General features: G+C 46.4%; 55 protein-coding genes, 2 pseudogenes and 1 riboswitch (1 of these 58 cut by a window edge). Of the genes and pseudogenes, 7 read left to right on the plus strand and 50 right to left on the minus strand.

Annotation, left to right across the window (positions count from 1 at the left end):
* The 37 genes and pseudogenes from J9B83_RS15740 to bioB form a co-directional block, all read right to left on the minus strand.
* Positions 1 to 426 (minus strand): annotated as a pseudogene (locus J9B83_RS15740) (chemotaxis protein CheW); the annotation flags it as partial.
* A 6-nt stretch (positions 427 to 432) separates the two neighbouring features.
* Complete coding sequence (locus tag J9B83_RS06915; protein WP_211536012.1) at positions 433 to 1,209, minus strand: ParA family protein; 777 nt, start codon at positions 1,207 to 1,209, stop codon at positions 433 to 435.
* A 69-nt stretch (positions 1,210 to 1,278) separates the two neighbouring features.
* Positions 1,279 to 2,055, minus strand: coding sequence for an OmpA family protein (locus tag J9B83_RS06920; RefSeq protein WP_236037162.1), 777 nt, complete (start codon positions 2,053 to 2,055; stop codon positions 1,279 to 1,281).
* Between the two features lie 34 nt (positions 2,056 to 2,089).
* Positions 2,090 to 2,827, minus strand: coding sequence for a flagellar motor protein (locus J9B83_RS06925; RefSeq protein WP_211536014.1), 738 nt, complete (start codon positions 2,825 to 2,827; stop codon positions 2,090 to 2,092).
* Positions 2,827 to 3,891, minus strand: coding sequence for a protein-glutamate methylesterase/protein-glutamine glutaminase (locus J9B83_RS06930; RefSeq protein WP_211536015.1), 1,065 nt, complete (start codon positions 3,889 to 3,891; stop codon positions 2,827 to 2,829). The genes J9B83_RS06925 and J9B83_RS06930 overlap by 1 nt, the downstream gene beginning before the upstream one ends.
* Before the next feature lie 26 nt (positions 3,892 to 3,917).
* The gene (locus tag J9B83_RS06935; protein WP_211536016.1) at positions 3,918 to 6,236 is read right to left on the minus strand and encodes a chemotaxis protein CheA; all 2,319 of its coding nucleotides are present in this window, start codon (positions 6,234 to 6,236) and stop codon (positions 3,918 to 3,920) included.
* 12 nt (positions 6,237 to 6,248) lie between these two features.
* Positions 6,249 to 7,037 (minus strand): protein phosphatase CheZ, encoded by a 789-nt coding sequence (locus J9B83_RS06940; protein ID WP_211536017.1) that lies wholly within the window; start codon positions 7,035 to 7,037, stop codon positions 6,249 to 6,251.
* A 9-nt stretch (positions 7,038 to 7,046) separates the two neighbouring features.
* Positions 7,047 to 7,427, minus strand: coding sequence for a chemotaxis response regulator CheY (locus tag J9B83_RS06945; RefSeq protein WP_456238173.1), 381 nt, complete (start codon positions 7,425 to 7,427; stop codon positions 7,047 to 7,049).
* A 54-nt stretch (positions 7,428 to 7,481) separates the two neighbouring features.
* On the minus strand, positions 7,482 to 8,219 hold the full coding sequence (locus J9B83_RS06950; RefSeq protein WP_211536019.1) for an RNA polymerase sigma factor FliA: 738 nt from the start codon (positions 8,217 to 8,219) through the stop codon (positions 7,482 to 7,484).
* 96 nt (positions 8,220 to 8,315) lie between these two features.
* Positions 8,316 to 9,626, minus strand: a complete 1,311-nt coding sequence (gene flhF / locus J9B83_RS06955) for a flagellar biosynthesis protein FlhF (RefSeq protein WP_211536020.1) — start codon at positions 9,624 to 9,626, stop codon at positions 8,316 to 8,318.
* 101 nt (positions 9,627 to 9,727) lie between these two features.
* The gene (gene flhA / locus J9B83_RS06960; protein ID WP_211536021.1) at positions 9,728 to 11,845 is read right to left on the minus strand and encodes a flagellar biosynthesis protein FlhA; all 2,118 of its coding nucleotides are present in this window, start codon (positions 11,843 to 11,845) and stop codon (positions 9,728 to 9,730) included.
* A 37-nt stretch (positions 11,846 to 11,882) separates the two neighbouring features.
* On the minus strand, positions 11,883 to 13,022 hold the full coding sequence (flhB, locus tag J9B83_RS06965; protein ID WP_211536022.1) for a flagellar biosynthesis protein FlhB: 1,140 nt from the start codon (positions 13,020 to 13,022) through the stop codon (positions 11,883 to 11,885).
* The gene (gene fliR, locus J9B83_RS06970; protein WP_211536023.1) at positions 13,015 to 13,797 is read right to left on the minus strand and encodes a flagellar biosynthetic protein FliR; all 783 of its coding nucleotides are present in this window, start codon (positions 13,795 to 13,797) and stop codon (positions 13,015 to 13,017) included. Before fliR ends, flhB begins: the two co-directional genes overlap by 8 nt.
* Positions 13,797 to 14,066: a flagellar biosynthesis protein FliQ gene (gene fliQ / locus J9B83_RS06975; protein ID WP_211536024.1), complete on the minus strand. Its 270-nt coding sequence runs from the start codon at positions 14,064 to 14,066 to the stop codon at positions 13,797 to 13,799. Before fliQ ends, fliR begins: the two co-directional genes overlap by 1 nt.
* A gap of 2 nt (positions 14,067 to 14,068) precedes the next feature.
* Complete coding sequence (gene fliP / locus J9B83_RS06980) at positions 14,069 to 14,806, minus strand: flagellar type III secretion system pore protein FliP (protein WP_211536025.1); 738 nt, start codon at positions 14,804 to 14,806, stop codon at positions 14,069 to 14,071.
* Complete coding sequence (gene fliO, locus J9B83_RS06985; protein ID WP_236037163.1) at positions 14,803 to 15,255, minus strand: flagellar biosynthetic protein FliO; 453 nt, start codon at positions 15,253 to 15,255, stop codon at positions 14,803 to 14,805. Before fliO ends, fliP begins: the two co-directional genes overlap by 4 nt.
* A gap of 4 nt (positions 15,256 to 15,259) precedes the next feature.
* Entirely contained in the window at positions 15,260 to 15,724 is a 465-nt protein-coding gene (fliN, locus tag J9B83_RS06990; protein ID WP_236037164.1) for a flagellar motor switch protein FliN, read from the minus strand.
* Between the two features lies 1 nt (position 15,725).
* Complete coding sequence (gene fliM / locus J9B83_RS06995; RefSeq protein ID WP_211536026.1) at positions 15,726 to 16,700, minus strand: flagellar motor switch protein FliM; 975 nt, start codon at positions 16,698 to 16,700, stop codon at positions 15,726 to 15,728.
* 3 nt (positions 16,701 to 16,703) lie between these two features.
* Complete coding sequence (locus J9B83_RS07000) at positions 16,704 to 17,210, minus strand: flagellar basal body-associated FliL family protein (protein ID WP_211536027.1); 507 nt, start codon at positions 17,208 to 17,210, stop codon at positions 16,704 to 16,706.
* Between the two features lie 115 nt (positions 17,211 to 17,325).
* The gene (locus J9B83_RS07005; protein ID WP_211536028.1) at positions 17,326 to 19,344 is read right to left on the minus strand and encodes a flagellar hook-length control protein FliK; all 2,019 of its coding nucleotides are present in this window, start codon (positions 19,342 to 19,344) and stop codon (positions 17,326 to 17,328) included.
* A gap of 50 nt (positions 19,345 to 19,394) precedes the next feature.
* Positions 19,395 to 21,113, minus strand: coding sequence for a SpoIIE family protein phosphatase (locus J9B83_RS07010; RefSeq protein WP_211536029.1), 1,719 nt, complete (start codon positions 21,111 to 21,113; stop codon positions 19,395 to 19,397).
* Between the two features lie 6 nt (positions 21,114 to 21,119).
* Positions 21,120 to 21,422: an STAS domain-containing protein gene (locus tag J9B83_RS07015; RefSeq protein WP_211536030.1), complete on the minus strand. Its 303-nt coding sequence runs from the start codon at positions 21,420 to 21,422 to the stop codon at positions 21,120 to 21,122.
* A gap of 30 nt (positions 21,423 to 21,452) precedes the next feature.
* Complete coding sequence (locus J9B83_RS07020) at positions 21,453 to 23,423, minus strand: hypothetical protein (protein ID WP_211536031.1); 1,971 nt, start codon at positions 23,421 to 23,423, stop codon at positions 21,453 to 21,455.
* Positions 23,424 to 23,544: 121 nt separating this feature from the next.
* Positions 23,545 to 23,979 carry a flagellar export protein FliJ gene (gene fliJ / locus J9B83_RS07025; protein WP_211536032.1) on the minus strand — a complete coding sequence of 145 codons (435 nt, stop codon included), beginning with the start codon at positions 23,977 to 23,979 and terminating at the stop codon, positions 23,545 to 23,547.
* Between the two features lie 23 nt (positions 23,980 to 24,002).
* Positions 24,003 to 25,334 carry a flagellar protein export ATPase FliI gene (gene fliI / locus J9B83_RS07030; protein WP_211536033.1) on the minus strand — a complete coding sequence of 444 codons (1,332 nt, stop codon included), beginning with the start codon at positions 25,332 to 25,334 and terminating at the stop codon, positions 24,003 to 24,005.
* Positions 25,335 to 25,336: 2 nt separating this feature from the next.
* The gene (locus J9B83_RS07035; protein WP_211536034.1) at positions 25,337 to 26,146 is read right to left on the minus strand and encodes a FliH/SctL family protein; all 810 of its coding nucleotides are present in this window, start codon (positions 26,144 to 26,146) and stop codon (positions 25,337 to 25,339) included.
* A 7-nt stretch (positions 26,147 to 26,153) separates the two neighbouring features.
* Positions 26,154 to 27,167, minus strand: a complete 1,014-nt coding sequence (fliG, locus tag J9B83_RS07040) for a flagellar motor switch protein FliG (RefSeq protein WP_211536035.1) — start codon at positions 27,165 to 27,167, stop codon at positions 26,154 to 26,156.
* Positions 27,167 to 28,840, minus strand: a complete 1,674-nt coding sequence (fliF, locus tag J9B83_RS07045; RefSeq protein ID WP_211536036.1) for a flagellar basal-body MS-ring/collar protein FliF — start codon at positions 28,838 to 28,840, stop codon at positions 27,167 to 27,169. Before fliF ends, fliG begins: the two co-directional genes overlap by 1 nt.
* Before the next feature lie 26 nt (positions 28,841 to 28,866).
* Positions 28,867 to 29,229, minus strand: a complete 363-nt coding sequence (gene fliE, locus J9B83_RS07050) for a flagellar hook-basal body complex protein FliE (protein WP_211536037.1) — start codon at positions 29,227 to 29,229, stop codon at positions 28,867 to 28,869.
* Between the two features lie 66 nt (positions 29,230 to 29,295).
* On the minus strand, positions 29,296 to 30,642 hold the full coding sequence (locus J9B83_RS07055; RefSeq protein WP_211536038.1) for a sigma-54-dependent transcriptional regulator: 1,347 nt from the start codon (positions 30,640 to 30,642) through the stop codon (positions 29,296 to 29,298).
* A gap of 1 nt (position 30,643) precedes the next feature.
* Positions 30,644 to 31,798, minus strand: a complete 1,155-nt coding sequence (locus tag J9B83_RS07060; RefSeq protein WP_211536039.1) for a sensor histidine kinase — start codon at positions 31,796 to 31,798, stop codon at positions 30,644 to 30,646.
* On the minus strand, positions 31,798 to 32,268 hold the full coding sequence (locus J9B83_RS07065) for a helix-turn-helix domain-containing protein (protein ID WP_211536040.1): 471 nt from the start codon (positions 32,266 to 32,268) through the stop codon (positions 31,798 to 31,800). Before J9B83_RS07065 ends, J9B83_RS07060 begins: the two co-directional genes overlap by 1 nt.
* 57 nt (positions 32,269 to 32,325) lie before the next feature.
* Positions 32,326 to 33,003 (minus strand): dethiobiotin synthase, encoded by a 678-nt coding sequence (bioD, locus tag J9B83_RS07070; RefSeq protein ID WP_211536041.1) that lies wholly within the window; start codon positions 33,001 to 33,003, stop codon positions 32,326 to 32,328.
* 3 nt (positions 33,004 to 33,006) lie between these two features.
* On the minus strand, positions 33,007 to 33,834 hold the full coding sequence (bioC, locus tag J9B83_RS07075) for a malonyl-ACP O-methyltransferase BioC (RefSeq protein WP_211536042.1): 828 nt from the start codon (positions 33,832 to 33,834) through the stop codon (positions 33,007 to 33,009).
* Positions 33,818 to 34,621 carry an alpha/beta fold hydrolase gene (locus J9B83_RS07080; protein WP_211536043.1) on the minus strand — a complete coding sequence of 268 codons (804 nt, stop codon included), beginning with the start codon at positions 34,619 to 34,621 and terminating at the stop codon, positions 33,818 to 33,820. Before J9B83_RS07080 ends, bioC begins: the two co-directional genes overlap by 17 nt.
* Before the next feature lie 63 nt (positions 34,622 to 34,684).
* Positions 34,685 to 35,875 (minus strand): 8-amino-7-oxononanoate synthase, encoded by a 1,191-nt coding sequence (gene bioF / locus J9B83_RS07085; protein ID WP_211536044.1) that lies wholly within the window; start codon positions 35,873 to 35,875, stop codon positions 34,685 to 34,687.
* Positions 35,859 to 36,938, minus strand: a complete 1,080-nt coding sequence (bioB, locus tag J9B83_RS07090; RefSeq protein WP_407944019.1) for a biotin synthase BioB — start codon at positions 36,936 to 36,938, stop codon at positions 35,859 to 35,861. The genes bioF and bioB overlap by 17 nt, the downstream gene beginning before the upstream one ends.
* A gap of 38 nt (positions 36,939 to 36,976) precedes the next feature.
* On the opposite strand from bioB, the pseudogene J9B83_RS16090 reads away from it, so the two are divergent.
* From J9B83_RS16090 to bioA, 3 genes and pseudogenes are all read left to right on the plus strand, one after another.
* Positions 36,977 to 37,117: pseudogene (locus tag J9B83_RS16090) on the plus strand (ComF family protein); the annotation flags it as partial.
* A gap of 174 nt (positions 37,118 to 37,291) precedes the next feature.
* Positions 37,292 to 37,723 (plus strand): ComF family protein, encoded by a 432-nt coding sequence (locus J9B83_RS15750; protein WP_236037166.1) that lies wholly within the window; start codon positions 37,292 to 37,294, stop codon positions 37,721 to 37,723.
* Between the two features lie 77 nt (positions 37,724 to 37,800).
* A complete protein-coding gene (gene bioA, locus J9B83_RS07100; protein WP_211536046.1) occupies positions 37,801 to 39,087 on the plus strand; it encodes an adenosylmethionine--8-amino-7-oxononanoate transaminase in 1,287 nt (428 codons plus the stop codon).
* 83 nt (positions 39,088 to 39,170) lie between these two features.
* On the opposite strand, the gene J9B83_RS07105 is transcribed toward bioA, so the two are convergent.
* The 6 genes from J9B83_RS07105 to rpsF all read right to left on the minus strand — a co-directional run bounded on the left by J9B83_RS07105 (position 39,171) and on the right by rpsF (position 44,356).
* Positions 39,171 to 40,733: a methyl-accepting chemotaxis protein gene (locus tag J9B83_RS07105; RefSeq protein ID WP_211536047.1), complete on the minus strand. Its 1,563-nt coding sequence runs from the start codon at positions 40,731 to 40,733 to the stop codon at positions 39,171 to 39,173.
* Between the two features lie 118 nt (positions 40,734 to 40,851).
* A complete protein-coding gene (gene dnaB / locus J9B83_RS07110) occupies positions 40,852 to 42,228 on the minus strand; it encodes a replicative DNA helicase (protein ID WP_211536048.1) in 1,377 nt (458 codons plus the stop codon).
* A gap of 118 nt (positions 42,229 to 42,346) precedes the next feature.
* A complete protein-coding gene (gene rplI, locus J9B83_RS07115) occupies positions 42,347 to 42,790 on the minus strand; it encodes a 50S ribosomal protein L9 (protein ID WP_211536049.1) in 444 nt (147 codons plus the stop codon).
* A 22-nt stretch (positions 42,791 to 42,812) separates the two neighbouring features.
* Positions 42,813 to 43,673, minus strand: a complete 861-nt coding sequence (locus tag J9B83_RS07120) for a YybS family protein (protein WP_211536050.1) — start codon at positions 43,671 to 43,673, stop codon at positions 42,813 to 42,815.
* 21 nt (positions 43,674 to 43,694) lie between these two features.
* Positions 43,695 to 43,925 carry a 30S ribosomal protein S18 gene (gene rpsR / locus J9B83_RS07125; protein ID WP_024023215.1) on the minus strand — a complete coding sequence of 77 codons (231 nt, stop codon included), beginning with the start codon at positions 43,923 to 43,925 and terminating at the stop codon, positions 43,695 to 43,697.
* 23 nt (positions 43,926 to 43,948) lie between these two features.
* Positions 43,949 to 44,356 carry a 30S ribosomal protein S6 gene (gene rpsF, locus J9B83_RS07130; protein ID WP_211536051.1) on the minus strand — a complete coding sequence of 136 codons (408 nt, stop codon included), beginning with the start codon at positions 44,354 to 44,356 and terminating at the stop codon, positions 43,949 to 43,951.
* Between the two features lie 390 nt (positions 44,357 to 44,746).
* On the opposite strand from rpsF, the gene J9B83_RS07135 reads away from it, so the two are divergent.
* Complete coding sequence (locus tag J9B83_RS07135; RefSeq protein ID WP_211536052.1) at positions 44,747 to 45,661, plus strand: DMT family transporter; 915 nt, start codon at positions 44,747 to 44,749, stop codon at positions 45,659 to 45,661.
* A 16-nt stretch (positions 45,662 to 45,677) separates the two neighbouring features.
* Positions 45,678 to 46,571 (plus strand): DMT family transporter, encoded by an 894-nt coding sequence (locus tag J9B83_RS07140; RefSeq protein ID WP_211536053.1) that lies wholly within the window; start codon positions 45,678 to 45,680, stop codon positions 46,569 to 46,571.
* Here J9B83_RS07140 and J9B83_RS07145 read toward each other — a convergent pair.
* From J9B83_RS07145 to hldE, 7 genes are all read right to left on the minus strand, one after another.
* Positions 46,568 to 47,434, minus strand: coding sequence for a DMT family transporter (locus J9B83_RS07145; protein ID WP_328797710.1), 867 nt, complete (start codon positions 47,432 to 47,434; stop codon positions 46,568 to 46,570). The two genes, J9B83_RS07140 and J9B83_RS07145, sit on opposite strands and share 4 nt — an antisense overlap.
* Before the next feature lie 61 nt (positions 47,435 to 47,495).
* Complete coding sequence (locus J9B83_RS07150) at positions 47,496 to 48,212, minus strand: thiamine ABC transporter ATP-binding protein (RefSeq protein ID WP_211536054.1); 717 nt, start codon at positions 48,210 to 48,212, stop codon at positions 47,496 to 47,498.
* Positions 48,199 to 49,782, minus strand: a complete 1,584-nt coding sequence (thiP, locus tag J9B83_RS07155) for a thiamine/thiamine pyrophosphate ABC transporter permease (RefSeq protein ID WP_328797712.1) — start codon at positions 49,780 to 49,782, stop codon at positions 48,199 to 48,201. Before thiP ends, J9B83_RS07150 begins: the two co-directional genes overlap by 14 nt.
* A 16-nt stretch (positions 49,783 to 49,798) precedes the next feature.
* Positions 49,799 to 50,809 (minus strand): thiamine ABC transporter substrate binding subunit, encoded by a 1,011-nt coding sequence (gene thiB / locus J9B83_RS07160; RefSeq protein WP_236037167.1) that lies wholly within the window; start codon positions 50,807 to 50,809, stop codon positions 49,799 to 49,801.
* A 76-nt stretch (positions 50,810 to 50,885) separates the two neighbouring features.
* Positions 50,886 to 51,005: riboswitch (TPP riboswitch) on the minus strand.
* Positions 51,006 to 51,027: 22 nt separating this feature from the next.
* A complete protein-coding gene (locus tag J9B83_RS07165) occupies positions 51,028 to 52,254 on the minus strand; it encodes a 3-deoxy-D-manno-octulosonic acid transferase (protein WP_211536055.1) in 1,227 nt (408 codons plus the stop codon).
* A gap of 2 nt (positions 52,255 to 52,256) precedes the next feature.
* Entirely contained in the window at positions 52,257 to 54,050 is a 1,794-nt protein-coding gene (msbA, locus tag J9B83_RS07170) for a lipid A export permease/ATP-binding protein MsbA (protein ID WP_236037168.1), read from the minus strand.
* Positions 54,051 to 55,478 carry a bifunctional D-glycero-beta-D-manno-heptose-7-phosphate kinase/D-glycero-beta-D-manno-heptose 1-phosphate adenylyltransferase HldE gene (hldE, locus tag J9B83_RS07175; protein WP_211536056.1) on the minus strand — a complete coding sequence of 476 codons (1,428 nt, stop codon included), beginning with the start codon at positions 55,476 to 55,478 and terminating at the stop codon, positions 54,051 to 54,053.
* 96 nt (positions 55,479 to 55,574) lie between these two features.
* On the opposite strand from hldE, the gene J9B83_RS07180 reads away from it, so the two are divergent.
* Positions 55,575 to 56,720: an AGE family epimerase/isomerase gene (locus J9B83_RS07180; RefSeq protein WP_211536057.1), complete on the plus strand. Its 1,146-nt coding sequence runs from the start codon at positions 55,575 to 55,577 to the stop codon at positions 56,718 to 56,720.
* Between the two features lie 64 nt (positions 56,721 to 56,784).
* Positions 56,785 to 57,671: the 5' portion of an ADP-glyceromanno-heptose 6-epimerase gene (gene rfaD, locus J9B83_RS07185; protein WP_211536058.1), read on the plus strand. Its footprint extends 61 nt past the window's final position; only the first 887 of its 948 coding nucleotides appear in the window; its start codon is at positions 56,785 to 56,787; its stop codon lies beyond the right edge, outside the window.

The raw sequence follows: 57,671 nt of genomic DNA on the forward strand, positions 1-57,671 counted from the left end.
TGGCTCTGGCTCTGGCTCTGGCTCTGGCTCTGGCTCTGGCTCTGGCTCTGGCTCTGGCTCTGGCTCTGGCTCTGGCTCTGGCTGAATATTGTGCTCTGCTATGGCATTTTCAAAGTTTTTAAAAGAAGCGTCCAGTGATTGTAATTCTTCTTCGTTTAATGTCTCTTCGCTTGGCGCTTTTTCTTGCAGCTTATCCGGTTCGTTATCTTCTGATTCACTGGTTTCTGACTCAATAAACTCAGGCTCAAGGCTCTCTGCTTTAGAATCAGTGCATTCTTGAGAAACAACGCTCTCTTGGTCCTGCTCGATTTCGTGTTCTTTCAGGATCGGCTCAGACGTGGCTTCTTGCAGCAAATCATCAAGGTATTGCTGGAGCGCTATCTGGGGTTTGATCAACGCGGGTTCTTTGTTCTTTATCTCTTTCATAAAAATTTATTGTACCGCTGGCGTCATCAAAGACTCCATTAAACTGGCATAAGCCTTAATGCCTCTCGCACTGCTGTCTAAAGCAGAAGGCGCAATGCCCGCTGTGCTGGCGTCTCTCAGCTTGGTGTCAACTGGAATGACAGAGTGCCAAACCAGTTCATCATAGGTATCTTTGAGTGTCCGCAGACTCTTATTGGACGCTTGAGTACGTCGATCAAATAAAGTAGGTACAATCAAAAAAGGCACAGGGCGTTTTCTGGCACGATTGATCATGGTAAGGGTTCTTACCATTCGCTCTAAGCCTTTAATGGCCAAAAACTCAGTTTGTACTGGAATCACTAGCTGCTGACACGCCGCCAAGGCATTGATCATTAACACGCCCAATACCGGTGGGCTGTCGATCAATACATAGTCGTAATCGTCCCACAAAATTGCCAAGGTTTTAGAAATAACTAACCCCATGCCGCCTTGCGCTTGAGCGTGACGTTCTAAGGTCGCCAGTGCCGTAGAAGAAGGCAGTAGAGATAAATTAGGATGACCTGTTTCAAGAATCAAAGAAGCAGGTAAAGTGTCTGGAATTTTGCCAGAGGTCTGGAACAGGTTGTAACTGCTTTTTTCAATCGAATCAGGGTCGAAACGAAAGTAACTGGTCAAAGAGCCATGTGGATCTAGGTCGATCATAAGGACTCGCTTACCAGAATCGGCTAATAACCCTGCTAAGGAAACGACTGTGGTCGTTTTACCAACGCCACCTTTTTGATTCGCCACTGCCCAAATGTGCACTCCGACTCCCCTGATATTCTATACTGTTGTTGTGCTTGTTAATTTCTTGCCATCTTATACAGTAATGGGTTACTGAAACAAGTAATCATGCACATTATCGGCGTCACGCTTGCTGATACGTAAAACCACCCGTCGATTTTGCTGACGAGCATCCTCGTTGTTGTTTCTGACTTTGGGGTGTTCACTTGAAAACCCGATTGGTGCAATCATTTTTGGGTCAACACCACGGTAAACCAGTTCATCTACTACAGACGCGGAACGCAAACTTGATAAGTGCCAATTAGACACCAGTCGATTGGACACCACAGGTAAATCATCAGTATTACCCTCAACTAAGATAACCGATGGATAGCTTTTTAATATATTAGCCACCACCATCAACAAGGCAACCGCTTCATTGGTCAAATCGTATTCACCTTGACCAAATAATAGCCCAGACTTTAGCTCAAGGCTTACCCAATCGGCTGACTCGGATACGGCAATGTCTCCGGTGGCTCGTAAACCTGTAAACTGACTTTCTACTAGCTGACTTAATATTGAAAATATCGCGGACGAGCGACCCTCTTCAGTAGCAGGAATTGCATCTGGCGTGGCTGTTGCCTCAATCACTTCAATTTCTTTTGGCTCACCAACAACAGGCTCACCTATATTGATGGGCTTGACAGATTTTTGTACTGCATCAAAAACACCATCAAGACTTTCTTTTAAGCGCACTTCATCACCAGCATTTTTTAATGATAAGGAATACAAGGCGACAAAAAAAGCAAACAGTAGAGTAATGAAGTCAGCATAAGATAAAATCCAACGATCTCGCCCTTGCGTGTCAGAAGACGATGTTTTCTTCATCGATCTTCGACGCCGAGGCGGCCTTGGGGTTGTTTCACTCATAGGTATTGAGCTCAAGTTCTAGTCGATATGGATGCTTGCCCACCGCAATCCCACAAATACCGTCGATCAATAACTGATGATACAACAGCTCTTTTTCGATATAACCTGTTAACTTTTTCACGATAGGAAAAACTACTAGATTAGCAAAACCCTGTCCGTACAGAGTAGACACAAACGCTACCGCTATACCGTGGCCTAGAGCTTCTGGGCTATCTAAATTGGCCATCGCTTGAATCAGACCTAAGACAGAACCCATAATGCCTAATGTCGGAGCGTAGCCACCAATGGATTCTAAAAAAGACACACTCTTCATTCGTCTGTCGTAAAGCCTCATAGCATCATCGTGCAATCGATCAGACAGTAATTCTGGTTCTGCGCCATCAATCGCCATTTGCAAAGCGCGGCTAGAAAACGAGCTGCCCAATACTTCGATATCCGATTCTAGCGCCAATATAGATAACTTACGGGCTTTATGAGCAAGATTATTAAGGGAAGAACGAGCGGAATTGAAATCGTAAACAGGAGGGAAAAGGCTCCATTTGACTAACGCGAAGGCTCGCAAGGATTCGTGAATGCTGCTTTGAATTAGGGTAGCGCCGATACTACCAACAATAACAATGATCGCAGAGGGCAAGTTAAGAAGAAGGACAACCTCCCCTCCTCCTAACCAGTTTGCTAGAAATACCGAGCTAAACGCAATGATAAGTCCTGCTAAGGTAACAAAATCCACTAACTAACCTCACGTGCGATGCGCTCACCGATATGATCTAAATGAATAACGTCATCGGCTAAATTGGCTTTTTCAACCGCCATCGGCATACCGTAGATCACACAAGACTCTTCGCTTTGAATCCAAACTCGTGACCCTGAACTCTTCAGCATGCGTGAACCATCTCGCCCATCAAAACCCATTCCTGTCATTACAACCGCTAACACTTTACCTGGGTAGCATTTAGACGCGGAGCCAAAAGTCACGTCGACAGAAGGTTTGTAATTCAGTCTTTCGTCACCCTCAAGAATGCGTACGCAACCTCCGTTACGAGAGTCAATCATCATTTGCTTGCCACCGGGGGCAAGAAGTGCCACACCTGGTTGTAGACGATCACCGTCTTGAGCTTCTTTGACTGTAATTTGACAAATATTATTGAGCCGCTCCGCAAATGCACCGGTAAATGCCGCTGGCATATGCTGAACAACAACCAATGGTGCAGCAAAACTTTTTGGCAATTTAGTCAAGACGCTTTGTAAAGCCATTGGACCGCCAGTTGACGTACCGATCGCCACCAAACTCACTCTTTTTCGAGAACGAGGAATAATAACACCCCGTTCTGTGACGATAGGTTTGGGAGCTTCTCGTGGTGGTGGCGCTTCAAGGTATTGCCTATTACCCGAAAAGCGCGTTCTTGACACCAGCAACACACGTTCGATTAAGGCACGTTTCACCATTTCAGAATCACGAGAAATGTCTTCGAAATTCTTCGGCATAAAATCCACTGCACCCGCTTCTAGTGCGTCTAAAGTAATCTTCGCCCCTTCATGGGTCAAAGATGAAAACATCAGCACAGGTGTTGGCTTCAGCTTCATGATATTACTCACAGCAGCAATACCATCCAAAACAGGCATTTCATAATCCATCGTCACCACATCCGGTGATAACGATTGAACCTTATCGATCGCTTCTCGACCGTTGTTGGCAGTACCAACAACAGTCAATCGTGCGTCACTCTCAAATATTTCTACCAGACGACGGCGAAAAAAACCCGAATCATCTACAACAAGAACCTTAATAGGCATATCACATCCCCAAAATGAAAAACCTATTACCTAGATGCATAGCATTTCAGCATACTAGGCACATCAAGGATCAAAGCAATACGCCCATCTCCGGTAATAGTGGCTCCTGCCATACCTGCCGTACCTTGTAGCATTTTACCGAGAGGCTTGATCACTACTTCTTCTTGACCAACAAGTTGATCAACAACAAAGCCAACTTCCGTCATACCAACTTGCACCACAACAACGTGTGCCTCAGTCGGTAAATCGCCCTTATGGCGTTCTTTAATCAGCCAGCTCTTAAGATGGAATATAGGCAATGTCTTACCGCGGATCACCACAACCTGCTGACCATCAACGACATTGGTTTTCTTTAAGTTTAAGTGGAATATCTCATTCACACTGACTAAAGGAAACGCAAACGCTTGATCGGATAAGGTCACCATCAAGGTCGGCATAATAGCGAGCGTTAATGGCACCTTAATAATAAATCGCGAGCCTTGCCCCAATACAGATTTAATCTGCAATGTGCCGTTTAGCTGTGAAATTTTCGTTTTAACAACGTCCATCCCCACGCCACGTCCAGACACATCGGTGATCTCTACCTTAGTAGAAAAACCTGGAGCAAAGATCATGTTAAAGGCTTCTTCATCAGACAGACGCTCAGCTGCGTCCATGTCCATGATACCTTTTTCCACTGCTTTTCTACGCAACACATCCGGGTCCATACCTGCACCATCGTCTTCGATGGACAGTAAGATATGATCACCTTCTTGTTCGGCAGATAGCACCACATGACCGACTCGTGGTTTGCCTTTTGCTTCTCGCACATCTGGTGCTTCAACACCATGATCGACCGAGTTTCTCACCAAGTGGACAAGCGGATCCGCAAGGGCTTCTACTAGGTTTTTATCTAAATCTGTTTCTTCCCCACGAAGCTCTAGATTGACTTCTTTCTTGAGGTTTCGAGCCAAATCTCGTACTACGCGAGGGAATTTACCGAATACTTTCTTGATCGGCTGCATTCGTGTTTTCATCACGGCATTTTGCAAGTCGCCGGTGACAACATCTAAATTTGAAACCGCTTTACCCATCGATTCGTCTTCGCTTTGTAAGCCTAAACGAACCAATCGATTTCGAACCAACACCAACTCGCCAACCATGTTCATAATGTCGTCGAGACGTTTTGTGTCAACACGCACCGTCGCTTCTTGCGTCACTGGGGCGTGCGTGACTTTTTCTTTCACTGGCTCTGCAGAAGAAGCCTTATCCGCTTTAGGGGCTACTTTGGGCTTAGGTGCCGCTTTTGGCTCCGGCTTGGGCTTAACCGGTTCTGGTTTCGCTTTCGCCTGCTCAGCTTTGGGTTTTTCGGCAGCCTTTTCTTTCTCAGCTTTCTCTTTGCTTTGTAGACTGTCCAACAGAGACTCAAATTCATCTTCTGTTATCAGATCTGATTCGCCCCCAGCTGGAATCCCAGCCGAAGTACTGTCCGACGAAGTATCTTTTTCAGTAGCGTCATCCTTTGAATTTGGCGCCTTCTTTTCACCGTGCAATTTATCAAGTAAGGCTTCAAACTCATCTTCTGTGATTTCATCAGACTCAACCGCATCCGCTTGTGTCGATTCGCTCTTAGCGTCATCAATACCTGGCGCACCACTGCCATGAAGTTGATTCAAAAGAGCATCAAATTCATCTTCAGTGATTTCATCATCAGTTTTTGCGGCTGGTTCGGATGTTTTCGACGTTTTCTCACTCTCGGTTTTGTTATCATCCATATCCGATGAAACACCACCTAAAGCATCTAACAAAGATTCAAACTCATCGTCAGAAATATCAACAGATTCTTCAGAAGAACTACCGGCCTGAGATATTGGCTCCTCAGCAGGTTCGTCTTCCTCAACTTCTGTGTCTTCTATTGTGTCTTCTTCAATCTCGTCAGCATCCGACTGATTTGCCTTGGCAAGCTCTTCGGCTGTTGGTGCAGTAGCATATACACTCAATGCAGAGATAAGTTCAGGTGACGCAGGCTCTGGTTCACCACCGGCACGAACAGCATCAAACATTTCGTTCACGGCATCTAGCGCTTGCAACACAATGTCCATCAGGTCAGAGTCAATCTGACGTTGGCCATTTCTCAAAATATCAAAAACGTTTTCAGCATAATGACAGCAATTAACAAGCGGCGTCAGCTGTAAAAAACCCGCGCCCCCTTTGACAGTATGAAATCCACGAAAGATCGCATTAAGCAAAGGCTTATCATCAGGGTTTTGCTCTAAATCTACTAACTGTTCGGAAAGCTGCTCGAGAATTTCTCCAGCTTCTACCAAAAAATCTTGTAGAATTTCTTCATCGACCTCGAAACTCATCCTCAGCTCCTTCTAGAAACCAAGACTTGATAGCAAGTCGTCTACTTCGTCTTGACTATTCAGTACTTCAGGGGTTTTTTGTTTATTAATAGCCGGGCCGTGCCCACGAGTGTCATCGTGCTCAGACTCATTTTCTAGGTGTTCAATCCCAGAAATACTATCAACGCGTCCAGCAACAGCAACAAGATGCACAAGCTTTTCTTCTACATCTCGAATTAAATCATTCACTCTAGCGATAACTTGACCGGTTAGGTCTTGATAACCCTGCTCTAGAAGAATTGTGTTGAGGTTTGAATGCAAGGTGGTCGCACTTTCGTCTGCGTAGGATAAAAAGACGTCAATGCGTTTGTACAATTCACGGAATTCTTGTGGTGTTAAATCTCGTTGAATTAGGCGTGTCCAGTCTTTGCGTAAGTCTCGAGCTTGGCTCTGCAATTCACTTGCGACGGGGACACTGCTGTCTACCATGTCCATGGTTTTATTTGCTGCAGCACTGGTCATTTCAATAACATAATCCAGCCGATCCGACGCATCAGTGATCTTGTTGGCCGTATCACTGCCTTCTTCACCGACGACCAAATCCACTGAGCCAACCTGAAAATCTCGAATAGCATCATGCAGGCTTCGAGTTAAGAACCCAACTTCGTTATAAAAACTATTGTGACGAGCTTCGCTTAACTCTTGAATTTTCTTTATCGCACCACTGAAATCACCGACCTCAATGTAATTCAAAAGCTCTACAGCGCCATCTTTCACTAGCTTTTCAAAATCCACTAGCCCAGACTCCAGTTTGTTTGACATTGAAATTCCCTATTTTGCAGCGTCTATTCGTTCAAAGATTTTCTCAATCTTCTCTTTAAGCGCAACCGCAGTAAACGGTTTAACCACGTAGCCATTTACGCCAGCTTGCGCCGCAGCAATGATTTGGTCACGCTTCGCTTCCGCCGTTACCATAAGAACAGGGGTACTTTTTAACTTTTCGTCAGAACGTACTGCTCGCAGCAACTCAATACCTGTCATTCCCGGCATATTCCAATCTGTTACCAGAAAATCGATCGTTCCCCCTTTGAGAATGGGCAATGCGGTTGTTCCATCATCTGCTTCGACTGTATTGGTAAATCCTAAATCCCGCAGTAAATTTTTAATGATTCGTCTCATTGTCGAGAAGTCATCAACAATTAGGATCTTCATGTTTTTATCCAACGCAACCTCCACACCCTAAAGGTAATATTTCACAACTCATAATTAATCTCGCCAATCACTTAGTCGAGCTCTGAGTCTCATAGCCGCTTGACTATGTATTTGACTCACTCTCGATTCACTGACACCTAAAACAGCACCAATTTCTTTTAAGTTAAGCTCTTCATTATAATAAAGAGACAAAACCAACTTTTCTCGCTCTGGTAAATTACCAATTTCTTCTGCTAGCTGTCCCTGAAACCCTACCTCTTCAACTAACGAGTAAGGCGTGTTATCTATTTCAGAATGAGTACTATCTAAAGTACTGGAATCAGAATCCAGCATTTCTTCGTAACTGAACAACTGAGTAGACATGGATGAATGTATCATTTCATGGTACTCGGTCATGCTGATGTTCATATGCTCAGCGACTTCCATATCGGCAACTTCTCGACCGAGTTTAGCTTCTAATTCTTTGATTGAATTGGCCACAGCTCGACCATTGCGTCGTACCGATCGTGGTGCCCAGTCAGACTTGCGTACTTCGTCCATAATGGAACCACGAATGCGAATTCCAGCATAGGTTTCAAAGCTAGCGCCTTTGGAGGACTCAAAGCGCTTATAAGCTTCAATCAATCCCATCATGCCAGCTTGAATCAAATCGTCTACCTCAACGCTGTCTGGTAAACGCGCTAACAAGTGATAAGCAATTTTCTTTACCAAATACCCATATTGCTCAACGATCGCATCAACCGACAGCGTGGCTTTTTTTGAGTATGTGTTATATCCGTTTTTGGTCAGCATAAAATACTATAAGCAACCTTTGCCATTCAAATTAGTTGCGCTGCTTTACTGTACTACATAGTTCAACGCAACGCTGTTAGTAATAACATATTTTTACTAACTACCGTACTTTAAAGATCCATAAAGCTGACTGTAATGATCTGCAGTATACACAGCTCTACTGATTAAATTATGTGCCCGAGCGGGTTCGATATCATCGGGAATTCGTTGACCATCGGCGATGTAAACCACTGGCAAACCTTCTTCGATAACCACGCTAATCGCTTCCCCTAAAGAAGCCGACTCATCTAATTTGCTGAGAACACAGCCATCTAACTGCACCTGAGAATATACGTCGATTACAGTTTTGAGCACCTGTCTTTGACTTGTACAAGGCAAAACCAGCAGCTTTTTCAAACTGGCTCTGGCGCGTTTCATCATTAGCAGTTGTCTTTCTAGATTGGAATCTCGTGGATTCATCCCTGCTGTATCAACCAGCACCAGAGAATAATGGGCGTATTTAGCCAACACTTCATTTAAATCTGAGTATTCATTCACCACTTCGACAGGCACATTTAAAATTCGACCGAAAGCACGAAGTTGCTCATGGGCGGCGATACGGTAGGTATCCGTGGTGATCAACACCACACCACTCGCACCATGTTTTAAAACATATTGTGCCGCGATTTTACCTATAGTGGTGGTTTTTCCCACCCCGGTTGGCCCCATAAAAGCGACGCAACCTTTTAATTCAGCGGCACTGGATCTAACGGGAATATAGTCCGCTAGATGAGCAAGCAGACGATTCCAGTCGTCTTCGCGACCCTTTAAATCTATGTCATCAATTAGGCGCGAAACAACAAACTCAGACAAGCCTAAAGACGTTAATTTTTCGCGAATTTTAACTTCAACTTGATTCTCTTTTGCCCCAGAACGGCTCTCGGTTTGCTGGCGTTCCATTTTTTCGCGCTGCTCTAATAAAGCACGCACGCTTTTGAGCTCTCGCTCCATATCTTGGAGTTGCTTTGTGCTTTCCGTATTGCGAACCGACAAGGCCTCTTCAACCGCTGGATCAGATTGATCTTGAGACAAGGGTGGCATATCAAAATACCGATTTGTGGTTTTTTCTACCGGTGCAGTTTGTGCCGTATTCGGGGCTTTTGGTGCGGGCGCTTGCTGTTTGGCTCTTTCGATACGATTGAGGTAATCCGCACTGGGATCAGTACTTGGTTCTGGGCGCGGTGGGGCAGCAGGTTTGGGCGTCATACTGGAAGGTAAAGAGCCGTCATAATCTAACGCTGCGACGATTTCTATCTCACCTGTGGGCAGTCTCTGGTTTGACAAGATAACAGCATCAGGGCCCACAGCGTCACGGACTTTCCGTATCGCTTGGCGCATGTCAGCTGCTCGAAACCGCCTAATTTGCATGAATAGATCAATCCTTCCAGTGTATTTTTCTTACAAATCCATAGCTTACCCGAAAGACCTGAATAAATATAGACACAAAAATCAAGCCCCAGACAGCGGAGCTATTGTCCAATTACACCCACAACGGTAATACGCTTATGGTCGGGCACTTCCTGATAAGAGAGTACAGACATGTTCACCATACCGTAACGCATAAAACGCGCCAACATAGGGCGAATCGGTGCAGAGACTATCAAGATTGGCGTATTTCCCATGGCTTCTTGTTGCTCAGCCGATTGACGCAAAGAGGTTTGCAATTGTTCTGCCATTTGTGGTTCTAATATCAAGGCTTCTTCATTTTTAATGCCTGACTGCTGACTTTGTTGAACAGTCTGCATGAGCATTTTTTCAAGCTGCGGCTCTAAAGTCAGCACAGGGATTTCTTCCACCCCATCGGCCAAAGTCTGGATAATCAGACGCGACAAAGAAGTTCGCACTGCCGCCGTTAGAATCATAGGATCTTGGGTTTTCGGCTGAACCCCCATGATGGCTTCTGCGATGGTACGCATGTCGCGAAGTGGCACACCTTCGATCAGTAGATTCTGCAATACCTTCAACAACACACTCAATGGCACCGTGTTGGGCACCAATTCTTCAGCCAATTTGGGATTGTATTGTTTCAACAAGCTCAGCAATTGTTGAACTTCATCATGGCCGATTAACTCGTAGGCGTGTTTGTGCATAATCTGGTTAATATGCGTGGCCACCACGGTACTCACGTCCACTACTGTATAGCCAAATGTCTGTGCTTGATCGCGCTTTTTGGGATCAACCCAAACCGCATCCAGACCAAATGAAGGGTCTTTACCGGGAATGCCATCGATGGTGCCAAATACCTGACCTGGATCGATGGCCAGATCTTTGTCTGGGTGAACTTCCGCCTCGGCGAGACTCACTCCCATTAAAGTGACGCGATAGGCGTTGGGCATTAGATCTAAGTTGTCACGGATATGAACGCTAGGCACCAAAAAGCCAAGGTCTTGGGACAACTTCCGACGCACCCCTTTTATCCGTGCTAATAATTCGCCCCCTTGTGTCTTGTCTACTAGAGGAATCAATCGGTACCCTACTTCTAGCCCTAACATATCAACGGGTGCCACATCGTCCCAACTAAGGTCTTTCATCTCCGCTGGGGGACTGCCTTCTGAATTGGATTTATTTGCACTAGCAGGCTTAGGTTTGGGCTTTTGTTTCTTCCTGTACTCCATGAAATACGCCAAACCACCTAAGGCCATAGCAAGAGACAGAAAGGAAAAGTGCGGCATGCCAGGCACTATTCCCATAACGGTCATCACGCCTGCCGCCACATACAAGGCTTTGGGAGAACCAAACATTTGCCCCATAACTTGCGAGCCCATATCGCCGGACTCGTTCACGCGAGTCACCATGATGGCCGCTGCAGTAGACAACATCAAAGAAGGCAACTGAGCAACCAGACCGTCCCCAATGGTTAACAAAGAATAACGCTCTATCGCTTCGGTAAAAGACAAATCGTGCTGAGCCATACCAATGGCCAAACCACCAATAATATTAATGCCCAATATGAGCAAGCCCGCAATGGCGTCCCCTTTTACAAACTTAGAGGCACCATCCATGGAACCATAAAATTCTGCTTCAGAGGCAATTTCGGTTCGACGAGTTTTGGCTTGATCAGCATCAATCATGCCAGCGTTAAGGTCGGCATCGATTGCCATCTGCTTGCCCGGCATTGCATCCAAAGTAAAACGCGCACTCACTTCAGAAATACGACCAGCACCCTTTGTGACGACGGCAAAGTTGATGATCATTAAAATCGCGAATACCACAAAACCGACCACATAATTGCCGCCGATAACAACTTCACCAAATGCTTGAATTACTTTACCAGCCGCATCACCACCTTCGTGACCGTTTAACAACACCACTCGCGTCGATGCCACGTTCAAGGCTAATCGCATCAAGGTAGAAACTAATAGAACGGTAGGGAAAACGGCAAAATCCAAAGGCCGCATGGAATAAATGGCAACAAGTAAAACGACAATGGCCAAAGCAATATTAAAGGTAAACAGAACGTCCAACAAAAAGGCAGGAATAGGCAAGATCATCATCGCCAACAGCGACAATAACAAAATAGGAATACCTAGATTTCCACTAAAAACCCCTCTCGCTTGTCCGACAAGCCGACCGCGATCAAAATTCACACATTGTTCCTAAAAGCATTAACACACTGCCCATCATTTATTCACTACCGTCCCATTGAAACTCATCGGGCACATCCAAATTGGGCATGCCTTCGGGTCTTGGCGCTCCCGTGCGTGCATTACGCAACTGATACACATAGGCCAACAGTTGAGCCACGACCTTAAAGAGCCCTTGGGGAATTTCATCGCCAATCTCAGTATGGTGATATACCGCCCGCGCCAAAGCGGGCGATTGTATCACAGGGACATCGTAGTGATTGCCGACTTCCCGAATTTTCAGGGCGATAAAGTCCCCACCTTTTGCCAAAAGAACTGGCGCAGAACCGCCCGTTTGATCGTATTTTAACGCCACTGAAAAGTGTGTTGGGTTCGTAATGATCACATCAGCATTCGGCACATCGGACATCATGCGGCTCATTGCAGCTTGCCGTTGCATTTGTCGAATACGGCCACGCACCAAGGGGTCACCCTCTTGCTGCTTGAATTCGTCTTTTACTTCCTGTTTGGTCATTTTTAATTTTTCTTTGTGCGACCATACCTGAAAGGGAACATCGATAGCAGCAATTAAAGCCAAGGCTAGAGTTACAAAGACAAACGACCAAATAACAATATCAATGCCATGGGCAATGGCCAGCTGAATACTCTGGAAAGTTAACCCTAAGGTTTCCGGCAAGAAATAATTCACCACCAAGACCGCAATCACGCCAACCAAACTCACTTTAGCGATGGATTTTAAAAGCTCCACCAGCGACTGCACAGAAAACATCCGTTTTAGCCCCGCAATCGGACTCATTTTGCTCAACTTAGGAGCCAATGGTTCCCAAGAAAAATTCAAACCGCCCAACGCAATACTACCGACAATCCCAGCCACAGCCAGAACCGACATTAGCAAAATCATAGAGTCCATCATCGCCACGACAGACTCATAAAGATGAAAAACCATGCGATTAAAGCTAAACAGGTCGTCCCTTTCAATTAAGAAATTGAAATTGAATAAGGCCGCTAAATCTCGTACCAATAAGGTGCCTGTACCATAGATGGTCACAGCTGCAACGATCAACAATAAGGCCGAACTCAAGTCCTTTGAGCGGGGTAAATTGCCTTTGTTACGCGCATCTTCGAGTTTCTTACTACTGGCGCTTTCGGTTTTTTCGCTACCGTCTTCGTTTTCAGCCATGTAATCGGATCCCCCATGTGGTGCTCATCCAGTCCATAATTTCTTCAAAGAACAGCCGGTAAATCGTGAGAAAATCTTCCAGCATAATCCAAAAGAAAAACAGAGAAAATAACATAATAACCGGAAAACCTAAGGCGAATACGTTTAATTGTGGCGAGGCTTTTGCTACCACACCAAAAGACAAGTTGATCACCAAGACCGCAATCGCCAATGGCAAGACGATCAACAAGGCTTTTTCAAACATCCAGCCACCGAGCAGCACCAGCTGCCAGTAACGGTCGCTGTCGAAACCACTGCCAATAGGCCAATAATCAAAACTCTCCGCCATATACTCAATCACCACCAAGTGGCCATTGGTTCCCAGAAACGCCAAGGCCACCATGGACAAATAATATTGCCCTAAGGTCGCCACGGAAATGCCGTTTGCCGGATCATTCGACATAGCAAATCCCAAACCCGCTTTCATAGCCGCCAACTGACCGGCCAAAGAAAAAAGCTGAAACAAGATGGTAATCACAAAACCCAGCACAAAGCCAATAATCAACTGCTCGGCGATTAAAATAATGTAGGCGGGCGACACAGGATCATAGCTCGGCACTTCTATCACGGGAGTGATAATCACCGCCACAACAAACGAAAAGGCAATGCGCACTCTGGTGTTAACCAGCTGGCTTCCAAACAAAGGCAACGCCATAAAAAAGGCGCCAATACGAAAAAAAGGCAGGAGAAAGCTGATGGTTAAATTGAGCAACTGATCGGGATAGAGTTCTAACATCAGCCGATTATCATGGGGATATCAATGAACAAATTGGTAGTGAAGTCGACCAATTTTGTCAAAATCCAAGGCCCCAGCTGCATGATTACCAAGATGGTGACAATTAGCCTAGGTAGAAACGATAGGGTTTGTTCGTTTATTTGTGTGGCGGCTTGGAACACACTCACGATTAAACCAACCACTAAGCTTGGCACCATCACCACACCAACAATCAATACAATGAGGTAAAAGCCTTGGCCATAGAGATCTAACACCACCTGAGGATTCATCGTTAAATCCCAAAACTGGCAGCAAGTGTGGACATAATCATCGCCCAGCCATCTACCATCACAAACAACATAATCTTAAAGGGTAAGGAAATAATCACCGGAGATAGCATCATCATACCCATGGCCATCAAGACACTGGCGACCACCATATCCACAATCAAAAACGGAATAAAAATCATAAAACCAATTTGAAACGCTGTTTTTAACTCACTGGTGACATAGGCAGGCATCAAGATGGTAAAAGGCAAGGTTTCCATCGATTCAATCGTTCCTTCTTTGCCTGCCAATTTGACAAAAAGCGCAATATCATCTTCTCGAGTTTGTGCCAACATAAAATCTTTTATGGGAACAGACGCCGCTTCGACCGCCTGCACTGAGGTCATTTCTTCTTTTAAATAGGGTTGTAACGCCACTTCGTTCACCTTGTCGAGCGTCGGTGTCATGATGAACAAGGTTAAAAATAGAGCCATACCAATCATTATTTGGTTGGAGGGTGTTTGCTGCAAACCAATCGCTTGGCGCAAAATGGCCAACACAACAATAATGCGCGTAAAAGCCGTCATCATCATCAAGGCCGCTGGCAAGAGCGTCAAGGCCGTCATAATGAAAAGGATTTGCAACGACACACTGTAATCTTGGCTGCCGTCCGCATTGGTAATAACCTTCACCGCGGGCAACCCAACTTCTGCCCACCCACTAACCGGAGACAGTAATACTAGGAAAAAAAGAAAGCGAATCACTTCACATCCTTTACTGGCGAGGGCTGGTCGCTGGCTCGATTTAGGTTTTGGTCTCGACCAACATCGTCCATCACATCGGCAAACGAGGCGGACTTGTTCGGCAGGCTTTTTAAGTGCGTTATGGTTTGCGCTGTCACACCGATCAAGAGGCGCTCCCCTTCCACTTCCACCAGCATCAGTTTCTCTTTAGCGCCCAAAGACTGAACATGCACCACTTTAATGGCGGATTGGCCTAACTTCATTTGAGTCAACTGGAAGCGCTTCATCACCCAAAGGCAAGCCGGTATAAAGGCGATGATAAACACCAAGGAGGCAATGACCTTCCAGATTGACGACGCCAAAGACACGCCCTGCGCATCAGGCGCTTGACTGCCGATGGCGTACACAGACGTCGCCGCCATCATAACAAGCGCAGCTAATACCAAACGTTTACACAGAAAGACATTCAAAAGGCTACTTTAACCGTTTAATCCGTTCACTGGGGCTGACTACATCCGTTAACCGAATGCCATATTTATCGTTAACCACAACCACTTCGCCATGAGCAATCAAGGTACCGTTAACCAATACATCCAGCGGCTCACCAGCAAAGCGATCTAGCTCCACCACAGAACCCTGCGTCAGTTGCATCAGATTACGAATGGCGATTTCCGTATTACCTAATTCCATCGACAGTACAACGGGAATGTCCATGATCAAATCAAGGTCAGAACCTAAACCACCGCTGGGGACAGAAGGGCCTGATAAGTTTTCCAATTTTACCGGCTCAACTTTTTGTTCAGACATGGCAGCAGCCCATTCGTCTTCTATACCATCTCCGGTCTCGCCTGTCTCACCAGCTTCAGACATGGCCGCGGCCCACTCGTCTGCTAAGCCTTCGTCCATACCTTCTTGATCAGGATTTTGTTCTTCCGCCATGTTACTTAGTTACCTTCGTTTTAAAATGTTCTTGCATTTGCACTGAATAACGCTCGTTACTCACGCCTAACTTCCCTTTAAATGTAGGGACACCGTTTGCTCTCACCGTGACAAACTCAGGCATTTCGATTGGAATAATATCGCCTGTTTTAAACTGCAGCACTTCACGCAAAGAAATCTTTCTATTCGCTACATTTACCGACAAGTTGACATCTATATCCTGGACATCTTGCTGGAGTGACTTACCCCAACGGTCATCTTTTTCATCAACATCACTTTGCACCCCCGCATCTAGCAGTTCTCGAACCGGCTCGATCATCGAATAAGGCAAAGTAATATGCAGTTCGCCACCGCCGCCGTCTAACTCTATATGAAAGGTAGAAACCACCACCACTTCACTGGGGCTAACAATGTTCGCCATCGCAGGGTTTACTTCGGAGCTCAAATACTCAAGCTCAAGTTTCAACACAGGCGCCCACGCCTCTGTTAAATCGATGAACACTTGTTCGAGCATCAATTGGACAATTCTAATTTCGGTGGGGGTGAATTCTCGGCCTTCAATTTTAGCATGTCGACCATCACCACCAAAAAAGTTGTCTACCAGTTTGAATACCAACTTTGCATCTAGGATAAACAACGCCGTACTTCTAAGGGGACGAAATTTAACCAAATTCAAACTGGTTGGAACATAAAGCGTGTGAACATACTCGCCGAACTTCATTACTTGCAAACCACCGGATGAAACATCGGCGGTACGTCTGAGCATGTTAAATAAACTGATGCGGGTGTAACGAGCAAAACGTTCGTTGATCATTTCCAGAGTGGGCATGCGCCCACGAACAATTCGCTCTTGGCTGGTGATGTCGTAGGAGGCGACACCATTCTCGTCTCGACTTTCTTCTTCATCGGCCTTGTCATCAGCACCGTGTAAAAGAGCATCGATTTCATCTTGGGATAAGAGATCTTGCGCAGACATAGATTACTGCATCACAAAATTAGTAAACAAAACACTGTCCATGCCTCTTTGACCTGTTTCTTGCTCAAGAATGCCATTAATTGCATCAAGAGAAGCCTGTTTCAGGGCGACACGACCTTCTATGGATTTGAGCTCTTCAAAAGACTGACTGGAAAACAGCAAAACAAGGCTGTTTCGGATCAAAGGCATATGCAGTTTAACCGCGTCCACTTGTTCAGCATTTTTAGACATCACTGTCATATTGAGCTGAACATAGCGCTGACGCCCGTCCACCATAAAATCAACCACAAAAACCGGATCAAGGGACAAATAAATTGACGGTTCATTCACTAGAGTCGCTTCCGCAGACTCCTCAGCACCCGCATCGCCAGAACCACTAAACAGCAAAAAATACGCCGCAGCAGCGCCACCAAGCAACACAACCACTAACACAATAATCAGGATGAGCTTTTTCTTTCCACCTGATTTAACTTCTTCTTCGCCAACATCTAAATCGTCTTTATCCGCCATACTTACAAACCTTAGGTGTCACATTCTTTGTAAAGGGCAAAAGATTACCCTATTAACTGCCTATACGCCCTATTCTACAAAGAATCCAACAGAGCACCATCAATTTCTCGATAGTTTACGCATAGTAATCCACGCCTGACGCTGTCACATAAGAAGTATTCGCTGCGATAAGATCATCTTCTAGGCCGTCGTCATTGGCTAATGAGCCATTGCGTGCTCCATTATTATTGCGGTCATTCTCTTTGTATTGCGCGCCCGACGTATCTTGCTGAGACACATCAACATCGGCGCGACTTAAATCCATTCCCTGCTGTGCCAACATATCGCGCAAACGTCCCATCTGACTTTCTAGAAGGTCGCGGGCTTGCGGGGTCGCCGCGACAAAGCTGACCTGAGTATTGGAATCACTGTCGACCGACACCTTCACCGTTAAACTGCCTAACTCAGGCGGATCCAATCGAATGTGTGCGGTGTGACCACCATCGCGGGCTACCCAAGCAACTTTTTGTGTCATCTCTCCCGCCCAACCAGGATGACCTGGCGGCACACTCATGGTCATCGCATTGGTCTGCGGGGAGTTAGTCGCCGCACTTAATATGCCTGCAGCCGCTGCAGGTCGAGCACTGTTAGCGGTTTGTATTGAGCTGCTTAATCCACCTGTTGCACCGTCGTCTGAGCGCCCTTTGTCACCGACAAGAGTGTCAGATTGCGCCGACATTCTGCCTAATATGGCCTCTTGCTCTTTTTTACGTAGCTCGATAGGCTCGTTCACCAAGACACCATCTTCTAACACCATATCACCGGCTTCTGCCGCGACCTCTTCTTCATTAAGCGCCAAGCCAGAACCTAGCAAGCCTGCTGCTTTCGTACCATCAGGCGTAGGCAAAGCAGAAGACCGACCAGATGACAAAGCAGCAGCACTGTTTGCTGCCACAGCATCACTCACTGTATTAGGAGCAGACTTTGTGGGCGAAGCGCTCATTTGAGACAACACCCAAGACAGCTCATCCGGATTGTCTAGCGGAGCCAAGTCTATTTTATCTGATGTTTCTGTCGTATCAGTCAAGACCGCTTTTTTAGTCGAATAGTCCCCATTCGCTAAACCAGTAAGTGCGGCTAACGTAGCTGGACTGGTTACATTGGATCGATTTTTTACTCCTAGATCAATCGCACCTTTCTCTGAGGCGCCATCGGCATTTTTTAATCCAGCCGATGATGTATTCACTGGGGTTACTTGTGCCGGGACCGCACTGGTCAAAACTACCTGAGCGGATTGCACTTCACCATTGGAAAGCAATGAGCTTTCAGTCGCATCTGTAACGGATAAGCTTTTGGTAGGCAAACCATCCGCACTCAAACCTATCACTGGCGTGCTCGAATTCTTTGTTGAAGTTTGGGAAGGGACAGGAATTCCTACCGCGGCACCGGTCGATACCTGAACACCATTAGTCAGTGTTGGATCACTGTTAACCTCACTGAAACCATTCGCTGTTGATTCAACCGTTGCCGTGGCGTCAGAGACCGCCACAGCACTAACCAGTTTACTATCTGTTAACGAGTCTTGAGCCTGAACCGGAAGAGTTGGCGAAGAGACAGCGGCTTTTGATTCAGAAGTCATTAACTCAGGATCAACCAAGTTTGCTGCAATGGACGCAGAATCTCTCGCATTAGATTTCTCCAACGCTGGCGTTAAGGATGTACCTGCCGCCGTAGACAAAGAGGAAGTCACACCTGGTGTTTTTTCACCTTCTGCTTGCAATAATTTGCCGCCTTGCTCGACAAGTTTCGCCGGCTCTAACGCTTGCTGAGATACGTCTTGTGAGGTGCTTTTTTGCGAATTAGCTGAACCATTAGTAGTTGATTCGCCAGATAGCTTTGGAGCAGAATTTGTAATCGTGGTCGTCGTGCTTTTATCGTTTTGATCCGCTGTGGTTTGTTGTGGTGTGGCTGTATGAGTAGGCGAACCAGCTGTAGTCACGCTATTGGCCGATGACGACGTATTGGTCGCATTTTTAGCTTGCTGAAAGTCTGCATAAAAATTGGCCCCTTTTTCAGAAGGTACCTTCATCAGGCTAGACTTGTTAGATGAGACCCCAGAGGGCAAAGGCAGTACTGTGTTTGAATCTGTGCGCATAAAATCCCCCAGCGATTAACAGGGACTATGCAATACAAAGGCCAACCTCTTTAATGGACGCCAACTTGCCACTGATAATGAGCTGTCACCGCGCTTCCGCCTTTAGAAAAGGTTAATTCTGAACAAAGCTGGTTGAGCAAAGCCAGCCCCCGATTGTACAGCAGCTTGGAATCTGACATGTCAAAATCAATCTGTTTGTAATCGAAACCTGACCCGCTGTCTTCCACATACAACACCAAGGATCGATTATGTTGCTCCGATGTCACTTTAACAGAAATTTTAACATAACCTTCTTTCAGTTGAGCTAGACGGCGTTCACGCTCTTCATAGTACAAAGAAAAACCATCCGCTGAGTTTTTCTGACTAGAGCGCAGCCCTAACACCCCATGCTCTAAGGCGTTTGAGTAAAGCTCCGACAAAATCATAAAAATCTGGCTAGAAAAGCTGCTTAATCCTGGGACTGTGGTGAGAATTTGCAGCACATAGGGCAAAGGGTCGGTATTACGCAAAGAATCCGCGTTTAGCACATACTCGAAGGAAAAGTCGGCGGGCGCTTCATCGTGACCACGATGGCGGTCTAATTCTGAAGAGTCGATGCCGATATTGGTGTCTAAGCATACATTCAGGCACGAAATATCATCTAGTGGGTTATCTACAATACCTTTCTTGTCCAATTTCGCCGTTAGCCATGACATGGCATTCGACGCTTTAATTTCGCCTTCGTATAAAGGCGCAAAAACGCTGCGACCAGATAGTGGATCAAATTCCTGATCGAATGACTCGAGAGCGTCCAGAACTCCGTCAGAAAAGGCCATCAAACGATCACCCGGCACAAAGGACATGGCTTCAATTTGACACTCAAAATCTTCGGCTGACAGAACCCCCAACGGTAAATTCTTAGAGGTGAGTCGTCTTGGTGAATCGCTCTTTTGTTCAAAAAAGAGTAAATCTGGCAAACCGCCATTCCACACTTCAACGCTTTTATTATTCACCTTGATGTCGATAAACGCCGCGCTGCAAAACATATTGGCAGGCAAAATACTTTTTAAGCGTGCGTTAATTTCAGGAATGATCTGACGCATTAAGAAGCCTTTTTTCGTCCATTCGAAAAAAATGTCCGCTAATGGTAAAGCGCCAATCGCCGCCGACAACCCATGTCCAGTAAAGTCCCCCAATAATAGGTGCATACCGCCGTTTGGCTTGTATGCTGCCAAAATCACATCCCCATTAAAGGTATTGGTACCATAATGAATGGTGGATAAAGCAGTGTCTTCAAGGCAATTGGAATGGGTAATGTTTTCATAAACGGACTTAGCGATAGATTGGTCGTTAAGCAGTTTTTCATTGTAAAGAGACATGGCATCGCGTTGTTCTTCCAGTGTTTTTTGCATCACTAAAAGTCGCACAATGGCATTTAATTTCGCGGTGATCAGTGCGGGGCTATAAGGCTTTGAAATAAAATCCACGCCACCAATACGCAGACAATTGGAAAGGGCAACAGGATCAGCAACGCCAGAAAGAAATACGATGGGGACAAACTGATCACCCGCAATGCGCTGAATGTCCATGGCGGCTTCCCAACCATCTTTACGCGGCATTTTGATGTCTAAACAGACCAGTTGTACCGTTTGCGGATCAAACTTATCGATGGCATCTTGGCCATCCACCGCCATAATAACCTTGTGACCAAACTGGCTCAAAATGGCTTTTAATAAAATTCGATCAGACGGGTTATCATCCGCAATCAATATGGTTAACACTTGTTCCATATGACATTACTCAGTAATTTCAAAAAGCCGATGAAAATTCGCCATTTTGAGGGTGTTTATTACCGCACGATTAACATGAACCAAACGGATCTGCGTGCTTCGTTCTCCAGCGTGATCCCTCAATAGGAGCAACATGCCCAAAGCCGAACTGTCTAGGTGTAACACGTTCGCAAGGTTTACCTCATAGGACATAACATTTTTCACCGACAAAAAAGCCTCTTTAAAGGCTTTTTGACAATGATAGTCAAAACGCGCTTTCACTTGAATAATCAGACACTCTGTATGTGTATCAAAAAAACTATCAACCACAGATTGCTCCTCAAATTTCAATGAAAAGCGTTAAGACTCCTCCCGCTGTTCATCTGATTCTTTTTTGGGGTAAGCAAGGCTAGGATCTTGAATCAGAGAAAGCATGGTTTTATTGACCAAACTCTCTACTCGCTCTTGCATTTGATGTATGGAATCCCTTGCTCTGTCAAGACGCGCCATGCCAACACTGCGATCTGACTCAAGCAGCGACAAGGTCGACGCTGCCATGGTTTGCATGGCTTCCACCTGTTCTTGTACCAAACTAATGTCGTGCTCAACGTCAACGGCAAAACGACGACGAATCTCTACACTCTGCCCTTCCGTGGCGACCAAACTGGTCATCACACCGGCTCTTACTTCGTTTAAACAACGATCAACATCGTTAAGCAAGAAGACATCAGACGATAAATCTTTTTCTACCAATGCCAAGCGCTGTAAAACCAACTCATAACCTAATAAAAATGAGCCTCTTATTTGCTCAGACAACCAAGCCATTTCATTTAATTCGGCTTGTAGATCATCTGCTAGACTTGCGTTTTCAATGCTCACACTTTCATCATGTACTTGCTCAATACTCTCATCTTGAACAACAATGTCAGGTAAGTTTGATTTATTGTGCTGGTTTTTTTCGTCAATTAGAGATGCTATTTGTTGTAGTTTAGTAATTTTTAATGCTGATGTTGACGAGTTGGTCACAAAGCTTAACGCTTCAAAAACGGAATTTACTTTTTGACGGATGGTTTCAAGGGATGAAGCAAAGCCATAGTAGGGAGAATCGACTCTTGTCATTCGAATTGGTGTATTCCAAACATCTTTCTCCATCAAGGTTAAGCTGTGGTGCAAGACATCAAACTCAGCAAAGTTCACCTTGGTTTGAATGGAAATAAAACGCTCTAAGCAAGGCCCATTGTCACTTCCTGTGTCAATTTCAGCCTCTTCCTGATCCTTGTCATCACAGACAAAATCCTTCACGGTCAGCCAGTACACTCCATCAGATAATACCATCTTGTGCGTTTGCTCAGACAACAGCACCTCGTCTGCAATGCGTTCGCCGGTGGGCAATTCGAGGCCGGAGTCAATTCCTAACAGAGACTCAAACACATCAGAATTTTTTTGCCATAATCGCTCAGCGCCAGCGCTTAACCACACCACATGGCCATCACGATTGGTCACAATAAAAGCGTCATTAGTTTTTGCTAACGCTTTGTCAATTAACAGAAGATTGTCACCTTGTAACTCAAGGTCATAATTACGGGAAGCCAATTCATTGTCTATGGTATGACTTAAGTCGGTAAACTCATCCACCATAGGACGAGCAGGTAAAATGCCCGCGTGACCGTGACGACGATGATCCAACACATAATGCAAGAGAGCAAAACCCGAGCGCAACTGCCGACCGAATCGCGCTGTCATCAACACCACGATAAAGGTGATGAGCAAAAACATCGCCACAGGTACCCAAATCAACCCTGATAAAAACACCTGCCGCTGGTAATCAAGATCGACGCCAACTTGTAAGAGGACATTGTTGACCGTTTTTAAATGTTCGAATGCACTGTACATTTCGCGACGCTCAGCGGCGCTCAATAACACAGTATCTAATTGGCGTGTTGATAATCGATTCAACAAAGCAAGAGAAGTATCGACGCCTGCTTCTTGTTCTAATTCAAAAAACGATAAGTAATTATCTATTAGACGGTATTCACTTAACAACATCTGGTGAAGCCGACTGGCAGAACCTGGAGTAATATCATCCGCAAAAATCTGCTCATCATCGATCAGCAACCACTCCAACCAATGCTCTTCCGCACTGTAAACCAAGCCTAGTAGAGCGCTGAGCCTTTCTTGTTGGGTATTTTGCTTTTCCAGATCTGTGCTCATCAGCATATAAATGCCAGCAGACGCCAACAGCAACACAAACAACAAGGCAACCACGCCCTTTTGCAGGCCGTTAATTAGCTCTTTTCTTGGTGCACCAAACGGTGAATGCTGTGTATTCATAGTCAAAAGTCACTTTAAGCTAGTATAAAGGTGGCTCTAGGCCAGCCATAAAGAATACCTAATTTTTCCATGGATACGCTATTGTGTCGTTAATATTTACGCCGTGATTCGTAATTAGCCGCTAACGACTGGCATCTAAAAAGCGTCGCATGGCAAATTCATCGCTCTGGCGCTGCTCTTGTTTTGCTTCAACCGCCACTTCTGCTTTGATGTTTTTTTCTTTTAGCCAATCCATGCTTTTTGTTTTCGATCGAGCTTGTGACCAGCGTCGCATGCTCATTTCCGCCTGTTGCTCTGCTCGCCCCACAGCAGCTTCCTGCTGAGCGATAGCCTGCTGAACACGATCAACAAAATGCTGATAATTAGTGGTCAAATAGGCGCTCAAACCCAATAAATTACGTTCAGACTCGTACTGTTCAGCGTATTCTCGCAGCTCCTCAAGCTTACGCTCATCGTGCGCCACCTTCGCCTTGTCTCTAGCCAGTTGCTGGGCGGCGGTGTCTTCTTTGCGCTTGGCAAGATCAATTAGAATCTGCATTCGTTGTGACTTTTTCATACCCCCTCCTTAAAAAACGAAGGCTACTGTGTTTTTGTCATGGCGGTGACCAGCGCCTGTAAGCTTTCATCAATATTAAAATGCTCAGTCAAGGATTGCTGCAAAAACTCTCGAATATCAGGCATCTGCACAATGGCTTGATCCAAATCTGGATCACTGCCCCGTGAATAAGCACCGACTGAGATCAAATCTTGGTTTTGCTGAAACTTAGAATAAAGCTGCTTTACTCGCATAGCACCATAAAGATGATCTTTACTGACGATGTGCGGCATGGCCCGAGAAATAGACGCTTCGATGTCAATAGCAGGATAATGGCCTTCTTCAGCCAAACGTCGTGACAATACAATGTGCCCATCCAAAATAGCACGAGACGCATCGGCAATGGGATCTTGTTGATCATCACCTTCGGTCAATACGGTATAAAAAGCCGTCACCGAGCCGCTGCCCTCACAACCATTACCGGCACGTTCCACCAATTGCGGCAACTTGGAAAACACCGATGGCGGATAGCCTTTTGTCGCTGGCGGCTCACCAACAGACAAGGCAATTTCACGTTGCGCCTGAGCATAACGGGTTAGGGAATCCATTAAGAGTAGAACGTTTTTACCTTGATCACGGTAGTATTCAGCAATACGTGTGGCGAGCATGGCGGCGCGTAATCGCATGAGTGCAGAATCATCTGCAGGCGATGCCACAACAACCGAACGCGCTAAACCTTCTGCGCCCAAAATCTGGTCGATAAACTCTTTCACCTCACGACCACGTTCACCAATCAAACCAACCACGGTAATATCAGCTTCGGTAAACTTGGTCATCATGCCCAACAACATACTTTTACCGACGCCACTGCCAGCAAACAAACCTAACCGCTGGCCCTTGCCTACTGTTAGCAAGCTGTTGATGGCTTTAATGCCCACGTCCAATGGTTCGCAAATGGGTTTACGTTGCAAAGGATTAATCACTTCTCCGTGTAAGGTCACCGAATCCTGGGTTTTAATGCGACCTTTTCCATCTAGCGGCTTGCCTAGGCCGTTTACCACACGTCCCAATAACTCATCACCTACTGGCATTTTACTGTCGCCTAACAAAGGCCGAACACGCGCACCAGGAGAAATTCCCTCGATGGCTTCGGTGGGCATTAGGTAGGTTAAATCGCCAGTAAAACCCACCACTTCTGATTCCACCCAACGATCTTTACGAACTTGCACAGAACAGCGGTCGCCAAGCGCCACCACGCAGCCTACCGCTTCCATGGTCAATCCCACCATGCGAGTCACTTTGCCTTCTAATTGAGGGGATAATAGGGTGGGTGACACATGGTCAAGTTTGTTTAATCGATCGAGAAGAGAGGCCATGGCTAATCCTGATCGGAATGCATAAGCTGACGCAATTCGGCACACACCGCATCAAGGCGCTGCTCTACTCGCCCGTCGATATGGAAGGATTTGGAGTCAATGACGAAGCCGCCACTAATCAGGGTATTGTCTTTTTCGATTTGCAATGTAAGACGATCTGAGACAGCAAACTCTTCCAATACCGCCACGTCGTCAGGATGAAGTCGTAAACGAACGCGACCTTGAAACTCACTGATTTCATCGAATACCTTAGTGAGTTGTTCACGCAGCACATGGTGACCATTCTCCGCCATTGTCGACAAACACACATTTTCAATCAGCCGCGTCATAGATTGGTACAAAATCGCCTCGGCGGCATTACGGCTTTCTTCTAAAGGATGAGTGATTTCTTCAACCACTTGCGCCAGCAGAGCTTCCATGGCGACCAGTTTCGTCTCTGCGTCGGCTTTGGCTTGTGCTAAGCCTTCTTCTAGTCCTGCCAAACGACCTTCTTCATGGCCTTTTTCAAAGCCATCCACTTCCCCTTTGGCAAAGCCATCTTCATGACCCTTGGTGTGACCTTCTTCTTCGCCCTGTATAAAACCCTCGTCGTAAGCCGCGGAGCGAATTTCTTCTAGTTGTGAGGCAGTCAAAGGTTCGTACACTAGGGATTCTTGATCTACTTCTTCTGTACCGGCGTCGAGAGACTCTTTCTCGACTAGAATAGCAGGCCCAGTGTGGGTTTTTGGCTGGTTATTTTCCAGATGAGGCAGCTCCCAACGCTCATAGGCGGTTAACTTACGCTCATCTTTATCGTTTTTTGGATCAGACATTGGCTAATTAGACCATTTGCTCGCCACCGCCGCCGAGGACAATTTCCCCGTTATCGGCAAGGCGTCTGGCAACCGCCAATATTTCTTTTTGCGCAACTTCTACTTCGCTCACACGAACCGGGCCTTTCGCTTCAAGGTCGTCTTTTAGCATGTCTGCAGCTCGAGAGGACATATTTTTAAACACCTTCTCTTGCATGTCTGGATCAGCACCTTTGAGAGCCAAAATCAGAGTTTCTGATTCCACTTCTCGCAAAATCACCTGAATGCCACGATCATCCACATCCATCAGATTGTCAAATACAAACATCAAGTCTTGAATGGTATTGGCCAAATCTTCATCGACGTCGCGAATCGAATCCATCAACTCAGATTCCACCGAACTGTCAATGAAGTTCATGATATTGGCCGCGGTACGAATACCACCAATGGTTGTCGATTGAGTAGACTGATTGCCCGAGAATTGTCGTTCGAGTATGTTGTTTAATTCTTGCAATGCCGCTGGTTGTACTGTTTCCAGTGCTGCCACACGCAATACAATATCAAGTCGCACGCGCTCATCGAAGTTTGCTAAGATATCGGCCGCTTGATCAGGGTCTAAATAAGAAATAACAATGGCCTGAATCTGTGGGTGCTCATAACGGATCACATCCGCCACCGCCCGAGACTCCATCCATTTTAGCGTATCCAAACCTGTGGTGTTGCCACCTAACAGAATACGATCGATTAGGCTGCCGGCTTTTTCTTCGCCCAAGGCTTCCCTCAGCATATTCCGAATGTAACCGTCCGCACCCAATCCTAAACCCGTTTGGTCGCCAACCAAGACTAAAAAATCATCCAGCACTTTTTCAACTTGATGACGTTGTATATTGGCAAGTTGCGCCATGGTTTGACCAATGCGCTGAACTTCTTTTGGCCCCATGTGCTTGAGGATCTGAGCCGCATCGGACTCGCCAAGCGACATCAAAAGCACAGCGGCTTTTTCAACGGACGATAAATCTGCACCTTGGCCTGAATCACTCATTACCCTTCCATCACCCATTGTTTAACGACTTGAGCAACACGCTCTGGTTCTTCGGCAATCAAACCACGAATGGCGTTTAATTGACGATCTATTTTCTCTGGTGAACCAGGCACCAAAATATCTTCTGCACTTACAAGGGAAACCTGATCATCCGAAATTTCATCGGTTTCATCTGAAAAAATCGCCGCTTCAGTGTCTTCATTAACACCAATTTTATTTTGCTCACTGAGGGTTTTCAATATAGGTCGTACCACCACCAGCAAAAGCACCAAAACAAAAATACCAACCAAGGTGGGCTGAATCAAATTCAAGAACCAAGCCTGCTTGTAAATAGGCTGCTCAACAATAGGTTCTTCGGGTTCTGGTAAAGCAAACGGCGAATTGATCACACTCACACTGTCGCCACGGGAAGGATCATAGCCAACGGCATCACGTACCAGTAGCGTCAACCGTCCGAGCTCGTCATCATTCCAAGGCGTTCGCACAATCGCCGACGTTTCTGGGTTTAAACTCACTAAATCGTCCACTACCACAGCAACAGACAAACGTCGCACAGTACCTTGCTGGCGCTTGGTGTAACTGATGCTGCGATCTAACTCAAAGTTACGCGTGGTTTCTTCGCGGGACTGACCATTGCTTGCAGAACCATTTCCACCAATCGGGGCGCCATTTTCGTCTACCGCTTCCGGTACAGTCACGGCGCCAGGTGGCTGGTTAGTCAGCGCGCCTGGAATGCCTCCCGTATTGGCGCCAGATGCCCTGTTTTCTTTTAACGTTTGTTCACTGCGTAGCGCCAACAAATCTGGGTTATATTGCTCAGCGGTTTTTTCAACCGCAGTAAAGTCCACATCTGCGGACACTTCTGCCTTAAAGCGACCTTGACCGATCACTGGCCCCAAGATGCTGTTCACCCTTTGAAGCAACACCTCTTCTACTTTTCGTGCGTAATCGAACTGTTTACCCGCAACAGATAATTCAGAGTCTGAATCTTTTTCTGTCAGCAAGGTACCCCGCTGATCCACTACGGTGACGTCTTTGTCACTTAACTGAGAAATGCTCGATGCTACCAAGTTTACAATCGCTTCTACTTGGCTTTTATCCAGTCGTCTTCCAGGATAAAGCTCTAAGAACACCGAAGCCGAAGGTTTACGAGTGTCACGCACAAACACCGATTCCTTTGGAATGGCCAAATGAACCCGAGCGCTCTTAATACTTTGCAAGCTCGTAATGGTGCGACTTAATTCGCCTTCTAAGCCACGCCGATAACGCGTTGCTTCGACAAATTGAGACGTGCCCAAGCCTTGCTCTTGATCCATAATCTCCATGCCAACAATGTTGTCAGAGACAATGCCAGAGCCGGCTAACTTAAGACGTGCTTGATGGTAAAAATCAGACTCCACCAGCAAAGCGCCAGTGTTTTCATCTAACTTGAAAGGAATATTATTAACACTGAGGATTTCAACGATTTGATCGGCGTTGTAGTCGGTGATACTGCTCAATACGGGTTTGTATTCTGGGCCATTGCTCCACAATACAGCAGCTAAACCGATAGCAATGGATGCAGCCAATCCCACCATGAGCGCAAGCTGGCGTATTACCGTCAACTTGTTGAAGCCGGTCACTAACTCTAAATAGAGCTTTTGCTCCGATTTTTCTGCAGGGATATTATCCATTAAAAAGCGCCAAGCGGTTTATCTGCCTAAATCGGCATATTCATGATTTTTTCATACGCGTCTACAAGCTTGTTTCGTACCTGTGTCATTGCTTCGAACGACACACTTGATTTTTGTAGACCAATCATAACTTGAGGCAAATCAACCCCTTCGTCACCGCGCTCGTAAGATTGGGCTAACTCTGTTGACTCTTTTTGTAAAGAATTGACATTGTCGACAGCGTTTTTCAGCATTTCAGCAAAATCTGCTCGCTCAACACCTTGAACACCGCCGTTTTCACCACCTATTTTGGTGATTTCTGACACAGGGGAGCTAGGCGCTTGCACTTGCGAGCGCATTTCTCTCATCTGAGTCAGTACTTGATTAATGTCTGGGCGACCAGAAATCATGTTTTTCACCTAAAAAGTCATATTTGTACAGCTTAGCATAAAGCGAATTAAAACAAGATACAAAAATCAATCCACATCTATGCCACATTCGCGCATTTTAGCAATTTTATATCGCAAGGTTCTAGGGCTGATGCCGAGAGTATCCGCTACCACTTTGCGCTTCCCTTTAGCATCGACTAAGGCCTGCGCAATAATACGAAATTCATGTTGCTGCACGCCTTTGCCGAGTATCGAAGCGGCACTGTCCTCTTCCTCTTCCGGCGGCATGGGTGCGGGCGACAAACTCATCATATCAAAGGCAATATGGTCTTCGTGAATTTGAGCATTCGGGCTCAAAATCAACGCACGCTGAATCACGTTATCCAACTCTCGCACATTTCCAGGCCAAGGGTGAGACTCCAGTTTACTTTGCGCAGAAGGCTTTAAAAGCGCGCCAGTTATGCGCATCTTAGCAGCGTGTTTTGCCAATAAGTGCTGAGCTAATGGCAAGATATCCCCCTTGCGCTCGCGTATTGGCAACCAACGTAAAGGAAACACATTTAGGCGATAATACAAATCTTCTCGAAAACCACCTTCACGCACGTAATCCGCCAAATCGCGGTTAGTGGTGGCAATGATGCGCACATCCAAAGGAATGGATTTCTTACCGCCCAAACGCTCAACTTCTTGCTCTTGCAGCACTCGCAGCAATTTGGCCTGCAAGCCCACATCCATCTCAGTAATTTCGTCCAACAACAAGGTGCCGCCATTGGCCTGTTCGAACTTACCCGCTTGAGAAGACACGGCGCCAGTATATGCGCCCTTTTCGTAACCAAACAAAATCGCTTCTAGCATATTTTCTGGGATGGCCGCGCAGTTAATCGCCACAAAAGGCGCTTCTGAGCGATTGGAATTCTGATGGATAAAATGCGCCAGTACTTCCTTGCCCGTGCCGCTTTCGCCGCACACCAACACGGTCGAATCCGTCACCGCCACACGTTTTGCCAAATCGAACAAAGCCAAGCTCGATGGGTCTTTGGCAATGGGTTGCATATGAGTAGCCGATTCCGTTTTTACTGTGTACTTTGCAATGGCGTTGAGCAGCTCTTCTTCTTGAAAAGGCTTGAGCAGATAATCCACGGCGCCATCACGCATGGCTTCGACAGCATGGGCAATGTCGCCATAGGCTGTCATCAGCATAATGGGCAACTCAGGGTAGGTATCCACAACATGGTGAAGTAATCCGTAGCCGTCCATGCCAGGCAAATTAACATCCGACACTACCATATCAAAGGTGCTGTGTTTTAGCGCCATGACCGCATCTTCTGCGCTGTAGACTACTTTGCACTGGTAGCTTGCTAACATCAGCGTGTCTTCTAGCGCCTCGGCAAGCCCTTTGTCGTCTTCTACAATTAATAATTTCACATCTGACATTTCATACCCTTACAAGAGGCAATGTAAAGCTGGCTTTGGTGCCAGCGCCCTCTGTGCTGTCTATTTCAAATTGACCATGATGAGCCCTTGCAATGGCTTTAACGACCATTAGACCCAAACCGGTGCCATGTTGTTTTGTCGTGACAAAGCCTTCTTGAACGTGCTCCAAATGCGCTTTGGACATACCCACACCATGATCCACAAAGGTTAAGGTGACATAGCCATGATTGTGACGCCAATGCAGCTCCACCAAGCCTCCAGCAGATTGTGCGTCTACTGCGTTATTCACTAAGTTCAGCAAAGCACCTAATAATGTTTCTTTGTTGCACTTTATACAATCTGTTGCCAAAAACTCAGCGCCAGATGCCTCAAACCGCATGTTTTTCTGCTCACAAATCTCTTCACTTTGACTAATAAGCGTTTTAATAAAGTGATCCACGCTGATGGCTTCATCGAGTTTGATTTCACTGCGTGAAAAGATCAACATATCACGAATTTGCTTTTCAATGTTGGCTAAGCGGTCAGCCAATTTATTGGCAAAGGTTTGACGCATTACCGGCGCTAAATCTGGCTTTTGCAAATGCCCTGCATATAAGGTGGCCGACGACAAAGGAGTGCGAATTTGATGCGCCAGCGCCGCCACCATCTTGCCCATATTGGACAAGCGCTCGTGGTGAGAAAGTTTCTTCTGCAACAAATAGGCTTCAGTCAAATCCACTAAAATCACCAACTGACCCGGCACATTACCCAACGATGCTGTTTCGACTCGAACCCGACGGCCACTGACCATGCTGACATCGTGCCCGTCATCTTTTTGCGGTCGAAAACTCAAGGGCACAATTTCGCCCCACGACTGACCAATAAGCGGTAAGTTGAATAAGCGATCCGCAACCGGGTTCGCCATGATTACTGTGCCTTCTTCACTAAGCAGTAAAACGCCCACCGGCATGGATTCAAACAGCTGCTGGAACTGCAGCACTAGAATGCGATTTTTGTCCTGCTCTTCCCGTTTATCCCGTTCTGATTTTTCGAGCTGTTGATACAGTCGGGCAACTTCACCCTGAAGATCCACATAGGACTTTGCCAACACATCCGACGACTCAGAAAACGCCGCAAATGCCGCCTTTAGCTCGGCTATTTCTTCATCTTTTGTCACTAAAACTCCGATTTATCAATATTATAGCGACGCATTTTTTCGATCAGTGTAGTGCGTTGTATTTGTAAGTTTTGCGCGGCTTTGGACACCACGCCTTGGGTAGAGACCAAAGCCTGACGAATTAACAAAGCCTCAAGATGACGAACATGAAGATTCAAATTCACCCCAGAAGCCTGAGGAAAGGTATGTAACTGCTTAATTTCTTTTAACACCGAAGACAAGGACGACGAACGCCAAGGCAAGGGGCAAAACCAAACATTGTAACCCTCCACCGTCTCCAGACAATCGCTTAGCGAAATGACAGGAATCATCTCGTCCAATTCAAAAGATTGAATGGCCTGTCCTAACACCACAAAGTCCGGCAATGAAAACGCCGTCAGAGAAGTACTGTGCTCGATTCCAACAAAGGTGAGAATACTCGACACACTTGAATGCTCTTCGTCATTCAAACCGCATAACCACGCTTTCACACCAACACCTCAATTCAAAAGTCGGTGTTTTTATCTAAAACACCTTATGGATATCACTTACAACGCCTTGAATAAGGCGTCAAATAACGGCTCAGCGTCTTTTTCATCTGACGACCAAGGCAAAACCGCCAGCAATGGCGCTAAAAACATTGACGACAATGTTGCCACATTTTCGTCAAAGCAGGGCATTTTATCCTGCCCCGTGTTCGCAATCCAACCAGCTATGGATAAACCATCTGCAGCAATGGCTTCTGCCGTTAAAATGGCATGATTCAAACAACCGAGTCTCATATCGATCACTAAGATAATGGGGAAGTTCAGAGATTTTGCAATATCAGACAGCATTTCTCGATCATTAAGCGGCACACGCCAACCACCCGCTCCTTCCACCAAAGCGAAATCGTTAGGCGATAATAGCGCCCCTTGAATAAACCCTTGTAGGCGCGATGCCGTAATCAGTCGCCCCTCATGGGCGGCCGCAATGTGCGGCGCAATGGCTTCTTCTAACACCACAGGGTTCACCTGCTCGTAAGGCAATATCACGCTGCTGGCAGCTTGAATACGCAAAGCGTCGTCGTTACGCAGTTTTCCATCTATCCATTGCGCCCCAGCAGCAATGGGCTTTAAACCTAATGATCTCAAACCGGCACGCTGTGCCGCTTTTAATAGACCCACAGTGACATAGGTTTTACCTGCATCGGTATTGGTGCCGGTCACAAAAAAACGTTTTTTCACCTGTTACTCCTGACTGCTCATCGGCTTTCGCGCCACAATATAAGACACTTGATAACTCAATGGCACTCCTTGCTCATCACGCTGCGTTTCATATTCCCGAAGAAACGCCTTCCACTTACTGGGCGACATAGCTGACGTCGACTCTTTCGCCATCAAACTGGCACCGATTTTCTTCAGCGAGTCAATGGACTTTTGGGCGGACTCAAAGTACATGGTCACCCGTGATAATTCTGCGCTCATCAACGTCCAACCGGCCCCCGTTACGCTTTTTTTCAGCGTGTCGATTGGCTCATATTGATGCACGTGCTCTTGATCGTCTAAAGCTCGCCAAGCGTGACGAACTTCGGCCATAGAACCCTGACACAACGAAGAGAATACCAAAAAACCGCCCGGTGCGGTTGCTCGATACAGCTCGGCAAATAATGCACTAGGATGAAGACACCATTGCAGCGCAAGGCTAGAGAAAATCAGCTGACAAGACGAGGTCGCAATGGGTAATTGTTCGGCGTCTGCACAGACATAATGCAAAGCACCACGGCGCTCTAACAAAGAGGCTCGTGACTCGGCCACAGACAACATATGTTGGGACAAATCGAGGGCAATACAAGATTGTGGCTGGTATATACTTAACAGAGATTCGAGCGCTTGACCGGTTCCCGTCCCCAAATCCATAACCACATCAGCCGCCGTTGTCGGCAATAACTCTAATAGGTGCTTAAGTACCTGCCGCTGAAAATCCGCGTAGGCGTCGTAAGAATAGGACGCTCGATCAAAGCGCTTAGCCAGCTGTTTTTTGTAATTAAGCGCGGGCGTTTCATGGGGTATTAGCATCAATATAATTTTCTATGTAACGCACACATTCCTCCTCCTCTTCCAGAAAAAGAGCGTGCGTGCACTGTGACAATTCAACGCATTGCTGAAAGGGGTTCATCCCCTCTTGCTGAACCAATGCGTGCGAAGAAACCAACGCATCCTTGCCACCAAACAGATGCAAATTTGGGCAATCCAACAAAGACCACTCACGACGTACATCCAGAGATTTTAACAAGCGCAATCCGCCAATCAAGGCCGCGGGCAACAAGGTATGAGTCGGCAAATAAGACTGTAATTGTTTTGCTAGATCTCGTTCGTTGCCAGAATTTTGTGCCTGCAACATAGTAAAACGCTTCAGCCCTTCCGCTGGCGAGCGTTGAATCGACACCGCAAACGCATCAAAGACTTCCACTGACATGCCAAAAGGCCAATCCTGTCGAGCCACAAAACTGGGCGACGTAGCCAAAGTAATCAGCCCTTTTACCTGACTAGAACGACGTGCTGCCACATAAACCGACACCATGCCACCAAGGGACCAACCCAACCACCAGGCGTCTTTTGGCGCTGCTTCGATTAGCTGCTCCGATAACGCATCTATATCGTAATTAGGCCCAATACGAGTGCGAGAAATCCACTCTTCGTTTAGCGAAATCCCCGGTAGATTGGCGACAACCACATGAAATCGCTGACTGAGTCGCATGGCAAACGAGCGCATCACTTCTTTTGGCATGGCCCAACCCGATACCATAAAAATGGCTTGGTTGGCTGGATTCCCAAAAGCCTCGGTTTCAATACGTTCTGGCATGCTGTCCCTCTTACCTTGCTGTAAAAATCTTGCGTTGAATATCTTGTATGTATGACCGTCAGTTTAACAACAAAGATCAACGGCTAAAACACGTTCAAGTGCGTCGCATAATAACACTAAATCAGCATGAGAGTGGGCCGCGCTCAAGGTAATTCTTAAACGTGCGCCCCCTACTGGTACAGTAGGTGGACGAATCGCCGTACACCAAATACCGAGTGATCTAAGCTGCTCGCTTACCCTTAAAGCTCGCTGCGAATCCCCCAAAACAATGGGCTGAATTGCGGTATTGGAGGGCATTAACTCGACCGGTAAAACCTGCATTCGCTGACGAAAATAGACAATATGCTCAGCCAATTTAGCGCGCCGCACTTGCCCTTCTTCGCCCTGAATCAATTGCAACGAGGCTAAGGTCGCCCCCGTCATCGCCGGAGACATAGAAGTGGTGTACACATAAGGACGAGCGAACTGAGTCAAATAATCAGCGAAATCGTGACTCGTCGCCACAAACGCACCAGCCGTACCAAACGCCTTACCAAAGGTACCGACTAACAAAGGAACATGCGCAGAGGTTAATCCCGCCAACGCCATAGCGCCGCGACCAGACTCGCCCAAACAGCCAACACCATGAGCATCGTCCACCATAAACACCCAGTCATGCTGGGACGCTAATCCAGACAATGACGTCAGTGGAGCAATGTCGCCATCCATACTGAACACCCCGTCCGTCACCAGCAAACCAGCTTGATTCGACTTACTCAACCGCTTTTCTGCACTGGTCACATCAGCGTGTAAATAGCGTCGTAAAGGCGCTTGCGCCAACATGGCTCCGTCAATTAAGGAGGCATGATTGAGCTTATCTTGCAGTACAGGTCGCTGCTTTCCAGCCAAGGCTGAAATCACCCCAAGGTTAGCCATATAGCCGGTACTGAATAACAACACTCGCTCATAACCCAACCAATCCGCCAGCGCGTCTTCTAAGGCTTGATGCGGTGCCAAATGACCACACACCAGATGCGATGACCCGCCGCCAACTCCATATTGAAGCGCTGCGTCTTGCATCGCTTTAATCAGCTGTGGATGGTTGGCAAGGCCGAGGTAATCGTTTGAACAAAAGGCCGTGAAAGGCTGGTTATTAATGTGTGTATGAGGGACTTGTGGACTTTGTAGCGTTACCGCTTCACGCATTAGGTTTTGCTGACGACGCGTTTCCAACGCCGCCAACACCCAATCTGGCGTATTAGACACTGGCTTCATAAAACAGTTTGGACTCTTCTTGCTTTGCCGCTTGCGCCGCAATGGCCTCAGCCACCGCTTCATCCGAATGGGCTTCTCGTTGTTCAGGCTGGATGCCAAGATTAGCAAACAGCGCCATGTCTTTATCGGCTTCAGGATTGCCGGTGGTAAGCAGTTTTTCGCCATAGAAAATCGAATTTGCCCCTGCCATGAAACACAAGGCTTGAGTTTGCTCGCTCATGCCTTGACGACCCGCCGATAAACGCACATGAGATGCGGGCATTAAAATACGTGCTACCGCGATGGTACGAATAAACTCGAAGGTGTCTAAATCCTCGACATTTTCCATCGGTGTGCCTTCGACTTTGACCAACATATTGATCGGTACACTTTCTGGATGCGGCTGCATCTGTGACAGTTGACGCAACAAGCCAACACGGTCTTTTTGCTCTTCGCCCATGCCCATAATACCACCACAGCACAGCTTAATGCCTGAGCCACGCACCCGTGACAAGGTATCTAAACGGTCTTGGTAAGTACGAGTGGTAATGATGCTGTCGTAAAACTCAGCGGAAGTGTCTAGATTGTGGTTGTAATAATCCAACCCAACATCAGACAAACGCTTGGCCTGCTCATCATTTAAAGTACCTAGGGTCACGCAGGACTCTAATCCCAAAGACTTAACGCCCTTGATCATTTCAAGCACGTAAGGGAAATCTTTCTCAGACGGATGCTTCCAGGCTGCTCCCATGCAAAAACGGCTAGCACCTTTTTCTTTGGCCAGCGCCGCCTCTTCCAGCACCTTTTGTACTTCCATTAATTTTTCTTTTTCGAGTTCCGTATTATAGTGACCACTTTGCGGACAATATTTGCAATCTTCTGGGCAAGCGCCTGTCTTGATCGACAACAGGGTACTGACTTGCACTTGGTTCGGGGCGAAGTTTTCTCTGTGTACGGTTTGAGCACGGAACATCAAATCCATAAAAGGTAAGTCAAAGAGCGCTTTCACTTCGGCTTGAGTCCAATCAAAACGCGGCTCAGCCGTGCTGGTTAAAGACATAGTATTTGACGTACTTAGAGACATGACACCCTCGATCCAATAGATTTAATGGAGCAATACTAATGGACTTGAAGAAACTGTCAACCACAAAAATTACACAGGTTTACTACGGGTTATTTTTAAACAGATGCTATCTGTGTGATACACCCAGCCACAACACCTTCTGCCATAGCTGTCAGGCTGGCCTGATCCGTAACGACCAACACTGCCTGCAATGCCAACGCCCCATCCACAGCACCAGCCAAATATGCGGTCGTTGCCAAATACAGGCACTCTCGTATCAACGCTGTATCGCGCCCTATCGCTTTGAAGGAATAATTAAAACCCTAATTCACAGCGTTAAGTTCCATCAAGGTAATCACTATATTCGCCCTTTAATGTCCTTGCTGAGCGAGCAACTGCGACAAGAATATGACCAGCAGACTTGGCCAGAGCAGCTCATTTATGTGCCCAGTCACCCTCATCGCATCAAGGAACGTGGTTTTTGTCAGACGCGTGCCATGTCGACTCAGTTAATCAAACAATTGCGTCGCCAGGAACCAGATCTGACGTTGAAGTTTGCGGCGAAAAACCCGCTGATCAAAACGCTTCACACCCAAGCACAACACTCCTTATCGCGAAAAGCACGCCTCAACACGCCACGAGATCTTTATCGGGTCACCGGTCACGTTGCTAAACACGTGGCACTTTTTGACGACGTAATGACCACTGGCAGCACGGTAGAATATTGCTGTCAGCAGTTACTTCAAGCTGGCGCAGAACGGGTAGATGTGTGGGTACTTGCCCGAACGGCAGATAAGGCGTTTTAAAGTGCGCCTTTTGCACTCAACTGGTCAAAACCGTCGCCTTTGTTTAGTATGCCGACAACAAAATAAGGGCAAATACCATGAAAACACCCGAAAATTACCTAGCATTAGACAAACAATTACTCTGGCACCCCTACACCTCCATGAGTCATCCGAGCCCGCATTTTTTAGTGGAAAGCGCCCACGGTTGTGAGATTACACTCAGTGATGGTCGCACGCTTGTCGATGGTATGTCGTCTTGGTGGAGCGTGATTCACGGCTACAATCACCCGGTGATGAATGACGCCATTCAGGCACAACTCACGCAGTTTTCTCATGTAATGTTTGGGGGTTTTACCCACAAACCGGCCATTGAGCTGGCAGAAAAACTGATCGCCATCACACCAACAGAGTTACAGCGGGTATTTTTATCAGACTCAGGGTCAGTTTCGGTGGAAGTAGCGCTAAAAATGGCCATTCAATATTGGAATACTCAAGGCAAGCCATCAAAACAGTTTTTTGTTACGCCAAAAAGCGGTTATCACGGTGATACCTTTGCAGCCATGTCGGTGTGCGATCCCGACAACGGTATGCACAGCTTGTTTAGCGATGCTTTGACCCAACAATGCTTCGTTGCGCCTCCTCCGATAGGCTTTCACAACCCGATCCAAATGGATTACTTAAACGACATTCGTGACATTTTCGCTGAAAATCACTCACGAATTGCCGGTTTTATTATTGAACCTGTGGTGCAAAACGCCGGCGGTATGCGTTTTTATAACCCAAAATATTTAAACCACTTACGCGCTTTATGTGATGAGTTTGATATCTTGCTGATCTTTGATGAAATCGCCACTGGATTTGGTCGTACTGGTAAATTGTTCGCCACTGACCACACAGCGATTTGTCCTGACATCATGTGCGTTGGCAAAGCACTAACTGGTGGTTACATGACGCTCGCGGCCACACTCACCAACGATAGAGTCGCGCTTGGCATCAGCCAAGATGGTGGCGTTTTCATGCATGGCCCAACCTTTATGGGCAACCCACTGGCTTGCGCTGCCGCTAATGCCAGCTTGTCGGTGCTAAGTGGTTACAACATCGAGGAAAAAATTGCTCAATTAGAAACTTGGATGACCGAAGCGCTTTCGCCTTGCGTGCAATTGAAGCAGGTAAAAGAAGTGCGCTGTTTGGGCGGCATTGGAGTCGTCGAGCTAAATAAAGCGGTCAACTTACAGGATATTCAACCTAAATTCGTCGATTTAGGGGTTTGGGTACGGCCATTTGGTAAGCTAATTTATTTGATGCCGCCCTACGTCATAAGCGAAGAACAGGTTCTACAACTGGGTCGGGCGATTTATCAGGTCATCAGTGAAGAGGCTTTATAACGATTTTTAGAGCATAAAGAAGCCTTCTGGATCTGACACCAGAAGGCTTCTGTGACTTATGTAACACAAAGATTAATCAGCGATTATTGCTTCATACGCTCAGCAAGATTACCTTGCTCGTAGGCTTCTTCTTCGATATGGCTTATGTTGATAACGATATTTTCAGCACGTTCTATACTACTCAAGCCCAATGCATCGACTTCTTGCATCTTCTCATTTAGATCACGAGCCACGCTCGCTTGCTCCTCGGAAGACACATTAATTTGCGCGGTCATTTCTACGACTCGTCGAATGGCGGACTCAATATCGACCATTTTTTCAGCCACTTGTGCCACACTGTCAACGCCTTGTTGAGCTGCCGCTGTACCTTTATCAATGGTAGTTGTTACGTCTAACGTGTTTTTCTTCAGCTCTTCCGTCATGCTGTGAATGCTTTGAGTGGCATTTTGTGTGCGAATCGCCAAGGCTCGCACTTCATCAGCGACCACCGCAAAACCACGTCCAGCTTCCCCTGCACGAGCAGACTCAATCGCTGCGTTTAACGCCAACAAGTTGGTTTGCTCTGCGATACCACTGATGGAGTTGACCACCTCGTTAATGCTGTCACTGCGCTCTGCTAAAATCGCCACAACTTTTTTCGCTTCAGTAATTTCTTCATAGACTTTGCGCATGGTATCGCCTGTATGTTTGGCCAGGGTACGACTTTCATGGGATAGGCCACCTACTGACTGCGTGGCTTCAACGGCGACATGGATATGATCGGCGACATGGGTCACACTGGACAATAGCTGAGAACTGGCAGCAACCACTTCTTGGAAGGTATGCCTTTGTTTGTTGAAGTTCTCTAGGTTGGTGGTGACGCTACCTTTGGCTTCAGAAGCACGCTGTCGCAATTGCTGAGCCCCTACTTTTAAACGGTAACGGAAGGTCTTACCAGCGGCTTCTTGATGAATCTTGGCAAATTTAATCGCGGCTTTTACACCCACTGATTTGCAATACAAATATTGTCCGATCGGGTTATGAGACTCCGCAGACAAACTCGATGCGATAACGTTTAACGAGTGATGCTGTTGATAAGTCAGCCAAGCACCTAGAACCGCCACAATAGGGCCAGCAATTTGCCACGCCAATGTGGATGACAAAACGGAAATAATGCCTAATACGGCAAAACACAACAGCAAGGGCAAAGCGGCGTTGCTAAGATACGAGGTCACTTTAGTAACCGTTGGCACCAGGCCTTTTCCTGCATTAATACGGTCGTAAACTGACTGAGCATGGTTGATTTCATCTCGGGTTGCTTTACGGCGTACTGACTCATAACCCACCACTCGACTACCATCTAACAAGGGGCTTACATGCGCGCTAACCCAATAATGATCGCCGTTTGAACAGCGGTTTTTCACTAACCCCATCCAACTTTTGCCCTCTTTGAGATTGGCCCACATATCAGCAAATACCGCAGAAGGCACATCAGGGTGGCGAATAATATTGTGTGGTGCGCCCATTAGCTCTTCACTACTAAACCCCGCTACCTCGCAAAACGCCTCATTCACAAAGGTAATACGGCCTTTAACATCCGTACTCGATACCAAAGAATGGGTAGCGGGAAAATCATTCTCTTTGTTTGTTACTGGCATTTTTCGCATAAATAACTCTCAATTTACTTATATTATGTCGCTAAGGCCGTTTATAGAATCTTGTGTTAACTATAAAAAGATAGCGTACTTTTATTATGGCTAGATTTTAAAGTGCAACAAACGAATATTATTCGTCATCAAAATCTCGGTAGGCATCCGGAGCCAAGTCTTCAAAACGTGTGTACTTACCCACAAAAGCCAATCGACATGTTCCTATCGGGCCGTTACGTTGCTTCCCTATAATAATTTCTGCAATGCCTTTGTGTGGCGTATCTTCATGGTATACCTCATCACGATACACAAAAGAGATCACATCTGCATCCTGCTCGATCGCTCCCGACTCACGTAAGTCAGAGTTCACAGGACGCTTGTTAGGTCGATTTTCCAAGCTTCGGTTAAGCTGAGAAAGCGCCACAACAGGACACTCCATTTCTTTGGCTATGGCTTTTAGTGAACGGGAGATTTCAGAAATTTCATTGGTCCGACCTTCGGTAAAACCAGGAATTTGCATCAGCTGCAGATAATCGACCATGATCATCGCCACACCACCGTGTTCACGAGCAATACGACGCACTCTTGAGCGCATTTCTGTTGGACTGATCCCACCCGTATCATCAATAAACAACTTACGATCTTTGAGCATCTTGACCGCCGACATCAATTTATCCCAGTCTTCCTGAACCAGCTGACCAGAACGCATACGGGTTTGGTCAATACGGCCGAGCGACGATAACATACGCATCATCAACTGCTCAGAAGGCATTTCCAAACTAAATACAATCACTGGTTTGTCACTGATCATGGTGGCGTTTTCCACCAAGTTCATCGCAAAGGTGGTTTTACCCATAGAAGGACGACCCGCAACAATAACTAAATCGGACTTTTGCAGACCTGCCGTCATGGCATCTAAATCAGTGAAGCCTGTGCTTAACCCAGTGATCGCACCTTCTTGATGATAGAGTTCATCGATTTTATCGACTGTGGCACTCAAGATATCAGATGCAATTCGAGGGCCGCCTTTTTTCTCGCCTCCCTCGGCAATTTGAAAGATTTTACGTTCGGCTTCGTCTAACACTTCTGCCGCTGTCATCCCTTCTGGGTAAAATGCCCGTGCCGAAATATCATTGGTGGTCGAAATCAGACGACGCAAAATCGAGCGCTCACGCACTATGTCCGCATAAGCAGCAATATTTGACGTACTTGGTGTGGCCTCGGCTATTTCTATCAAATAAGCCATACCGCCGATCAATTCAAGGTCACCGCGTTTGTCTAAACGCTCACCAATAGTCACCACATCGATGGGCTCAGATTCATCGGCTAAACGGGCTATGACGGCAAAGATAGAGCGATGTTCAGGTCGATAAAAATCGTCCGCTAGTACTAACTCAGAAACTTTTTCCCAGGCATCTGGGTCAAGCATTAACCCACCAACAACAGAACGCTCAGCCTCAATAGAATAAGGCGGCAGTTTAATAGAAGCGACGTCAGAATCATTTTGTTGCACAAGAAACACCCATAAAAAAGCTGAGAAATACAAGAGGTTGAGCTTATCACGCTCATAAAAAAAGGGCATCTTGCAATAGCAAGATACCCTTTTTTAACCTAGTAATTTGCGTGGCAAATTACTCAGCGATTACTTCCAAAGTAACAGTAACGACCACTTCTGAATGAAGTTGAACGTCTACTTCGAAAGAACCTGTGTGACGAATCGCGCCTTCAGGAAGACGGATTTCAGCTTTCTCAACAGCAACTTCTGCAGAGATCACTTCAGCAATGTCACGAGTACCGATTGAACCAAAAAGCTTACCTTCATCACCAGCGTTCGCCGCGATAGTGAAAGTTTTGCCTTCTAGAGTCAAAGCACGTGCTTCAGCAGCGCCTTTACGCTCTGCCGCTTGTGCTTCAAGTTCAACGCGACGCTCTTCAAAGCTAGCCAAGTTAGCTTTGGTAGCCATTACAGCTTTTTTGTTCGGAATCAAAAAGTTACGAGCATAACCTGGTTTGACAACTGCAACGTCACCAATACCGCCTAGCTTGTTTACTTTGTCGAGTAGAATAACTTCCATCTCGATCACCTCTAATTAATCATTAGCTATCATGTGAGTTGGACGATTTATCTTGGATTCTGGAACGAATATCAACAAAGCTATCAATCACACAAAGTGTGACCAAGATATTTGCAAAATATACATTCAAAACAAAAAATCCCACAAGATAAAATGCGATCAGTCCAACAACCCCAATTTTTTTCTTTGCTAGAACACCATGTACTAATGCCAGCCCCGGCAACACCAAAGCGGGTATTGCAGCTTGAGACAAGGCCATAAAAGCGCCACCCAGACTTTCGCCTACTAGCACCATTGCGCCCAGTATCAAACTAAACACCACTGGTAGTCTTAACTGATGAAATTCCGTGCGCAAACCACCCGGATTATAAAGTCCTGCTTGCCACTTTCTTGCCAAAAACAAGGAAAGTATCGCAATGACCACTTGGAAGATGGATATCGCCACCACCGCCTGGTTGAAAATTGCATTTTCATCAGGAATCACAACCGACTCTGAAGACAAGACTTTTTGAACAAGCGATACCGCCATATTCAATACATCTGCCATCAAAATAGGTTGGATTAGAGTGTTAATAACCGCCAGAAAACTGCCCGCTAGTAACACCCAACTCCACGATGTGCTTGACCTAAGTAAATAGCTCAACAACATCACATCAACAAGCACCATGAGTGCCGTTGCATCGCCTTGAAATTGCCACAGCACTAAAGCTGGTAAGCAACCCCAAGCAAATACAGGTATTCCTTCTTTAACACCTTTACGAAGTACCACCAACCCTAAGATTGCCGACGCCAACCAAAACATCATCGGGATCAGACCAAACACCATCACGCCAATAATGGCATTCAGACGTTTTTTCATTACCCATTTGGCTAAACCGCTCATACAAGTACTTCTTTCAGCCTATTAATTAAAGTGGCTGTCAGTGTAAGGAAGCAAAGCAATGTAGCGAGCGCGTTTGATTGCAGTCGCTAGCTGACGCTGGTAACGAGCCTTAGTGCCAGTAATACGGCTAGGTACGATTTTACCAGTTTCGGTTACATAACCTTTCAGTGTGTCTAGATCTTTGTAGTCGATCTCTTTAACGCCTTCTGCTGTAAAACGGCAGAACTTACGACGACGGAAAAAACGAGCCATGAGTGTCTCCTAATAAATGTAGATTAATCTTCAGATTCTTCAGATGTTGCTTCGTTAGAATCGTTGTTACGCTCTTCACGCTGAGGTGCAGCAGAACGACGATCTTCACGGCCTTCAGAAGCTTTAATAGGAGATACGTCAGTTACCGCGTCTTTACGACGAATCACCAAGTTACGGATGATGGCATCGTTGTAGCGGAAAGTGTCGTTTAGTTCAGACAAAACACTGTCAGAACACTCAATGTTCATAAGAACATAGTGTGCTTTGTGAATTTTGTTAATTGGGTAAGCAAGTTGACGACGACCCCAATCTTCTAGACGGTGTACTTGGCCACCATCTTCAGTGATTAGGTTAGTGTAACGCTCAACCATTGCTGGTACTTGTTCGCTTTGATCTGGGTGAACCAGAAAGACGATTTCATAATGACGCATTTAAGCTCTCCTTATGGGTTCTTAGTCTCCACGCTTCCCCTGTTAAAAAGCTGTGAGACAAGGAGTATTGATTTACAGGGAGGCGCATTATAGGCACGAATGAACAATAAGTAAACGAAATCCCTCTCAACCATGGTTAAATCTGGAAAAAAGACGTTTTCCATTAAAGTATTTTACAGCTCAAACCTAAGCCCATAGAATCGACAAAGTTTTTCGTTCAAACCAACCCATACAACATCAAGTTAACGACTCAAATAGACGGATATGGACATCATGCTAGCGTCACCAAGCTTCTCCCTGTGTCAGTGCTTTTTCTCCTTTGTTGCTCAATGCCGAAGAACGCTGCTACCACGCCGCTAACACTTTTTATTCTTACACTTGGAATCCAGTATGAATTCGCTTTCTAATAATGCTAAAGCCATGTTGTTTGGTCTCGGAGCCGTTTTGCTGTGGTCGACCGTGGCGACGGCTTTTTCTATTTCACTGCGACATTTGTCACCTACGCAGCTACTCGTTATTGCTTGTTCAGTGTCTTTGTTGTTTTTAATGGCTTTACTGGCGATAAAAGGCGAAATAGCTCAACTGCTTTTTTTTGCCAAACAATCTTGGAAGTCCTCGCTGTTTTTTGGCGCCATTAACCCCTTTTTGTACTATCTCATTTTATTACAGGCCTATAACACTCTACCGGCTCAAGAAGCCCAGGCGATTAATTACACTTGGGCCATCATGCTGAGTTTTATGGCAGTGCCTATTCTCAAGCAACGTTTGAAGCCGGCCGACTACCTAGCCGCTGCCGCGTGTTATTTTGGTGTGCTGTACATTTCCACCCGTGGTCAAATTGGCTCATTGGAGTTCTCCAACCTTTCTGGCGTTGGTTTTGCTCTACTCAGCACCGTTGTTTGGGCGCTGTATTGGCTCTTTAATACCAAGGACACTCGTCCCAGCTTGATCGGCCTAACTCTGAACTTTGCCTTTGCTTTACCACTGATTGTCGCTTTTGCTGCCATCACTGGTGAGTTACAAATGAGCGAATTAACACATTGGCATCACGAAGCAGTTTTGAGTGCCATATATATTGGCTTGTTTGAGATGGGCTTGAGTTTTGTCTTATGGAATCAAGCAATGAAACTGACGTCGAACGCTAGCCAAGTCGCCAATCTAATTTTCTTATCGCCGCTGTTGTCTATTATCTGGCTGTCTCAATTTGCCGGCGAACCCATTCTGCGCTCCACTGTTATTGGCTTGGCGTGCATTTTAGTCGGCCTTTTTGTACAGAATTGGTCAAAGCGCGCCAAACACGTGTAACCTAAAAAGGATTTTTATGCCTGCTTTTGTCTACTTACTCCTGCCCATTTCATTTTGGTCTGGCAACTACATTTTAGGCCGTATTACCGTATCCAGTGGTGTGGACCCTTTCACCATTTCGTTTTTACGTTGGAGTTTGGCCTGCTTGATCATCATGCCTTTTGCCTATAAAAAACTCTGGAAAGAGAGGCATATTATGGCTAAAAACTGGCCACTTTTAGTGATGTTTGGCTGGCTCGGCATTTGTAACTACAACCTTTTTCTATACATTGGTTTGACGTCCACTACAGTTACCAATGCAGTGCTACTTAACTCCATTATGCCGGTGATGATTTTAATCACCGCTCGGTTATTGTTAGGCAATAAAACCTCTTGGTTACAAAATGCGGGGATTTTGGTGTCGACTTTAGGAGCGATCATCATTGTCAGTCGAGGCAGTATCGACACCTTTTTGCACTTGAGTTTTTCTCGTGGAGATTTATGGATCATTACCGCCGCCATCAGTTGGGCGATTTATTCGGTGATGATTATCAGACGTCCGAAAGGCATGTCGCTGCTTGGCTTTTTTGCCTCTACCGCGCTGATAGGAACCCTGTTTCAAGCACCGCTGTTCTACTTTTTTGGCGAGACTGAACTGGTGAACCTGACAGAACAAAATTGGGCGGCAATTGCTTATATGGGCGTATTCGCTTCAATTGGCGCCTTTTTATGTTGGAACATTGGTATTCAAAAATTGGGGGCCGCCACCGCGGGGCATTTTATTCATTTATTACCCGTATTTAGCATTGGCTTGTCAGTCTTGCTTTTAGGCGAACGCTTGTACAGTTTTCACTATACTGGGATTGCTTTGATTTTCTCAGGTATCTTCATCGCGACCATATTGAGTAAGCTACGCAGAACAAGCCGCTAGCCTTTATCACGGGTCATTCGGGTACTGATCAACACGCTCAAAAAGATAAATACCATCCCTAATATAGCGAATATATTAGGGACATGATCCCATATTAGCCAACCCCAGAAGCCACTAAATACCACCCCGACATAACTCACCGGCGAAACAACACTCGCTGGTGCGTAGGTGTAAGCCAAGTTATACAAATACATACCAACGTAAAGCGTTACCACCACAGCCGCCACCCAAGGCCATGCAGCTAGCGGAATCCAAAGCGCATCGCCTTGCAACCCAATAAGCGGCAAAGACAACAAAGCCGACAGAAAAAAATACACCAACAGAGTTTCTTGCCCCGACACTTGATGAGACAACATCCGCGTCGTCACCATCGAAAAAGCCAACCCAATGGCGGAGAAAAAACCCACTAAATGCCATGGGTTTAAATGTTCTGGGGTGGGCTGAATCACGAACGCCACACCGATAAAACCAATAAACAAGGGCAACCAACGAGATTTAGGAATATGAACCCTATGCAGCAACAAGACTACAAAAGGCACACATAAGGGTGCACAAGTACGTAACAACGATGCTTCTACTAAAGGGATATGATTGAGCGACCAGTAATACAGCAAAAAGCCAGCAAAACCACCCACACTGCGTAAAAAGTGAATTTTCCACACAGACAAGGGGCGTTTTTGCCAACGCCCACGCATTTGCGGGATTAAAATCAGCGTACAACACAAGCTTTGCCAAAACACCAAGGTAGAAACAGCGATTGTGGTTTGTGCCTGCTTTGCCGCCAAGGCCGTCACCGACATCACAAAGGCGTAAGCGATGGTCATGCCGATGCCTTTTTTTAACAACTCTTGTTCATTTGCCACAGCGTGCTCTTTTGATTGAAAAACAATGAGAGAAAATCATGAAACAGTAAGGCTATGTACCTTATTCAGGTGACTTTGTCGAACGATCAGAAACGCCAAGGTAATGCGAAAAAAGCGGATGAACGTCGGATTGTGACAGTACAGAGACAGCTTCATGAGCGCTTACCTGACCCTTTTCGATCAAGAGTACACGACCGCCAACCAAACTCGCCTCTTGGGGCAAATGAGACACTATCAGGGTAGTCAACTTTAGCTCTGCTGTAACCTCGTTCACTAAATACAGCATTTCTTCACGCAATGCCGGGTCGAGCGCACTAAAGGGCTCGTCCAATAATAAAATAGGTTTGTTGCGCACCAAGGCTCTGGCAATGGCCACACGCTGAGCTTGACCACCCGACAAAGCCTGTGGAAAACGGGTTGTTTTATCAACAAGTTGCGTCTTTTCTAAAGCCCACTGCACCTTATCCTGCTGTTCAGAGGTCAAGCGAAGAGACCTTGATAAGCCAATCGCCACATTTTGCCAAACCGTTAATTGCGGAAACAAGTTATCACTTTGAAACAGAGTAGAAATAGGTCGCTCATACGGCGCCAAAGGCAGCAAAGACTCACCTTGATAAGACAAGACACCACGACCGGCCAAAAAGCCCCCCAAGAGGTGCAACAAGGTACTTTTTCCTTCACCGCTGCCGCCCAGCAAGGTCGTCATTCCAGGTTCAATATCTACCTGGTAATGGGCGTGAAATTGTTCCCAACTGTATTGCAGATCAATGTTTAACATGGGATGCACCACCAATAAAACGGGACGACAGATAAAATAGTACCAAACACAAACTCATCAGCACCACGGCCACACAAGCGCCCTCTTCGAGTCGATAAGAACCAATCAACTGGAACAAATATAGAGGTAAAGAGACCAGCCCTTGGCTACCAAACAGAGCAATCACGCCCATATCGCCTAATGATAATAACAGAGCATAGCCTAGAGCCTGCGCCACACCAGCTCGAACTAGAGACCATTCTAAACACCAACGCGACCAAGATCGTACACCTAAGCTCAAATACAGGTTACGGAAACGCGTCTCTTGTTGATACATCACTGGCATCAAGGCACGCAACACAAAAGGCAACGCCATCACGGCGTTTACCCACACCACAATCCAATAGCTAGACTGTAACCCCCAACCCAAATCCCGTAAAAACAAAAACAGCCCAGTGGCAATCACCAACCCCGGCACCATTAAAATCATGTTGCCAAGGTGCTCTATTTTGGCGGGCAGCCTTGATAAATAGGCTCTATCCATACAGAATCTCGCCAACACTGAAAAACACACACCCAATAAAAGACTGACGAACGCCGCAGGAAGCGCAATTTTTAACGACACCCACACCGCCTGCCATAAAGCGAAAGACTGCAAAGTCTGAAGAAACACCTTTGAAAAAATGGGATCAAATATGGCCAAGAATGGCGGGATCACCAACACAAACACGGACAATAAAGCCAAACCGTCCGCACTCCTCGCACCGGTGGAATCCCGTACAGAATAATTCGCTTGGCCGAGTACACTGGCATCTTGACGGTTTACAGGCGCCAAGCGATATACCAATACCGCGAACAAGGTACAAATTAGCACCTGCAGCAAGGCTAAAAAACTGGCTTTATCGAGATCAAACTCAAACCTAAGCGCCTGATAAATAGCCACTTCTAGCGTACTGGACTTTGGCCCACCGCCCAAGCTTAATACCACAGCAAAACTGGAAAAACATAACATGAAGATCAGCACAAAAGCGCCTGGCAGTGCTTTTTTAATGTAGTGCCATTCAATCCAACGAAACGCCGCCCAACGAGAAAACCCCAACTGAGACGCTTGACGCCATTGACCGGCCGGAATTAAATCGTAGCCTTGCAACAACAAGCGCACCGCCAGCGGCATATTAAAAAACACATGGGCAAGCAATATGCCCGTCAAACCATACAAAGGAACATTGACGCCGAACACCTGATGCAACCAACCAGTGCGGCCGTACACTACTACCAACCCTAAAATCGCCACTATGGTCGGCACCACCATGGAAACCGAAAACAATTGCAGCAACAAAGCGCGTCCCACAAAACGTCGATGCATCAAACACGAGGCAACAGGAACGGCAATCAGCAAACTAATACCACTGCTTAACAAGGCTTGCCATAAGGAAAAACGCACTACCCGCCACAAATACGGCTGCTGAAGATACCCCCACCAAGCGCTGACATCGCTGTAACGCAAAAGAGCCACCAAACTGGCGGCTCCCATAAACAAGAAAACGCCCACGCCGAACAGCGCAGGCGATAATCCTCGAAGTGTGTTCACGCTAAGTCGATCCGCCTTATCGTGTTGTCGCCTCTAGCCATTCATCGACCCAAACCTTACGCTGTTGGGCGACTTGTTTAGCTGGCAGCACCAAGTTTTTGGTGGGCGCTAGAGCACTGTCAAACGCCGCTGGCAAGGGCTCGTCTAACTCAACCACAGGCAACATCCAGTTTCCAGTGGCCACGGTAGATTGAAAACCAGGCTGCAAAATAAACTGCATAAAACGCTCAGCTAATTCAGGGTTTGGAGCGTTTTTCATCATAGCGGCCACTTCGACTTGAGGATAATGACCTTCGCTAGCAGGGGCAGCCTGATACTTATTTTCACCTTCTGCCACCATATGATACGCCGGCGAGGTGGTGTAACTCAGCACCACATCGGCTTCCCCTTTTAAGAACAGACTGTAAGCATCGTACCAACCCTTGGTTACCGTCACTGTGTGGTTCGCTAACTGCGTCCACGCATTAGCAGATTGATCGCCGTAAACAGACTTCATCCATAACAACAAACCAAGGCCAGGCGTGCTGGTTCTTGGGTCTTGATAAATGACGCGCAAGTCCTGATTTTCCACCACTTCTTTTAAGCTGGTTGGCGGGTTGTCCAATGTTTCCGTGTTATAAATAAAGGCAAAATGCCCCTGATCAAAAGGCACAAAGGTGTTGTCTGTCCAGCCACCAGGCACGGTCACTTTAGAGGTATCCACGGTATGATTGGCCAACAAGCCAGTTTGTTTTGCCGCTTCCATCAGGTTTAAATCCAGCCCTAATAAAACATCCGCCTGGGACGATTTACCTTCTAACTGCACGCGGGACAGGATTCCAACAGACGAATCCAAAGCGACGAAATTCAGCTCGCAGTCGCACTCTTTTTCAAAATTGGTTTTAATCTTCGGCCCAGGCCCCCAATCCGATGAAAACGAATCGTAGGTATATACGTTCAGGCTTTGGGTCGCTAATACCACAGGTGAAAGGGCCAAGCCCATCCCCAGCAAAGAGACCGAAAAAAGGGAAGTAAATGTGTTATTCAAGATGTCGCTCCTAAAGTAATTGAGCGGCGTATTGAGAAATGACAAGAGATAAATTAATCGCTACAGATGCAGCTGGATCGCCTTGCTATCTCGATTCCTACGCCAGCATGATCTGGATCAGGTTCGGTGGGTTAGTGGATTATCCACTTCTCAGCGTCGGCGCAGTTTACTCGCCAAAACACCCCATGAGATATTGAATCGCTATTGTAAGGAGTCGGCTAACGGAAGTCTATTTCCGCCATCACTCTTGTGACCGCTCCTTGGTTTTTTTGCGCGCAATGAAGAGCGCTTTGCCCAAGTTGAGTGCGACGCGGCGCGTCTTCGGCCAAAGCCACCAGCGAGTGCGCTAATTCGGCTTGATTAGCGCAGCGAATCGATCCGCCCGCTTCAATCAGCTGTTCCGTAATATCAAGGAAATTAAAAGTATGAGGGCCAACCAAAATGGCTTTGGACAACAAAGCAGGCTCAATAGGGTTGTGACCACCACGCTCAATCAAACTACCACCCACAAAGGCTACGTCCGACGCTTGATAATAATGCATCAGTTCCCCCATGGAATCGCCAATCACGACCTCATATGTCGACCATTGATCAGGCGCAATAAGGGATCGCCGCGCGACACTATTAGATTTGCGTTGTGCAAGCTCATAAACAGAATCAAAGCGTTCTGGGTGGCGAGGCACTAAAATCAATAAGGCATCTGGAAAGCGTTTCAGTAGAATTTGATGAACATCAAGCAGTATGTCGTCTTCCCCTTGATGGGTACTGGCCCCCACCCAGACAAATCGAGACCCCAACACGCCATGCCAGTTGTCTTGCAACACCTTTGCAGGCACCGTAAGGTCAAACTTAATACTGCCCACTGTCACCACGTTTCGAGCCCCTAATGCAATAAAACGCTCTGCATCCGCTTGAGCATGAGCCAAAAAACAATCCGGCAAAGCCAGCAAGGGTTTGGATATAAGAGAGAATGTTTGATACCGCTGAAAAGAGCGCTCACTTAAACGTGCGTTTACTACGTCAATTTGCATCTTGTGCTGTTTCGCCACCTGCAATAGGTTCGGCCAAAGTTCCGTTTCGACTATCATCAGGTGTCGACAAGACAGCTTTTTAAGCACTCGCCTTACCGCACAACGCCAGTCCATTGGTAAAAATCTGTGCTCAGCAAAAGGAAAGCTTTTTGCCACCTGCTCCGCACCCGTTGGCGTCATGGTAGTGATCAATAATCGCTTTGTTGGATAAGCTTGTCGCCAACGCTCGATTAAGGGACGCACAGCCAGTACCTCTCCTACCGACGCGCAATGTATCCACAAATCTGCTTCCACCTTGGGCCAAAAACCCAAGGCTTCTCTGGCTCGATACATCGGGTAGTTTTTCTTAAACTGCCGTATTTTGAACAATACAAAAGGCGTAAACACCACAAAAAGCGCACGATAGAGCCACATGACTAAGCCGTCACATCGCTAAATTGTTGGTTATGCAATTGTGCATAAGCGCCATTTTTCGCCAAGAGCTCGCTGTGAGAACCCTGCTCGATGATTTCCCCATGATCAACCACAGCAATGATATCGGCGTTTTCAATGGTGGACAGTCTGTGGGCAATGGCGATGGTGGTGCGATTTGCCATCAAGCCGTCTAGGGCGCTTTGGATAGCCCGCTCAGATTCTGTGTCCAGCGCCGATGTCGCTTCGTCTAAGATTAAAATAGGCGCGTTTTTCAAAATGGCTCGAGCGATGGCAATACGTTGACGCTGACCGCCAGACAATAACACGCCGTTTTCGCCCACCATGGTGTCTAAGCCATGATCCAACTCTTGAATAAAGTCCCATGCGTTAGCGGCTTTTGCGGCGTCAATCACGGTTTCTTCGCTGGTGTCTTTTAACACACCATAGGCGATATTGTCTCGAATGGTGCCATTAAACAGCACAACTTGCTGGTTCACCAATGCGATATTGGCGCGTAAATCCGCTAGCTTATAATCTTTTACGGACACTTCATCAATGCATAACTGTCCCTGCTCTATGTCGTAGAATCGTGGCAACAAATTCGCCATGGTCGATTTACCACTGCCAGATCGCCCGACTAAGGCAAGCGTCTTGCCGGCTGGTAAAGACAAATTGATGTTATTAAGCGCGTGTTTATCAGCCCCCTTGTACTTGAAGGACATATTTTTCCATTCAATACAACCTTTAAGCTGCTGGCTTTCTACCTTACCGTCGTCCACTTCTTCTTTTAAGTCGATAAAATCGAAAATACTGTAAGACGCCGCGATGCCTTTTTGTAAAATGCTGTTCACTTCGGTCAGTTGGCGAATCGGTTTGCCGAGCATGCCTGCCGCCGTCAAAAAGGCAATAAAGTCCCCTGGGGTCATGTGTGAACTAATCGATGGGCTCAACGCAAACCAAATCAAAATCGACATCATGACCGCTAAAATAAATTGCACAATCGGCACATTTAACGATCGAGTCATTTCCATTTTTAACTGAGATCGGCGATTTTCATTGGCCGCTTTGCGAAAGCGCTCCACTTCGTAGTCTTTTCCACCAAAGATTTTGACGACTTCGTGCCCTTTAATGGCTTCTGAGGCCACATCTGTCACGCCACCCATGGCATTTTGAATACGAGTGCTTAACTTACGAAAACGCTTCGACGCATAAGCCACAATTAAACCGATCAAGGGCACGACGAGCAAAAACAACAGGGACAAACGCCAGTTCATATAGATCATGTAACCCAACAAACCCACAACGGTCAGCCCCTCGCGTAACAGCACTCGAACCGCTTGCGTGATTGAGCCGATGACTTGCTCTGTGTCGTACGTTAATTTGGCTAATAATCGCCCCGTGGGAATGGAGTGATAATAATCTGACGGCAACAGCACCAGCTTATTAAACATACTGGTTCGCAAGTCAAACACCACATTGTTAGCTACTTTCGCCATGAAATAGTTACCCAAAAAAGTCCCTATACCACGGGCAATAAACACCCCTAAAATGGCCAATGGAATGAGCATGCGGCTGTCTGAAATGGTACCAAGCGAAACCACATCAACAATGTGTTTCAACAAAGCCGCCAGGGCGGGCTCCATGGCGGCGTAGATCACATACCCCAACACACTGAGCATGAGGTAACCCCAAGACGAGCGTACGTAACTCAACAAGCGAAAATACATCTTCATGCCGGAAACCGGCGCCGCTGTGGTTGAGTCTGTGGTTGTCGCGCTGTTGTTTGTATCTTGCATTTATAGGTTCGCTTTTTCGATGATGGCGGTGGTCGAGTACCCATCGACAAAGGTCAGTACTTTCACTTCGCCACCATTGGCTAAAGTATGCTCAGCGCCAACAATAGTGTCTATGGTGTAATCCCCCCCTTTTACCAGCACATCGGGGGTTAAAAATTCGATAATTTCTTTCGGTGTGTCTTCATCAAACCAGGTTACCCAATCGATCGCCCCCAAGCCTTCAAGAACCGACATACGATGAACAAGGTTGTTAATAGGTCGTTTTTCGCCCTTCAAACGTTTCACTGAGGCATCGGTATTCACCGCGACAATTAGGCGATCACCAAGGGCTTTCGCTTGCTTCATGTAAGCAATGTGACCAGGGTGAAGAATGTCAAAACAGCCATTGGTGAAGACGATTTTCTCACCGTTGATTTGCGATAATTTGGTTTGTTCAAGCAAATCTTCAGGAGATAAAACGCCAAAATTCGTGCCATGGCTACGCTGAAACATGATGCCATCAAGTTGATCGGCACTGATTGACGCGGTGCCTAGCTTACCAACCACATAACCCGCCGCTTGATTGGCGTATTCCACCGCATCGGTAAAACGCTTGCTGGTCACGTAAACCGCCGTCAACACCGCCACCACGGTATCTCCTGCGCCGGTGACGTCAAATACTTCTTTTGCCGCCGTCGCCAGAGAAAAAGGTGGTTTGTCATCACTAAAGAGTATCAGGCCATCTTCGCCACGGGTCACCAACAAGGCTTTCCAACCAAATTGCTCCCGTAGAGCTTTGGCTTTTTCTTCCAATTCTTTGGTGGAATGGCATTTGCCAACGATGGTTTCAAACTCTAGGAGATTAGGTTTTACCAAGGTTGCCCCTTGATAAATCGAAAAGTCTTTGCCTTTTGGATCAACGAAACTGGGAACATTCGCTACGTTCGACAAGCGAATCAAGGTTTGCACATCGGCCAAACAGCCTTTGGCGTAATCTGAAAAAATCACCGCATCGGATTCAGGCAAACAACTTTCAACGACACTGGCCAGTGCCTCATTCTGAGAAAGACTGTCTTCGCGCTCTTCAAAATCCAATCGAATAAGTTGCTGATGGCGACTCATCACACGCAATTTGGTAATGGTCGGCAGCGTTTCTGAACGAACAAACCGGCAAGTTACGCCTTCTTTTTCAAGACACCGGGTCAACACATCAGCGTTTTCGTCATTACCCACGACACCAACTAGCGTCACCGACATGCCTAACTTAGCCAGCCCAAGTGCCACGTTTGCCGCACCACCTGGGCGATCTTCGATATTCGACACTTTCACAACTTGCACGGGTGCTTCGGGAGAAATACGAGACGTGCCACCATGCCAGTAGCGATCCAACATCACATCCCCAACAACAAGAATGTGTTTATCTTTAAAATTCAAATACGAAGAGTTCATAGGCACATAATAATCGATTTTTGGAGTTCGCCATCTTATCATACTCCCCTAGCAAGTTGGACATACCTAAAACATACGAAATAAGGCTTTTATAACATGCTAAATTCCGCTCTCTTTGCTTGCCAATCCTTTTTATTTGATGGCCTTTTGAGTCAATGGTCTCAACATGGCATCGATACAAAACAAGGGTATAGCTATGAAAGCATGAACCACGATTGGACATGCAATGAGGTTGGTCGCGTAAGATTGCTCACCCAGTGCCGACAGCTTTATACCTTCAGTCATGCCAGTCAAATGCACCCAGCTGATGAATGGGAAGCCAAGCTCACGCCTTTATTCGACTTTATTATTGACCATTACTTTGTCGATGGGCGCTGGATTTTCTCTCTTAATGATGATTTGTCGGTCAAAGACACTCAGTCTGATGCTTATGCCTTGGCGTTTGTTTTATTGTCCTTTAGCCATTATTACAAGGTCACAAAAGACGAACGCGCTTTAAGCTACATGCAGCAAACCCATCGCTTTTTACTGGATAACATGCAAGCAGAATCTGGTGGCTTTTATGAAGCGTATCCGGTGGATGTGACGCAAATTCGTCGACAAAATCCACACATGCATTTATTAGAAGGCTACATTGCGGCTTACCATGTCACTCAAGACGATGCTTACAAAAATGTCATTCAGTCTTTGCTAGACTTAACCCTTGAGCACTTTTACCACAAAGACAGCAAAACCTTACGAGAGTTTTTCACTCCCAACTGGCAGCCAGACCCAACCACAGGCCATCAAGTCGAACCTGGCCATCACTTCGAGTGGGTATGGTTGCTGTATCAAGCCAATAGCATCTTACCTAATACCGATTACATCGACCTAGCGCAGCAACTATGGGTCACCGCCGCACGCCACGGCATGGCAGACAACGGCGGTGTTTATAATCAGATAGATGGCAACCATTACCAAGCCATTGATAAAGAAAAACGCATCTGGCCTATCACCGAATACTTAAAAGCGATTACTGTCATGCCAATTGGCAAAGAAGAGAAGATTGATCGTTTAGAAAAAGCCCTCGACTTTCTTCAACAAGCCTATTTTTTACCTAAAGGCGGATGGAATGAGTACTTAAACGAAGACAACAGTCCAAAAAATTACCCCTTGCCAGGCACCAGCAGCTATCATATTTTTCTCGGCTTAGCAGAAGTGGTAGCATGGGCGATAGAAAACAATGGCTACCAATTTAAATGAGTTAAAATACAAGCCAAGACACACCCTAATTTTGCACCAGCCTTTCACAGTAGGACCACAGTTTATGTACATAGTCACAGGCGGCGCCGGATTCATCGGCAGCAACATCATCAAGGCATTGAACCAAAAAGGCATCAAAAACATTCTATTGGTTGACGACTTAACCGACGGCAAAAAATGCTTAAATTTGTCGGACCTCGACATCGCCGATTACATGGACATGTACGACTTTTTAGACGCTATCAAAAACGACACCTTGGGCATCAACCCGATTGCGGTGTTTCATGAAGGCGCGTGTTCTGCGACCACAGAATGGAACGGTAAATTCGTAATGGACGTAAACTACCAGTATTCCAAAGCCGTATTGAATTTTTGCTTGAAGCACGAAACGCCCTTTTCTTATGCTTCTTCTGCGTCTGTGTACGGTTCTGGTCCTATTTTCGAAGAATCTCGCGAAAATGAAAAACCACTGAACATGTACGCTTACTCTAAATTTCAGTTCGACCAATACGTTCGTGCCATTCTTCCTAAAGCCAAAAGCCAAATTGTCGGCTTTCGCTATTTCAATGTATATGGCCCTCGCGAGCAGCATAAAGGCAGCATGGCCAGCGTGGCGTTTCATCTTCGCAATCAAGTATTGGCGGGAGAAAATCCGAAACTGTTTGGCGCCTACGATGGCTACGAAGCTGGTGGCCAAAGCCGCGACTTTATTTACGTGGAAGACTTGGTCAACACCAAACTTTGGTTCCTTGATAACCCAGAAAAATCCGGTATTTTTAACCTTGGAACCGGTAAAGCGGAACCTTTTAAAACCATCGCGGAAACCGTTATCAGCCAATATGGCAAAGGCGAAATCGAATACATCCCTTTCCCAGAGCATCTAAAAGGCGCTTACCAAAGTTTCACCGAAGCCAACATTACTAAGCTTCGTGAAGCGGGCTATGATGGAAA

Origin of the sequence: Marinomonas vulgaris, from assembly GCF_018145875.1 — a bacterium.
GTDB lineage: Bacteria > Pseudomonadota > Gammaproteobacteria > Pseudomonadales > Marinomonadaceae > Marinomonas > Marinomonas vulgaris.

Excerpts from the sequence above, each read along its gene's own strand:
- J9B83_RS06920 (WP_236037162.1), bottom strand. The coding sequence starts at position 2,055 with ATGAAGAAAACATCGTCTTCTGACACGCAAGGGCGAGATCGTTGGATT.
- J9B83_RS06930 (WP_211536015.1), bottom strand. The coding sequence starts at position 3,891 with ATGCCTATTAAGGTTCTTGTTGTAGATGATTCGGGTTTTTTTCGCCGT.
- J9B83_RS06935 (WP_211536016.1), bottom strand. The coding sequence starts at position 6,236 with ATGAGTTTCGAGGTCGATGAAGAAATTCTACAAGATTTTTTGGTAGAA.
- J9B83_RS06940 (WP_211536017.1), bottom strand. The coding sequence starts at position 7,037 with ATGTCAAACAAACTGGAGTCTGGGCTAGTGGATTTTGAAAAGCTAGTG.
- J9B83_RS06945 (WP_456238173.1), bottom strand. The coding sequence starts at position 7,427 with ATGAAGATCCTAATTGTTGATGACTTCTCGACAATGAGACGAATCATT.
- J9B83_RS06950 (WP_211536019.1), bottom strand. The coding sequence starts at position 8,219 with ATGCTGACCAAAAACGGATATAACACATACTCAAAAAAAGCCACGCTG.
- flhF (WP_211536020.1), bottom strand. The coding sequence starts at position 9,626 with ATGCAAATTAGGCGGTTTCGAGCAGCTGACATGCGCCAAGCGATACGG.
- flhB (WP_211536022.1), bottom strand. The coding sequence starts at position 13,022 with ATGGCTGAAAACGAAGACGGTAGCGAAAAAACCGAAAGCGCCAGTAGT.
- fliR (WP_211536023.1), bottom strand. The coding sequence starts at position 13,797 with ATGTTAGAACTCTATCCCGATCAGTTGCTCAATTTAACCATCAGCTTT.
- fliQ (WP_211536024.1), bottom strand. The coding sequence starts at position 14,066 with ATGAATCCTCAGGTGGTGTTAGATCTCTATGGCCAAGGCTTTTACCTC.
- fliN (WP_236037164.1), bottom strand. The coding sequence starts at position 15,724 with ATGGCGGAAGAACAAAATCCTGATCAAGAAGGTATGGACGAAGGCTTA.
- fliM (WP_211536026.1), bottom strand. The coding sequence starts at position 16,700 with ATGTCTGCGCAAGATCTCTTATCCCAAGATGAAATCGATGCTCTTTTA.
- J9B83_RS07000 (WP_211536027.1), bottom strand. The coding sequence starts at position 17,210 with ATGGCGGATAAAGACGATTTAGATGTTGGCGAAGAAGAAGTTAAATCA.
- J9B83_RS07005 (WP_211536028.1), bottom strand. The coding sequence starts at position 19,344 with ATGCGCACAGATTCAAACACAGTACTGCCTTTGCCCTCTGGGGTCTCA.
- J9B83_RS07010 (WP_211536029.1), bottom strand. The coding sequence starts at position 21,113 with ATGGAACAAGTGTTAACCATATTGATTGCGGATGATAACCCGTCTGAT.
- J9B83_RS07020 (WP_211536031.1), bottom strand. The coding sequence starts at position 23,423 with ATGAATACACAGCATTCACCGTTTGGTGCACCAAGAAAAGAGCTAATT.
- fliJ (WP_211536032.1), bottom strand. The coding sequence starts at position 23,979 with ATGAAAAAGTCACAACGAATGCAGATTCTAATTGATCTTGCCAAGCGC.
- fliI (WP_211536033.1), bottom strand. The coding sequence starts at position 25,334 with ATGGCCTCTCTTCTCGATCGATTAAACAAACTTGACCATGTGTCACCC.
- J9B83_RS07035 (WP_211536034.1), bottom strand. The coding sequence starts at position 26,146 with ATGTCTGATCCAAAAAACGATAAAGATGAGCGTAAGTTAACCGCCTAT.
- fliG (WP_211536035.1), bottom strand. The coding sequence starts at position 27,167 with ATGAGTGATTCAGGCCAAGGTGCAGATTTATCGTCCGTTGAAAAAGCC.
- fliF (WP_211536036.1), bottom strand. The coding sequence starts at position 28,840 with ATGGATAATATCCCTGCAGAAAAATCGGAGCAAAAGCTCTATTTAGAG.
- fliE (WP_211536037.1), bottom strand. The coding sequence starts at position 29,229 with ATGATTTCTGGTCGCCCAGACATTAATCAAGTACTGACTCAGATGAGA.
- J9B83_RS07055 (WP_211536038.1), bottom strand. The coding sequence starts at position 30,642 with ATGTCAGATGTGAAATTATTAATTGTAGAAGACGACAAAGGGCTTGCC.
- bioC (WP_211536042.1), bottom strand. The coding sequence starts at position 33,834 with ATGCTAATACCCCATGAAACGCCCGCGCTTAATTACAAAAAACAGCTG.
- J9B83_RS07080 (WP_211536043.1), bottom strand. The coding sequence starts at position 34,621 with ATGCCAGAACGTATTGAAACCGAGGCTTTTGGGAATCCAGCCAACCAA.
- bioF (WP_211536044.1), bottom strand. The coding sequence starts at position 35,875 with ATGAAGCCAGTGTCTAATACGCCAGATTGGGTGTTGGCGGCGTTGGAA.
- bioB (WP_407944019.1), bottom strand. The coding sequence starts at position 36,938 with ATGTCTCTAAGTACGTCAAATACTATGTCTTTAACCAGCACGGCTGAG.
- J9B83_RS15750 (WP_236037166.1), top strand. The coding sequence starts at position 37,292 with ATGTCCTTGCTGAGCGAGCAACTGCGACAAGAATATGACCAGCAGACT.
- bioA (WP_211536046.1), top strand. The coding sequence starts at position 37,801 with ATGAAAACACCCGAAAATTACCTAGCATTAGACAAACAATTACTCTGG.
- J9B83_RS07105 (WP_211536047.1), bottom strand. The coding sequence starts at position 40,733 with ATGCGAAAAATGCCAGTAACAAACAAAGAGAATGATTTTCCCGCTACC.
- rplI (WP_211536049.1), bottom strand. The coding sequence starts at position 42,790 with ATGGAAGTTATTCTACTCGACAAAGTAAACAAGCTAGGCGGTATTGGT.
- J9B83_RS07120 (WP_211536050.1), bottom strand. The coding sequence starts at position 43,673 with ATGAGCGGTTTAGCCAAATGGGTAATGAAAAAACGTCTGAATGCCATT.
- rpsR (WP_024023215.1), bottom strand. The coding sequence starts at position 43,925 with ATGGCTCGTTTTTTCCGTCGTCGTAAGTTCTGCCGTTTTACAGCAGAA.
- rpsF (WP_211536051.1), bottom strand. The coding sequence starts at position 44,356 with ATGCGTCATTATGAAATCGTCTTTCTGGTTCACCCAGATCAAAGCGAA.
- J9B83_RS07135 (WP_211536052.1), top strand. The coding sequence starts at position 44,747 with ATGAATTCGCTTTCTAATAATGCTAAAGCCATGTTGTTTGGTCTCGGA.
- J9B83_RS07140 (WP_211536053.1), top strand. The coding sequence starts at position 45,678 with ATGCCTGCTTTTGTCTACTTACTCCTGCCCATTTCATTTTGGTCTGGC.
- J9B83_RS07150 (WP_211536054.1), bottom strand. The coding sequence starts at position 48,212 with ATGTTAAACATTGATCTGCAATACAGTTGGGAACAATTTCACGCCCAT.
- J9B83_RS07165 (WP_211536055.1), bottom strand. The coding sequence starts at position 52,254 with ATGTGGCTCTATCGTGCGCTTTTTGTGGTGTTTACGCCTTTTGTATTG.
- msbA (WP_236037168.1), bottom strand. The coding sequence starts at position 54,050 with ATGCAAGATACAAACAACAGCGCGACAACCACAGACTCAACCACAGCG.
- hldE (WP_211536056.1), bottom strand. The coding sequence starts at position 55,478 with ATGAACTCTTCGTATTTGAATTTTAAAGATAAACACATTCTTGTTGTT.
- J9B83_RS07180 (WP_211536057.1), top strand. The coding sequence starts at position 55,575 with ATGCTAAATTCCGCTCTCTTTGCTTGCCAATCCTTTTTATTTGATGGC.